This window comes from Hydrogenophaga sp. (assembly GCF_025699295.1).
In the GTDB taxonomy this organism is placed as follows: Bacteria; Pseudomonadota; Gammaproteobacteria; order Burkholderiales; family Burkholderiaceae_C; genus Hydrogenophaga.
In genome coordinates this window covers 166,818-220,462 of sequence record NZ_JAILWB010000008.1, presented here as the reverse complement: position 1 = coordinate 220,462, position 53,645 = coordinate 166,818, and the positions used below count along the sequence as shown (strand labels likewise).

Here is a 53,645-nt window from a genome sequence, read left to right as displayed (position 1 = left end):
CGCCAGTGCTAGCTTTTCGTACCGTCACTTATTGCACTGAAAACGAGGAGACCCCAGGAAGGCGTCGCGCTTGATGAAGCACTCCTCGAGCTGGGCCTGCCAGTCGTGAAAGAGCGTCGTGACGACGCCCACGGAGATCTTGGTGTCTTGAACGGTGGCCATGGGGTGCTTTCGGGGTGGTTTGGGTGTCTGCGCAGTGTGCGCAGGCCCGCCTGAATTACAAAGCTTTCGTTCTGCGGATTTTGGGAAGCGCGCTTTTATGCTGTGCGTCTGCCTAACTGTTATTAGCGTGACGCGTGATTAAAGCAGCGGTAAAATAAAAGAAAAACGTGCGACCGTACACCCGCCCCCTCCCGCGACAAAAACCCAACGAGATCAAGCACTTGGTTGACTTCCTCAAGCGCCTCGCCTCCTTCGCCGGCATCGCCCTGGCTCTCTTCATCATGTTCGGCGTCGTCGCCAACGTGGCCCGGCTGCTCGACTACCTATTCCCGCTCCTCGCGCTCGCCGCCGTCCTGTACTTCCTTGCCAGCCTGGCAGTCGACACGGTGCGCGATCGACTGCGCCCCCCTACCCCACTTCAGCCGCTTGCCGCGCCGGCGTCCAGCGCTAATCCATGGACAGACTCGTCACCAAGCCAGGTGCGCGTGATGGAGTTCCTGATGGAGCAGGATGAGCCCCTGCGGCACGCCGTCCTCACCCTGCCTGAGCAGGAGCGAGCGCACCTGTTGCAGTGCGCCGGCGCCGTCGTGCGCGAGGTCGACGCAATCGACCGCTGGATCGAGGAGGTCAAGACCTGGCCCCAGCACCAGCGCGATAGCGTCGCCTCGCAGGCGCATCAGATGCTCGAGCGACGCGCCCAGGCCTTGATGGGCTTCGCGCGGGACGTGGTGGCCACCCGCAAGCGCGCGGCGGCCCAGGCCGATTCGTCCGGAACCTAGGCATGCAAAGCGAGCACACGCTGACTGAGATCGAGCCGCCTGCGCAAAAACGTGGGCGCGGACGCCCTCGCAAGGGAACCGCGCCCGATGAGGCGCCCTCTCCCGCCCCGGCAGCGCCACGCCGGCGCGGGAGAAAGATCGGCTTTCGCCTGCCCACCTTTGCCCAGTTGGACGAACTCACGCTGGAGGACTTCTCATTTGTGCGCGGCGTCTACAACGGCATGGATCCGCGCGACTCCTTCCTGCGCTTCTACGCCAACATCCACTTCGATGCGCAAGGGGTGCCCGCCGTCCCTCATGGGCTCAGCCTGGCCGCGCGCTTCAAGCAGTTGGAGGAGCGCATCCTGGCGGCAGCCTCCTCATCGGCGGAGCAGTGGCTACAGCAGCACGCCCGCACCCTCGCCGCCGAGCTTCCCGAACAGGCCAGTGACCAGGCACAGCGACGGGGGCTGGAGGAGCTCTTCGCCGAATGGGTGGACAACCTGGATGAGGACGTGTACTCCGAGTCGGAGCTGCCCGAGCGCTTCAAGGAGTACCTCGCCGACAACGACATCGAGGTCACGGCCCAGCAGAGCAATGAGGTCAGCCGCGCCACCATGATCGAGCGCAAGGTGAAAGCACTCAACCACCTGCAGACCGCCCTCGCCTACCGACCCCGCCAGGACGCGGCCATCTCGATTTGGCTGGCGACCCCGGTGCGCGCCGCGCTGGAGCGGCTGCAGATCCACACACTCGGGCAGCTTGTGCGCTACATCAGCGCGAGCGGGCGCAACTGGCATCGCGCGATTTCGCGCCTGGGACATGTGCGGGCAAGGCGGCTGCAGGCCTGGCTGGAGGATCACGCCGAGACGCTGGGCCCTATCGATCGCACCTCGCCTGCCTGGGAAGCCCACAAGCCGCTCAAGAGCCGGCTCAGCGCCCTGCAACGCGCGCCCGAAGTGGCGGTCCTGGAATACCAGGGAGAAGAAGGCGTGGCCTCGCCAGACGCAATGCAGATCGTGCAGCGCTCGGGGGTCGCCCCACTGGAGATGCTGCGCGTACCGCCCGATCTCGATGGCTCACAAGGGCTTTATCGCGTGGCCGCCCCCAACCACTTTGGAGCGCGCAACGACATGCAGGCGATCACAATCTGGCTGTCGACCTTCCTCAGGGCTGGCAAGAAGCGCACCTTCGAAGCCTACCGGCGCGAGGTCGAGCGCTTCTACATCTGGTGCATGCAGGAGGCGCGCGTGGCGCTTGCCAGCGTCAGCACCGCACACGCGCTCGGCTACCAGCAGTTCCTTGCCAAGATCCCGCTCGCGTACCTTAGCCACGCGCGCGTCACGCGCGAAGACCCGCTCTGGCGACCATGGCGGGGCCAGCTCACCGCACGCAGCCAGACCTATGCACTGACCGTGCTCAAGGTGATGATGGAAGCGCTCTGCAAGGCGGGGTACCTCAGTGGAAATGCATTCGCCGCGCTCAAGAGTAGCGCCACGCTGGACCAGGCCATGGACACCAGCCGCTCACTCAATCCCGGGGACATCGAATGGGTGCGAAAGACCCTGGCGCAGCGCGAGAGCGCCCAAGCAGAGAGCGCCGTGCACGATCAGGATGCTGTGCCCTCCCCTGCTCTGGGCGCGGCGCGCGCGCGTCGACTCAAGTTCATCCTCAACATCCTGCTGACCACCGGCCTGCGCCTGGAGGAACTGGCCAATGCCCGCGCCACCGACATGTACCCATCGCAAGGGGCACCCGATGTGCCAGCCGAGGGACACATTCTGCGCGTGGTCGGCAAGGGCAAGCGCGTGCGCACGGTCTACATCAGCCCCGCCGTTTACCAGCTGATGCTCGATCACCACGCGGATGTAGAGCGCGCAATCACCAAGGCCCACGGGACAACCAGCCAGAAGCTGCTGGCGTTTCGGGTCGAGCGACCCATGGTTGGCGCTCTGGGCAGAGCGCCCTCCCCTGCTGGGAACCGAGGAGAAACAACTGCAAACAGTGCTTCGCAATCGCACGCACTGGGCCTCCAAGGCATCTACCGCACGCTCAAGGCGTTCTTTCGTGCCGAGGCCAATCGGGAACTGCGGCGCGCTACGGCAGCAAGGAGCGCGGTGGACCGCATGCAGAAGAAGGCTGGGTCAATGGCTCAAGCGGAGCGGTATGCCGCACTTGCGCTGGAGGCCAAGCGCCTGGACCAGGAGCGAGCAATGTGGAAGCGCCGCGCGCGAATCAGCACGCACTGGCTGCGCCACACCTTCGCCAAGGAGGTGTTGCGCACCAACCCGAGTGACACGGGGCTCAAGCTTGCGCAGCAGCTGCTGGGTCACGCGAGCATCACCACCACCGCCGTCTACGCTAAGCAGGACGACACCATCAAGGTGAAGGCTGCCAGATTGGTCTTTCCCGAAGGGGTCTGAATGAAGAGAGTAGGCCTCCATGGGCAGCTTCAACCGTCTGAAGCTCCATGGGCGCACGGCTTTCCAGAACGAGGCGGACGGACAAGCTTCAACCGTCTGAAGTTCTGCATTCCGGGCACTGGAGCAGGGCCACGCCGCGATGAGCCGTTCGCCCCATGACTTCAACCGTCCGAAGCTCAACGCACCAGGCGCAGACCTACAACTGGCGCACCACCACCAACACTAAAACTTCAACCGTCTGAAGTCCGCACTGCGGCCATCGAAGTTTGAAGCATTTGCAGCGACGAGACTTCAACCGTCTGAAGCGCGGGCCCTGATCGCGGAAGGCGGGCCGCTCACCGGGGCACCAACCAGAAGCGCTACTAGCTAATGCCCACACTCAGAGCCCAACACACTGAGAGGCGGCAAGGCGAGATGTGGATTCCGACCCTTGCGCAGCCGCGACAACTGGACAACGGGCGGCGCCATTGATCGCTGAGCCAACGACTTCAACCGTCTGAAGTTGGAACACGCTCAGCGCCCGTTGCTTCAGCGAAGGCACAACTTCAACCGTCTGAAGGCGTCGCCCCATGGGCAACCAATCGGGGCAAGCAACAACAGAAATGCAACTTCAACCGTCTGAAGCACATAGCGGTGAGCGATCTCGGCAATGCCTGGGCACCCACTAGAACGCTGCGCACAGGGACGGTAATAGAGAAATCGATGCACACGAGCAACAAACAGACAGCGAATGCAAGAGATTGCAAGCCAAATTCCCCCAAGCACTTGAACTGGGAGCATCAAGTACGCGAGAATGCATCCATTCATAAGGAGTAATAATGTCAGGTAAGCCACTGGGCAAGATCGTCACGTTTTTCAACCAAAAGGGCGGGGTCGGCAAGACCACCAGCACCTGCCAGCTGGCTGGCACCTTCGGCCATCGCGGCTACGACGTCCTCGTGGCGGACCTCGACGCACAGCAGACATCAGCCGCGTGGCTCTCGCGCGCTGACGGCGCCAACTTTCCCGCAACGCTGTGGAGTGGCTTTCGATACAAGGACAGCACCGCCGCCGAACTCGGCAAGCTCGCCGCCAAGTACGACCTCATCTTTGTGGACTGCGCCCCCGCAGTCGATCAGCCCGGCACCTGGGCCTCATTGCTCGTGAGCGACCTGGCACTGGTGCCCACCAAGCTCAGCCCCGCCGATACAGACGCACTGCCCGCGGCGCTGGCGCTGGCCAAGAAGGCGCTCATCACCAGTGGGCGCGACTACCCGGTGCGCATCCTGCCCACCGCATTCCGCCGCAATCGTGCAGACGAAAGGGCGGCGCTGGAGGTGATCGCCGCCGACAAGGTCTATCCCGAGTTCTGGGTGATGAAGCAGGTGCTGAGCGACCGCGTGGCATTCACGCGATCGATGCTCTATGGCGCGACGGTGCACTCCATGCCCAACGCCAAGGACGCCATCACCGAAATTGACGCGCTTGCCGACGCCGTCGCCAAGCTCCTCAAGATCCCCGCAACGAAGAAGGGCTGACATGGCACCCGTACCCAAACTCAAGCTTGACCCCAAGGCCGCAATGCAACGGCATCAGTCGGCTGCGACCACTGCGGCCGTCGATCGCTTCGCACTAGCTGAGCAGATCACCAAAGACCAGCCCACGGGGTTGAGCCCCGTCACGGCGGGGAAGGGCGCCGTCGCACCCGTGCCCGAAGCGGCGCCGACCACCCTCAAACGCCCTGTTGTGTCCAGTGCGCAAGCGTTCGACCTGAGCGCATGTGTGGCGGGCACCATCGTCCAGGTCCCGCTACATCTCATCGACGCCAACCCGCTGAGCCCTCGCCACATCTACACGAATGAGGAGGTCGACAAGATCGCGCGCACCATGCCCGATGGCCAGGACGTTGCCGCAAACGGCTACCTGGAGGGCGGGCGCATCAAGCTCATCGATGGGGGCACGCGCTTTCGCGCCGCGAAGATCACCGACTGCACCTTCCTGGAGGTCAAGATTGAAGAGGCGCCTGCGGACAAACTCGCGCTGTACAAGCGGGCGAGGGCGCTCAACGAGCAGCGCTCTGCGACCACGGCGCTGGACTTCGCCCTGAGCCTGCGCGCCCTCCTTGAGCAAGGCGCCGTGGCCAGTCAGCGAGAACTCATGGAGAAGGTGGAGCCACCATCTGGGGGCAAGCTGTCCGAGGCCGCGGTCAGCACCTACATGCGGATCGCGCGCATGCCCGAGAAGATCCAGCGCGCCATGAGCGAGTCGCCGGAGACTTCGACGGTGGTGGCGCTCTATGCCGTGAGCGAGTTGTTCCCCGATGGCCTGGGCGAAACGGAGCTTGAGGCAAAGCTCGACCTCGCCCTCGAAATCATCGACGAGATCAAACGCAAGAAGCTCAATCGCCATCAGATCGCAGCCCTTGTGAAGTCCAAGATTGCGGGCCCCAAGTCGCGAGAGCGCAGCACGGTGCACCCGCTTGAGTTCGGCCACCACAAAGGCCAAATCAAGATGTTCACCAAGAAGGGCCAACTCGACCTATCGCTCAAGGGGCTCGATGAGGCGGAAATGCCAGGCCTGCGTGCGGCGCTCGTGCAAACATTGGAGACGTTCATGCGCGACAAGGATGGCGGCTCGCGCTAACTGACATGGCAACTCGCGCTACCGCTACTCTCGGATCCTCGGCGCCGCTTCCAGGGTTGTTCGTTGATCCACTCGTTGCCGAACGGACGATCTTCAACGAGGACCGCACGCACCGGTTCACGCTCTTTCGCCATTGGGGCGACGTTGATGACTTTGCGGTTGGCATCAGCATGAACCCCTCTGGCGCCTCAGAGGACATGGGTGACCGGACGGTGGACGGCATGTGCGAGCGAGCACGAAAACACTGGGGCGTCGGCGCCTACTACCAGCTCAACGTCATGTCGATCCGGGCAACTGACTCAAGCGATCTGGCCAAAGCCAGCACGCTATGGCTGCCAGAGAACGACGAGTGGATAAGGCGACTCGCGCCGAAGGCCCGTCTCGTCGTCGCCAGCTGGGGCAACCCAGGCCACGAGTCCGGCCGTGGTGCGGTCGTGGAGAGCATCCTGCGCGAAGTGTGCGATCCGGCCAGGGTGTTTTGCTTCGGGAAGAACAAGACCGGTGCCCCTGTACACCCCCTGTACCAGCGGTTTGACGCACCACTGATGCCTTTCTTCGAAACCCCGTAGCGTTCGTGTCGCTCCTCCTGTTGGCGCGCTGGGGCAACAGAACTTCAGTGCGATCCGCCCGCGAGAACTGCTTGAATCTGCGTGTACCAGCTGCGTGGCAGAAACTGGCCGCCAGATCAACCAGTGACGGCAGGACCCCGAACGTAGCGGGCCAGGCGGATCAGGATCCAGCAGCCGAGGGCAAGGGCGAAGTACGCCGCTAGTGGAAGGACTGTCGCAACTGCCCGCCGCACAGAGCCAGCAGTAGACACGCGCATGGATTCCGCTCGCTCAATCTCGACGAGGTCATCGAACTTCTTGGCATCCTTCGGGTTGTCGAATGCGAACATAAGCGTTGCCCCGCCATTGCAGGTAACCCACCATCGGCCTTCCTTGGTGTAGTGCTTGTCGATTGAACAGTGCTGGCCGGTCTGCCGATCGCCCAAGATCCCGGTGGGCGCCACGAGGCGCCGCTTGATGCCGTCTTCTGCCACGTTGACCATCTTCTCTTCACCGTCAACCACTCTGGCCGCCAACTGCTCGGTAATGGTGACATCGTGGCGAAGCCCACCGGGCAGCCGGGCCGAGCCGAACCGCAGTACCGAGCCTTCCAAGTCGGAAAGCGCCCTTGCCTCGGAAACCCCTTCAGTGCTGCTGCAGACAAAGAACTCAGCGTGTTCGGTACACAGGGTCGTGAAACGGCTATCCCAAAGCACGTCTTTGGCCCCAAGCCAAGCACCGAGCGCGAGCAACGGAAGAAGCAGAACAATGGTCAGGCGTTTGAATTGCTGCTTGGTCATATGGAACAAATACAACGAGGGGACTATCGAAATCGTAGCATCCGAGATGCACTCAATCGGCTTGCGCATTTGGGGCAAGGGTGGCCTGTGACAGCGACCTAGGTGCCGGCAAGCCGTGCGAACCCGACAGCCAAGAAGAATCGCCTAAGCAGGCCAGCATCGAGCCCAACTTCGGCGTAGTGCTGAATCACGGCATCGGGCGGTTCCTCCCCGCGAACCTTCGGCAGCAACCCCGCGACACGCTCCCACTTCTGCGCAGAACCGAACACAGTGCCGAAGACGACTGCAAGACACTTCGTCGTTGATCGATCTGGCCAGGTTCGCATCCAAGACAGCGGCAGTGCCCCACTTTCTCTCGCGTCAGCGACAACTGCGCGCGCGCCGGCGCAGCCCACAACGGTGATCAAGAACTGCTGTCGTCCTTCGTGGTGCAGCAACCCAAGCGCGGCCAGCCCAATCAAGAAGTCCCAGACGGCAACCGCGAAGGCCTGCTCATTCCCAGGGACTTCGAACCGCTCTTCAATCCATGCGCGCACTCGACGCGCCGAGATCGAAGCCGCGTTCACCTCGATCGCGCCATGCATCAGGTCGGAGAAGACTGCCGCCTGCCAGACCAAGGGAGGGGCAGCGATTGCGTTGCTCGCTTTGACTGGCACCGGCAGGAACCCGAGTTCACCGGCGTCCCTCGCGCCCATGTGGTCAAGGGCCTGGCGCAGCTTTGCGGCAGCTGGCTCAGCGCGGATCGCAGCAAGCCTTGCGCGCTCATGCTGCAGGGCCATTTCAAGCCGAACAGCTTCGTCGTCACGCCGGCGCGCAGACGCTGCGTGCCGGCGTGCTTTTTCATCTGCTGCCAATGCATCGAGGCGCGCCTGCTCCGCGTCACGCTCTGGATGGCACAGCCATTGCGACTTCTGCTCGCTGGTGAACAACGCCGCCTCCAGCGCGGCGAAGTTCATCTCGCGCACCGCGGACACATTGATCTCAACCGCGGCCACCCTGAGATCCTTGATGCGACGCAGCTTGAGTGCGTCCACGAAGTGCGTGACGGCAATCTCAACGAGCACATCGCGCCCACCATGGGACACGACAAGGTCCGGACGGATCTCGCCGACGCGACCTTCGACCCTCACAGCTTGCAGCCGCGACACGCCCGCAGGGGCGAACAGGGTTGGCTGCGCGAACAGGTCTCCATCGTCCGCAGCGCCGGGAGCGTTGGTGCGCACCGCCGGGAGGTACAGGGCCATGCGATCGGCAATGAGCTGCTTGGCAGCCAGGTGGACCGCCGTTTCAAAGCCAAGAGCGCAACTGGCGCCACGATGGTGCGCAAAGTTCGACACAACCTTGCCCTCCGGGGAATGCCGCGCAACGAGCGGAGCGCCACATCCAGGACAGGTGCAACCGCATCTGAGCCCGCTTTCGACCTGCAACGGCTCAAACAAGCGCCCGTCCCTCAGTCCGAAAGGTACGTGGAGGGAACGCAGAGTGGCAGGCAGCAAGGTTGGGCGCAAAGGCAGGCTAGGGCGCAGAGTCGTTGGCTGACTCGATGCGCCAGGCCATCCACGCTTCGAACTCCACGTCTTGTGGGAATGGCATCAGGCGCCGGAACGTCTCAGGCTGCTTGTCGAGAAGCCAGCGGCGCAGCAAGGCCAAGGCAGGGCGGTTCTGCGGGCTCCAGCCCTTCGCATACAGAGCGCGCGCGGCGGCCCCATCGTTGGCCGCTTCGAACAGGGAGAGCAGGGCAGCGCGATCGCTCTGCGCGAGTCCGAACACGGCTTCGGCGAAGCGCGCGCTGCTGTGCTGTTCGAACGCCTCCTTCAGCCGCTCCTGACGCATCTGAGCCGTGCGCTGCGCCTCCTTGGCAGTTGCTTCCTGCTCAAGGCGCTCGTCGTCAAGCTCCTCGGCCTGCGCACCGGAAGCGATGTTCTCCAGGATGCCGCTGAAGTACGCCTTTCGCGAACTGATGCGCTTGCCCTGCTGCTTCAGCCGCGCTTCGGCGTCCTTCATCCGAACAATGGACTCTGCGACCTCTTCGTACGAACGCGCCTGGGCAAGGTCCTCGATCTCCTTGGCCGAGAAACCGATGTTGTCGAGCACCATGAGGATGTCGCGCGGCCAGGTGAGGGGAACGCCAAGCGACGGCGTGGCCTTGGGGATGAACTTGAACTGCAGCTTGGACACCCGCGTGCCTGACTTGAGCTCCTTGAGCTCAAGCGTGTAGTTGAGCGCGGGGCTGTCGTTCACCCTGCGAATCGCATCGAGCAGCACCCTCCGCTTGAAGTCCGCATAGCGCACCACCCGCAACCCCTCCTCAGGGTCGTCTTCCAGGTAGCCGCAGCGGCCCATCAAGAGTTCGATCCAGGTTGCCGTGGGCAGCGCAGCCGTGACCTTCTGCTGAGTCGTCACGTAGCGCCAGCAGTTCTGGTACAGGGCGTAGCTGGGCGCCGTGGGCAGGCCCTCTTGGGCTTGAATGCTCAGCGGCGCCCAGTTGGAGGGCTCCAGAATGATCTCCAGGACCTGCGGGTCGAAGGCGAAGCGGATGAGCCCGCGCTTGTGGCCCTTGCCATAGCCAAGCGAGCTCAGAAAGTGACTTTTCATCTCCCACTCAACGTCCTTGCCCTCACCGATGATGTTCCAGCGCAAGATCATCTCGAACAACTTGTCGAGCTCGCTGTAGATGCGGGTGTAGTTCTTGCCAGGGATACCGGCGATGCGGGCCAGATCGGTAATCCGCGTCTCGAAGACCGGGCTTAGCCGCTCGGTCTTGACTCGCTCCAGCGCTTCTGAACCGCGCTTGCGGAAGTCAATCTGCGCCAGGATGATGCAGGCGTCGAATAGGCGTCGACTGTTGAGGCTCTGGGCGTGCTCGGCCTTGATCGGGGTCGCGTGGATCGCGGCGACGGCCTTGCGCATCGTGCGCAGGGTATCTGGGATGACCAGGTCGGTGGTCGGGAAAAGCGACTGCTGCCCGGTGTCACGCACCCTGGTGTCAAAGCCCGCGATCTCCTGCGTCGCCATGGGATCAGGCGAGGGCTCCGAATCGTCCTCGGAATTGATGGCATCGGGTGAAGTGGGCGGCACACCGAAATCGTAACCGATGGCAGCTGGTGAGTCGCCACTGCCATCAATGGTTCTGGCCTGGGGCGAGTATGCAGAACTGCCATCGAGGGCGAACTGCATCGCCATAGCCCGTACGCGCAGGCGCCAGGGAGAGTATGCAAAGTGGTCGGCCGCAGCACAGGACTGCCACAACGAGTATGCGAAAGCGCCACCGACAATGGCCTAAGTCGTTGATTCAGATAAAGAATCTCACTTGGAACAACTGGAATGTTCTTGTAACCCTGAAACGACTGCAACGCCGCCACAGCCGCCGCGCGCGCTCAAGACCGCCACCAGGCGCAGCAGTTGGGGGTGTTTGTTGGTTGATTGTTGAAAAAAATCCGTGAAATCGTGATCCTCAGGGACCACGAAGGCAGGTGCGAGCGGTGGCAGATTCGCATACTCAAACTCGGTAATGCGGTACTGACCACCCGCTTAGTACGTTGCAAATAGGTAGTGCCATAAGCTGCATTGGTATTTGGTAGTATGGAAAGGACCGGCAAATACGGTCTAAGCAGCATGGAAGAAGGCGAAGACGAATTGGATGCGATCGTTGGGGCCGCCCTCAAGGGGATGGTCAGCTCCGGTGCGTCCAGTGCGAAAGTCGGGGCGTTCGCCGCCAGCTTCCGAGACGAGGTGGCCACAATCCTTGGCCGCAAGGAAGCACCAGTCCAAGCGCCAGATCTGCTCGAGCTCGTGACCCAGGCCGTTCAGAACGCGCTGGGGGCATCAGGCGTGCAGCTTCGCAAGCGTCAAGCGCCGGCGAAGCGGATCTACGTCGAGTGCAATGGCAGGGCGACGTCAGTCTCCATCCCCGCGGAAATGCTGCTCAAGATCGATACGGTCACCGGTGGGCGAAAGCAGACTGTGCAGGCTCTGCGCGACATCGCGCGCTCGGTACCAGGAAGCGTCGAGAACCGCTCCGAATGGGTCCGGCAGAGGGCCCTCTTGCTCTCAGAGCAATCAGCCGAGGCCTCCTCCCACCATTGAGTTCGCGGGCATCTTCGGCGGGGCAGACGTTTCCCCGAGTGCGGCACTATTAGCGAAACAGCACATCCAGGCAGCGCGCGTGGATAAGCGCTTGATTTCACGGAAGAAAAAGTGAAGTAACCGCTTACGTAAATCGGGCCCGTGGCAGATCGCACGCGGTTTGGGGGATACGGAGCCCGTGCTGCTCCGCTAATAGTCGGTGCGACTCCAGCGTGCGCATGGCACACGGGATCGAACGCGGGCGATGAGCTTGACCTGGTGCGGGCGTGCTGCTCCGCTAATAGCGCAGTGGGTCGTGGCGCGTGGCTTGGCCTGCGTAGAGGTGGCGCCAGACCAACAAAACGGGGTGTGGAGGTCAAAACCGTGCTGCTCCGCTAGTACCGAGGGACGCGAGCCTGTGTCCGGCGACGAGACCACGCGTGCTGCTCCGCTAGTAGATTGCCGCGCAGGCCACGAACAGCCTCGATCCCAGCAGGCGAGGCGTGCTGCTCCGCTAGTAGTTCGCGCCGTTCGCAAGCAACCCACGTTGTCGGTCCGCAGCGCTATTAGCGAAGCAGCACGAAGGCACGCGCGGGGCTGTGGACAACAGCCACCAGGTGCTAGCGGAGTGGCACAGCGCTACTAGCGGTGTGGCGTTGCGCTAATAGCGCTGCGCCATTGCGCTACTAGCGTGTGAGCACGCGAAACCCGCTGGAGCCCGCATAAACACTGGGTTCTCGCCAGCCATAGTCTTCTCCTAGTCTTCATTCAAGTCTTTCTTAATCGGCGTACCCGTGCGACCTCGAAGCTCATGGCACTTGTGGCGAGGCTGATGATTTGAAATTGAATCGAAGACATCAAAACCGTGCTGCTGCGCTAGTAGCGCGCGTTGACCATCGCTTCGGGGCTACGGTCTAATCGATCAGACCAACGGAACAACGCATGTCTGCCAAGCCCAACCCCAACTTCAACAACCTCGACTTCGGCGGATTGCCGTCGCTTCTGAATTTGGGCAAGCCGAACAAGGGCAAAGGCGCCAACGGAGCCAAGCTGACAGACACCGCGATCCCCGAGGGCGTGCCGAAGCAGGCGCCGCGTACCAAGCGCAGCAAGAGCTACGACGAAGCGGTTGAGGGCGTCAAGGCCAAGGCTGCGGAGATCGCTGCGCGCCGGATAGCGGACTACGACCTGCGCGTCCTGCAGGACTCGTTTCCGTTCTGGGATGATGAAAACCGAGGCGTGCCCAACCCTCTGATCCGCGGCGGCCTCTTTGGCGTCGGGACATCCGCCAAGCGCGAGTTCCTGCCGAACATGCCCATCAGCAGCCTGAGCAACTACGAGATCACCTACACGGGCCAGGATCTGCAGCAGGATGACCTGAGCGTGTGGATGAGTCTCATCAACCTCGCGCGTCAGACGGCGCTCTCAGACAAGGTCCGGTTCACCGGCTACCAGTTGATCCGCGACCTAGGCTGGAGGATGCATAGTGAGTCCTACAGGCGTGCACAGGAATCAATCGAACGGCTGAAGGTCACCGGCATCAAGATCAGTACCAAGGACAAGGCTGAAGGATATGCCGGCTCACTCATTAGGGAGTACGCGTGGGCCGACGCCGATGAGAAGGGCAACACCAAGTGGATGGTGCGCTTCGAGCCCAAGGTGTCCGTACTGTTCATGAACGACACCACAACGTTGCTGGAGTGGGAGACGCGAAAGAAGATCGGACCGCGCGCCACTATCGCCCAGTGGCTGCATGCCTTCTACGCCTCGCACCGCGACCCGTGGCCGCTTTCCGTACAGAAACTGCACGAGTTGTGCCGATCAGATGCTCAGCTGAGCACTTTCCGGCGCAACCTGCGCAATGCGCTGGACCGTCTCATTGAGGTGGGGTTCCTCGGCGGATACCAGATCGTCAATGACCAGGTGCATGTGGCGAAGACGAACCGACCGGTGCTCGCAGTTGTCAGCTCAAAGAAGTAGCTGCGTGCTGCTGGGCTAGTAGGGGGCGGTCACGCCGCAGACTGCCCAGCGGCCCACGCCCGTGTTGGCGTGTACTGCTGCCAGTGGTCGATCTCGATCTCGCCGTCGCTGCTCAGGTCGGGCCAGTGGCCCGTCACGGAGCAGGCCTTGTAGACGGACAGGCACTCCTGAAACTTCTTCGCGCCGTTTGTGAGGAATGTGCCGCCGGCGGCCAGGGTGTGCACCGAGAACGGCTCGCTGCTCTCTGCAGCGATAAACACGAACGGCTTGGTATCGCTGGTCCCCTCATAGAGGGAACGCGCCAGCGAATACATGAACGCCTGCAGGTCATAGTCGAGCTTGACAGCATCGCGCGTGAACAAGCCCACGCTCGGGTGGCGCGTGGATTTCAGATCGAAGGCCAGATCCGGATGAAAGATGTCGTGGCGCACGCGCAGCCGCAGTCCGGTCGTAGGTTCGGTGAAGTAGATGCTGACCTCCGTCTGCGCTTCTTCGAGGAAGAGGCCAAGCGGGCGGCCCTTGTAGCGCGTCTCGCGCACCTTGTCGGCGAGCAGCCGCGCCTTGGTGAACGTCGGCTCATCCACTACGAGCTTGTGCGAATTGCACTCCAGGAACGCTTTGTAGTCCCGGCTCAAGGGGGAGACGATCTCGGGGTACACGGCAACCTCCTGCCCCGTCAGGTGCGGCTGCAACAACAGAAGGTGCAGCAAGGTTCCGAAGTCTTTGGCATCGCTTGAAGACTGAGTCGCGGTCAAGGCTGCCTGGAAGTGCGCAGGCGAAACCAGCAGTGGCTTGAGCAAGGAACAACTCAAGGCGTCGCGATCCGCGTGGTACAGGTGCGCGGGCAAGTCAGGGTAGAGCAGGCTGTCTTGGGCAAAGCCTGGAACTGGGCGCACCTCGTCGGTGGCATCAGCCACGAGGTCCAGGGCGGTACTGAAGTCGGTGAAGGCGTCCATGTGGTTCTGCGTCTGGTCTTTGAACCATGAAAACACGAAGGACCGAGATGTCAAGGGGCCGGGAATTAACAGCGGCAAGAAGGGGCGCCACATCTTGCAACGATCGGAACCTCCAGAGGCGCAACGTTCGTGCGGAAACTAGTTCGTTGCACGACCCTCTAAAAAGGAAGAAGGCCAACCGAGCGCATGTCAAGTGGTTCGTGGAATCCCCCGCTGCTGCAAGCGCCAGGTGTCAACCAGTTGAACCGGCCTAGTTTGTCTGCTTGAATGACTTAGATACTAGAGACTTCTTGGCAGACTGCACCGGCGCAGGGCTGGGCGGCCTCGAGGGAAAGGAGGGTGCGAACGTGACGGAACGTTCTAAACCTCGACTCTGGAAGCGTCTGGACAGCTTGTCCTCGACGCTTCGCAACATTGCGGCGGCGGCGTTCTTCTTGAGCGGTGCCTTCACCAATGTTGCACCGGCTGACTCCCGTCAGCCGCCTCAGCAGGAAGTGCCGCAGAGGTGCAACGGCATGCAGTGGGTGGACTCGGCTCAACGGTGACGTGACAGTCGGTGTCTTGATAAAAGGAAGTGCGCGGCCGGCGCGGGGCTGCGCACTTCCACTTTCTTGATGTGCGCGAAGCAGGAATCGTCGCTACTGAGCCGCGGCCTCTGGGACATAGATCTCGGCAAACACGTGCTCCGGCATCCAGGTTTCATAGCGGTCCGAGTGTCCGATACGTCGGACTACCACATAGCCGCTGAAGATGCGGTGGTGGGAGGGCGGAGGTCGCATGTTGTTTGCCTCAGCCAGGTGCTGGTGCCGCTCAGCGTACTGTGCGTTGCTCATTTCTGCCGCAAGCACGACGCGGCCATACCTGGTAGCAGTCTCCTTGTCGCGCGCCACGAAGCGGCCCATCTTTCCCTGAGGAAGCAGCGGTCGGTGGTAGTCGAAGGTCACGAGGTATGGAGCGAATAGATGCAAAAGCGCATTCTGGCGGCCCTAGCTGGTAGCCGCCATACCCCAGAACAACGATAAACCTTTTACGTACCTGACGAAGTAGTCGCGCACTCAGATTGAGACACGACATCCAGTGCAGGGGGGTCTATGGGGTGCAAATGCCTCGATAGCGGGGCTTGAAGGTGCATGGCTGCGTGATACCTTAAATCAGAGGTAGACCAAGAATGAACCCAGCACAAAGCACACACACAGTAGGAATGCACACCCACCCCGTACTCGTCCGAGAAAACTGGCAAATCGAACTGGATGAAGCGATTCGCCGCAATGACGATGCAGGGATGTGGGAGGTGGTGGCACGCCAACCCGACCAGGAGGAGGCGCAGGAGGCCATGGCCACGCTCGTCTCGCGACTGGCGTACCGCATCGACAGCCGACCACGTTTCTCCGAGATGTTCCTGCTGCCGATGATCGAGCCGGCCGGAGCAAACGTCATCGCCAATGAAGCAGCTTGGAAGGCGGCCAGCTTTGCCGTGGGCGAAGCGCTGGATAGCTGGCTGCCGAAGAAGACCGCCAAGACCGTGTTCAATGGCATTCGCCCCTTCGACTGGGTGGGCACGTGGCGTCCGGCCGTTCTGCGCAGCCACCTATACCGAACGATGCCTGGCAATGACCAGGCGAGTATCACCACACTGTCGGAAGACATTGCATGCCCCGACGAAGCGCCCCGTCTGGGATTCCTGTGCATGGTCCTCACCAGCGACCGTGGCTGGCCAACGCTGCCGCGCGCCAACACGTTGGCCGACAAGCGACTGCGCGACGTGGTGGGTTTTGCGTTTCACGACAACGCGTACAGCACTCCCCCAACTGCACTGACACCAGATCGGGTCCAGTTCGCGATGGTGGACGGCGTGTGCCTTTGGCTCCATGAACTCGACCGAACGTGCAAAGTGCTCGGTTGGAGCGCTACACCTATTGCCGCTTCTGCCGATGTCGTGAAAGTCACATTGCGCCTGGACAGCGAGCAAGTGCCGCTGACCCAGTTCACGCTTCGAAAGCACCAGATCGGCCTTCGCGGCGTTGACGAAGTGCTGCAGATGCTGGCGTCGCTCGCACCTGTCATGGATGCGGCCCGAGACGCACCGGCCAAGAACATGCGCTCTTGACACTCCCGGCTTTCGTGTTTTCATGAATCGAACCCGATTTATCGAACAACCGAAGGCAAGCAACCATGAACCTCAATTTCATCGCCATCACCCCGTTCGCGCAGGGCATCATCAAAGTTGACTGCGAGCCTGGGGAAGAGCAGGGCTCGGTCAAGACGCGGCCCAGTATGGTCGTGCGCGCCCGCCATCACGAGGCGATGGAGGAAGAATCCGGGCATCGGACGCAGCCCGAACTTGCCGAGCACGCCATCCACGCCAAACTCCTAGAGCGCCCTGCGAACAGAGAGGCGCAAGCGGTGGTGGAAATCCCGGTTCGCATGTTCTTCAACAAAGCAGGGAACTCAATCGCCATCCACTACAAGGCCTATGACCTCGAAACCGGCGCCCCAGTGTGCACCGGAGATGGCAAGAGCGCCGCGCGCGTGACGGTTGCGGGCGATTCGACCCAGTCGCTCTCCCAGGTGCCGTGTCCTGGCGCTGAGCGATGCTCGTTCGCCCAGGCCGCAGGAACGGCCTGCCGCCGGCAGGTGAAGATGACTGTGCAGATCGAGGGGCAAGACGACCCCTTGAGCGTGTTCGAAGTGCGCTCGTCTTCGATCAACAGCTACCGAGCCCTTGCAGCACAGCTTCGTCTGATCGAACACCGCTTTGGGGGCCTGCGCCATGTCCCTCTCAAGCTCCAGATGTGGCGTGCAAGCAATGCAGCGAGCCAGTACGAGGCGTTTGACCTTCTGCGCCTGGGGATTGATGCGAATGACGAAGCCAGCGCAATGGCTCAAGCGAAGACGGCGCGCGAGAAGGCTCTGGCCGATGGCCTCAATGATCAAGTGGACGATCTCTTTACCGCCACTGATGTGACGGACCCTGCAGATCTGCTGGGAGATGACTTCCAGATGGTCAGCGACTTTTACGAAGTGAGCCGCCCGGCTCGTCGCACACAACCTATGCGTGGAGACGCTGTTGCACCGGCGCAGAGCGCAGCGGGCGCAGACCAAACCACTGCCGACAGCGTCATTGCGGACGCGGTGCGCCGTGCTGGTGCCGGGCGCGCCAACATCCCCGAATTGGAAAGTAGTGGAACATGAATCAAGCTGACATCACGCGTCTCGTCGTGGGAGAGCCGATCACGCTGAGCATTGGACGCTCGGTTGGGCAGAGCGCCACGACGGTGGACGCCAGCAAGGTGCTGCAGTGGCGGGATGGGAAATGGCAAGGTACGACCAACTTGCTCGAGAAGATCGCCGTCAAAAGACCTGCCAAGCTGCTGGTGTTCCCGGCGCGCTCGGCCAAGCGCGTGCCGATTCGCCTCTCGGTGCCGCTCTTGGCCGGCCTACTTGCCATTGGGGGGATCGGAGCTGGAATCGGCGCGCTGCTGCGGCCGGAGCGCGCCCCATTGCCCCAACCTGTGACCGTGACGGAAGTGAAGGTGCCCGAACTGCCGGTGGTGCCGGTGACGACTCCCGCGGACGCTGTCCGCAGCGTGGATGAGCCATACCAGGCGCCGGCAGAAACCAATCTGCAAATGATCGAGACGCATGAGGCGGCGCTGCCGCCGCAACCAACTGCCCAGGCGGCCGCTCCCTCGCTTCCGATCGCTCCTCCGAGGGCCGAGACGCCACCATTGCCCACGCCACTTCCCAGCGCAAAGGCTTCGCCAGAGCGAACACAGCCCCCCAAGACAGCGCCCGAAACAAAGGTTGCCGCCCGAGACGTCGCCAAAGGCCCGAGCAAGGGCGCCAAGGAAGAGCCGCGCCCGCCCGCCGTGCTGCTGGATGAGCTGGCGGATAAGCACCCCAAAGCGGCGTCTCCGCAACGAGTTGCTGGTACTTCGACAGACAAGCCGGTCGCTGCTCCAGTCGCGCCGATCGCACAAGCTTCGGCAGGTAGAGGACTGCTGGCCATCACCCCAGACGGCAAGTTCGCCGTCTTCACCGACCCCGCGACCAAGCTGCCGCGTCAGTTCAAGGCCGGCGACAAGCTGCCCAGCGGCGACACCATCAAGGCCATCGATGCCAAGACCGGCAAGGTCAGCACGGGCGCAAAGGAGTACACCCTTGAATAACACCAATCAGGAAAGCATCGTCATCGATCCGGTGGCGATGAAGATCATCAACCGAATTGCTGCGGGTTCCAGATCCGAAGGAGTGCTGGAGTGCCAAGGGGGCGTCATGGTCGAAGGATCTTTCGTCGGCACGCTGGTGGTAAAGGGTGGCCCGCTGGTGCTGATGCCTGAGGGAGTCATTCGTGGTGTCATGACGTGCGACGGCGACGCGTACCTGTTCGGTACGATCGAGGAGCAGACCAATGGCGAACCCAGCGAGCTTGAAGCACATGGCGCGGTTTTTTTGACCGAGACAGTGAACGCCAAGGCCAACATCACTGCCGGCGCTTTCAAGACCTATGAAGGTTCGCAGGTGGATGGCCGTATCAAGACGATCAAGCGAGGCTGAGGCTCGGTAGGCGCTCAAGAAGTGGTCGCGCTTTCGCACAAATGGCTGCGCCAGGTGCTTCAGGATCGAGGAGTACGCGCCCCACCTGAAAGCGCCTGCGCCGCTTTCGTGGCGTCCTTGGACGAAACCGCGCGCGCGAGCGCACGGGCCGCGCTCGATTCGATCGCGCGTGGAGTCGAGACATCGCAAACCTTGGACGAACTGCTGGGCGCCATCGACGCTGCTGGCCGGAGAGCCGATGAGTCGACGTCCCCTGCGAGACAGCTGTGCGTGAGCGAGGTGACGACGGTCGCATCCTCAAGCTGTCCAGGCAATCGCGCTGCCCCGACCGACTCATCCCAGGATCGCCCATGGGTCCGGGATCACGGCGTCCACATCTATGGCCAAAAGGCTGCGATGAAGGTCGAGCTCGATCTGCTTCGCGGCGATCCTGGGATGCCGGCCCGCTACACCGTTCAGCTTGAGCTGGCCCCAGCGAAGGCAGCGCGCACCTTCGACTGGCAGAGAAAAGTGGGCTTTCAGTTCACACGCCGCGAGCTACCGCTACTCGGTGCCATGTTGCTGGGCTATGCGGGTGACGCTCTCGTTCTGACGAATCACGGCCCAGAGCATGACAAGCGCCTGGAGCTTCAAATGCAAGGCCCAAGCCTGTACGTGAAGCTCAGGCAGGGCGCACGCGCACTCGCACTACCAGTAGGGCCGGCTGACACCTTCGCGTGGTCGGCAATCACTCTCAATGCGCTCAAAAAGAACGACGAGGCCCTTGACTGTGGGCTACTTCTTGAGATGCTGAAACGCACAGGGGCGATGAGCATTGCAGCCGCATCGCAGCATCAACAACTATCTAAGTGAAACCATGACTCGATTCACCAAACTCAGCCTCGCAGCGATTGCAATCAGTGCCACCGCCTTGCTTGCCGGATGCGGCGGGAAGACGCCGTCGCTTGAAGATGTCAAGGCCTGGCGACTGAAGATGACGCCCACGTATGCCTACCAGATCAACCGCTACGAGGTCTCCGATCTGAAGTGTGGGTCTGCGCCGTCCAAGGAAGTCGAGAAGATCAAGAAGGCGTATTCCTTCTTCGGCGGAGATGCCGACAAGAAGATCCAAGCGTACGCCAGCTGCAGCTACACGATCAACGCCAAGGCCACCGGCGTCAGCAATGGATTGGGCATTCGGGGCCGCGACTACGAGATCAAGGGACACCAAGTGAAGGACGAGATCTGGCTGCTCGGCGCTACCAACGGCAAGACCGAGTGGCAAGGCGATCGCAACCTCAAGGGTCTGAACTGAGCCCACGAGACCTCGACCAACATCACTGAAAGAGATCCGAGGACGCGCCATGACGCTGGCCATGAGACTGTTCACCACAGGTGAAGAAAGAGCCGAGATTCGCCCCTGGACGCAGCTCCTCGCGGTTGCACTTGTGGGCTCTGCGCTTGGTTGGATTGCGTGGGGACAGGGCAGGGCGCCCGCGCTTGCCGCCTTGCTGCCTCTGCTGCTGGCCGCTTGCCGAACGCGGGGGCAGGCGTTTGTCTTGGGCATGGCCTACACGCTCCTCATGGAGCGCCACAACCCAGCGTTCATTGGGAGCTGGTTTGGTAACAGCCTTGTGATTGGATGGGCGGCGGAAACGGTCTATGTGCTTGTGTCCGGGGCCGTGTGGTCTCTCGGGTGGAGCGCATCAGGAAAGCCCTGGCGCAAAGCTCTTGCGGTGGTCGTGGCGTGGATCGTCGCCTTGCTCCCTCCGGTCTCGCTCGGTGTTGCCGGCCACCCTGTGATTGCTTGGGGAACGATTCTTCCCGGTTCGGGTTGGGTCGGAGTTGGGCTGTCTGTGCTCGGTCCAGCGACCATGGTCTGGCTCGTCGCCAGGCACAGGCCTTCGGCCAAGAGTCTGGCTGCGGTGCTGGCGCTGCTTGGCGCGGCGTTGTGCACGATTGGCTTCGCCCGGTTTGAGTCGCCTTCCCGTGCGACGCCTGCCGCAGTGGGCGTAACAACGGAATGGGGCCAGAACGTGTCGGTCGATGGCATCCTGCAGCGCGTGGCCAGCATGGGCGAGGTGACCCGCACCCTGGCCACCCAGGAAGCTCCAACAACGGTGGTGTGGCCCGAGTCGATCATCGGCACATACAACCCGGCGCTCTACCCCGTCCTCAACATTGAGGTGCTATCGGTAGCACGGGCAAGCGGTCAAACGCACATCATCGGGATGGACCTGGTTGGAGACGGCAACCGCTACGAGAACGCCGCGGTGGCGTTCTACCCCGACGGGCGAACAGCCCGGGCAGTCGCGCGCCAGCCAGCCCCGGTATCCCTGTGGAAGCCGTGGAGGAAGACCGATACCTTCGTAGCAGATTGGAGCGCCAACAACGTGCTCACCATAGGCGCGACGCGCCGCGCTGCGTTCATCTTCTGCTACGAGGAGTACATGCCGTTCTTCTACCTGTTGAACGAACTGCAGGGGCCGGTGGATCTGTACGTTGCGATGGCGAACACGTGGGCAGCGGAAAGCCCCGAGGCGGCCGAGATTCAGACTCAGCATTCTTTTGGCATGGCGCGCCTGTTCGGCAGGCCCTACATCAAGGCCGAGAACCGGCCCCTGCCATCCAGCAAAAACTAGGTTTGCGCTGCCCTGGCGCAGCAGCCGTCCTCCCCACCAGCTTTCTCAGGAGGGGGTCTTGCCGGCAAGGTGGGCCGCGAATCAAGCGGGCTCGCGCGGTGCCCGATAGAATGACCTCCAACCCCTCGCGTACGTGAGGAAAGCGCACGTCCTGTGCGCCACAAGCCAACCCTCTCTGGGATTCTTCGAGTCCCTTAGCGGGCCGTGGAATCCCATTTTTTTTGGAGATTCCATGGAAAGTACCAACCCCCAAGTCGCGCAGAGCCGCCTCATCCCTGTTTCGCAGGTGAAGGAGGGCTTCAACTATCGTCGCCGGTACAACCCGGAGAAGATGGCCAGCCTGCGGGAAGACATCAAAGCGCGAGGACTACTCCAGCCTGTGGTGGTTCGACAGCTCGCCGACGACAGCTACCAGCTGATCGCTGGCGGTCGCCGCTTCAAGGCAGTGGTGGCCGAGTTCGGCCCAGAAGCAATGATCAAGGCCGAAGTCAGTGTCATGTCAGACGCCGAGGCGACGGCGGCCATGCTGGCGGAAAACAACGAGCGTGAGGATCCCTCGGTCATCGAAGATGCCGAAGGCGCCATGCGCATGTTGGGGCTGTGCAAGGGCGACCGCGAGGAAGCCGCGCGCCGCCTGGGCTGGGGCCGCAACAAACTCGATCGTCGCCTTGCGGTGATGAACGCCACGCAAGAGGTGCGCGACGCCTACCTGGAGGACAAGATCCTGGTGGGCCACGTGGAGATCCTCGCCGCGTTGCGCAAAGAAGTGCAGGCCAACGTGCTTGCCAAACTGCTCGCTGCGCAGGGAAAGATCACCGTTGAGCAGCTCAAGGCCGCGGCCGAACAGTCGCTGCTGAGTCTGGAAGCGGCGATCTTCGATCGAGCCGATTGCACTGGATGCCAGTACAACACCGGCATGCAACAGTCGATGTTCGAGACCTCGTTCAGTGGCTCACGCTGTACGAACAAGGAGTGCTACTCGGACAAGACCGAAGACGAGCTGCAAAAGCGCGTCAAGGCGCTTGCCGACACCTACCAGGTGGTGCGAATCGTCCGACCGGGCGAGAACGCAACCCTGCAGCCCGTGCGCGCAGATGGTGTGAAGGGGCTGGGTGAAGAACAGGCAAGGGCCTGTCGCACCTGTGGTGACTTTGGCGCGTGCGTTTCAGCGGTTCCGGACAAGCTGGGCCTCGTCTACAAGGACGTGTGCTTCAACAAGACCTGCAACGATGAGAAGGTGGCGATCAACGTCAAGGCACTCAAGGATGCGCAGGCAGCGTCCGCACCGGCAGGCTCCGCCGAGAAGGAGGAGCATGCGGGAGCGGTGCCTGCCAGCAAGGAAACGTCCACAGCACCGACCGAAGCGCCGACCAAGACGTCGAATGCGCCTGCAAAAGCGGCGCCGAAGGTCGTGGCCAGTGCAGAACCGCGAGGGACTGTGAAAGAGTACCGTGAAGCCATCTGGCGCGCGGTGTTCAAGCGAGCAGCTGAGAAGCTGCCCGTGCTTCAGAACCGAGCGTTGCTCGTGGCACTGGCACTGCACAGACCGTCCGATATGGATCGGATGGCCAGTACGGAGGCCATCGAGAAGGCGCTGAACGTCAAGCTCAACACCGAGCTCGACACCAGCAAACTTCTGACCATGCTCCTGGGCCTGGATCAGACCGCGCTGGCGACGGCGCTGCAGCACCTTGCAGCGAACGTCAGCAAGACGGCTCCGATCGCGGATATCACCGGCTACCTCAAGGCGCTGGACATCCGCATCGAGAACTACTGGAAGCTCAACGAGACCTTCCTGGACATCCTCACCAAAACCGAGATTGACGCCGTGTGCATTGAGATCGGCCTGGCGGATGCAGCAGGCAAGCACTACGACAAGCTCAAGAACGGTCCCAAGAAGGACTTCGTCAAGGGCGTGTTGGCAGTTGAAGGCTTCGAGTACAGAGGCAACGTTCCGGCACTTATGCGCTGGGGCAAGTAAGCCAACCCGTTGAGCCCTGACGGCTCAGCAGAAACACCTCCCGATGGGACCCACCTCCCATCAGGGGGGGTGGTTCCTGTCAAACCTCATCACGAGTAGACGACATGAACCTCTTTCAACAATTCGCTCCCCTGGTTGCCGCTGGTGTGACGATTCAGATGAAGCTTTCTGCCAACGGCGAGAAGCTGCAGCTGGACCTGATCCCTGTGGCCAAGGAAAACAAGGCAGGCATCACGCTCACTCCTAAGGCCCTGGTCGCATCGGCGGCCGAGCTCGACGAGCAGCTGCCCGCCTTCTTGGAGACGTACCTGGCCTCGCAACTGACCATTTCCGGTCTGATCGAGCAGTCCCAGGCGGAACTCAAAGCTGCGGAAGATGCTGCCAAGAGCCTCGCTCAGGAAGCCAAGGCTGCGGTCGCCAACAAGTCGACGCCGAAAGCGCCCGGCAAGTCCATGACCAGGCCCTCGGTGCCGGGAAAGAAACCGCGCGATCTCACCGACGGCCTTATGGACGGCGGCGATACCCAAGAAATTGATGAGTCGGGGGATCCGGCCGGTGAGGAGGGCAGCGATGCTCAACCCGCTGGCACTGGCGCTCTGGACGAGTCTCTGTTCTGAGGAGGAAGACCATGCAAGTGCTCAACCTCACGCGCAAGTTTCGCTACAACTCGCTGACGTTGCCCGATCCGAACGAGTCGATGACGCTCGATCAGGTGCGGGAGTTCTACGCGACGCAGTTCCCGGAACTCAACAACGCTGTCACCGAGGGCCCTACGACGGAAAACGGAGTGGCCACTTGGAAGTTCATTCGGGCCGCCGGCGCGAAAGGACGCGTCGAGGCGGCTCCCAGTGCCACGTTGCTGGACGCACGATCGCTCATCGAGCGAGTTGTGACGGCAGGGGCTACCGGTAGCCTGCCCGCGATGGAGATGAAGTCGAACAACGACCGCCAGGCGGCCGCCAGACTGATGACTGTTCTCTCGGACAGCCGCAGCAGTGGGCAGCCGATGGGCATGCCTTCGCAGGCCTTTGGCATCTGGGGCTAAGACCCTGACGCCGGCGCGAACCATGGACATCCATGGGGCGCCGTACGACAACACAACTCATCAAGTGACCCGCCCTGGCCTCGTGCCTCGGCGGGTTTTTTTTTGGCTGCTTGCAGCAGAAGCCCTGCAGCCAACAGTAACCGGAACCAGCAACGTTCGAAACGGGAGATCGATGCAGCCGAACATAGGAAATGGATTTCGTCGCGCGGTGGGGCGTTCGTACTGACTTGCGCGCAGTGCTGACATATGCAACAGTCGATTCTTCATGATTGAGCTTCTGCTGCATTGAGTGCCACAGTCCATGCTTTGCAGATGAGGCCAATTCAGGTGTTCTGGAGCCCGCATGCCAGATGGTTTCATTTTGACGGCGCTGTCCTTCCTGCAGAAGACGTTTGTTGATGCAACTCGGATGGATCGAGAGCGGCGGCATGAGCAAGCGCGGCTTCTGAACGGAATTGCGGACTCAATCGACAGATTGATCAATGCGTCCAAGACAGCGCTGGATCGTATCGAGCAGGAGCGTGGGTCTCCGCCCGACCTGACGGAGGAGTTTCGCGACATGGTGCGTGCTTGTAGCGAGTTGGATTCCTACTGGAGGCTGGCCAAGCCCGCGCAGCAGACTGCGAAACAGCTAGAGCCTTTGTTTGCCCTGACGTTCATCCATCCGGCTGTCTTGATACAGGCGGGTGCTCACCTAAACAGTGATGGGACGGTTTGCATCAATGGGGATCTGTTCGTTGACGATGATGCTCGGGACTCTGCTGCTCGCCAGCTCTTGCCGTTCAGCAAACTCCTGAATGAAGTACACAAGTCTCGGGTTGAGCTTACGAAAATTGCTGCAGAACTTCGAACAACGGCAGTTCTGGTAGAGACAGACACGTTGCGAAGGCCATTGCCCAGGGGTTGAGAGTTCGTGCAACTTCCAGTAGATGCGCCGCGACGCGTGGCGCGTCCATCTGTGAACGTCACCTCTCGGTCGAGTCATAGTCGGCGCAGAAAACTCGAATAGGAGGAGCGCTTATGCCATTACTCCGCACTACAGGCGTCAATGTCGCTCCTGTTGGCATCAACACCGCCGCCGATGACGGGAGCGTAGCGAGCGCGTTCGAGCCCTTGGCGCAGGCGAGTGAATTCGAAACATCCTCTTTGCACTTGGCGTTGACGGCGAGTGCCCTGTACAACGGCCAGCCAGTCAACCTCAATTCAGAGGTGACGGCATGCGGCAGTCAATGTCGAAAAAGCCACTCCGTATCACCTGAGGTGGCGGTCAGTCTTGCCGCTGGTGGGGTGGTGTCCGAGTCAGTTGAGATCCTTCGATTCGCAAAGCATGGCTTTGCGCCTTTGGCGCCTGCTGGGCCTATGAGGCTGGCGGTAGGCCTGGCCAACGTGACTCGGCGCGCCAAGTCACTGCTTGCTGATGAGCCCTATCAGCCGATAGGGGCGCAATGGCTCGTTCACATGGAGGACGGGTTCGTGATGGCGGGCGAAGTCACTCGCTCGTCTCAGACGGCAATGAAATTACGGATGGGTGGGCGGATGATCCTGACCCTCCAGCCTGATGGGGCATCGGCACCACATCGACTTCGGTCTCGCAAAGAGCCCATATTCGAGACCCAGATCCACCATTGGCCGCCAAGAGGCAGCATCCTGGAGTTGGCAAACCCGCCGATTGAGTACTTTGACGAAGGTCAGGTAGATCTGCCAGACGCGAAGCCGGTGATCGTCATAACGGCGAACCAAATTGCGTTCGGCCAGGACCCTGTCACTCTTCTAGAGGTGGAGCCCAAGGTTACGCGCCTAGCCCATGTGACGTCGCCGAATAGCGGTCAGCATGCCGTTCTGATCGAATGGGAAGACGTATCTGGGCAGGTGCGAGCGTCAGGAGACCCGCCAGTAGAGGCTTACAACGTCTACCGCCTCTTCGCTGATGACAGCCATAACGGGTGGATCCTTGCCAGGACGGTGCCGGCGTCTGTTTTGCGGTGGATTGACGAGGGTAACGATGGCTCACGCGAGACTACCTATCTCGTGCTGGCGGCAGCGCGGTACCCTTTTGGCTACCTTTACGAGAGCGGAGTTCAGAACGCCACCCGCATATTGCCGCGGGCGAGGTGAACCTGGTCGGATGACACCAGTGCGCGGGTCTGCGAAAATCCCACCGTCTTCGCACCTTGCGATTTCGCGCGACGCCTAGCCGTTGCGCCTCTACCTACCCATTGGGAACCCGCTTCCCGATGGGGATGTTGGGTTCCCGACTCTGGAGAACCCATGGAAACAATGGAAAGCGCCCCCGCCGCAGTAGCGGTCCCGGGGCTTTTCGTCCTGCCCACGATCTCCCCGGAGATCCCCTACGTGCTGGAGCAGGCATCAGAGCGATCTCGCGTACTTGCACGCTTTGCCCTCGCGGGTGAAGCCTCTGGCGTTGCGCTGCCCGGCGGGCAGATGCAGTCGGTGCAGGAAGTGGTCGCTCAGCAATGGACCGATTTCGTGAGCCAGCGCTATGAAGGTCTCGGGCAAACCCTGCTCGGCCACCCCCGCGTGGAGGTCAGTGACGAGTTGCTGACGATCTACATCGGCGCGGATCAACATCTACCAACCTTCCAGCTCAAGCCGGTGGTCGAGCCCCTTGAGGTCGCCATGGCTGGCTTGGGGTGGTTCGTCAACGAAGTGCTGGAACAGGCCCGTTGTTCGGGGCTGTTCATGTACGACATGGCGATGGTGGCCTATCACCTGGACTACCGTCTAAGCGAGCTTGATGAGTTCACCGACGAATGCTTTGCCCGCTTGCTGCTTGCAGAAGAGGGTGCGCGTGAGTACGAGGACGATTCCCCGGTATCTGAGGACAAGATCGCAGCACTGCGCGAGCAGTACGTGCACTGGCCTTCGGACATTCTGAACAGCGTGGGAGGACACGCCCACCTGCTTGGCACTGTTTCCTACAAGCCAAAAGCCAAGAAGCAAAGAAACGGTCGGCCGGCCAGCACTCGGGCGGTGAAGCGTTGGCTCAAGACCAATGGCAAGCACCCTCAAGCACCGTGTGTGAGTGCGGCCCTGGACGTACACGCTGCGCTCACCAAGAAGGGCGCGCCTGAGTTCGGCTTCTTCCAGGACGAGTACTCGGCCGACATGGAGTCGATCGGCGCTATGTGCTTCTTGGCCTGGGATGACCCGCACCTCCTTTGGGAGACGGCAGCCCACGCGGAGGAGAACAGCTACAACGCCGGCGACGTCGTTGAGGCCTACGCGCGCAAAACCCTGCCCTTGAAGGATGGAGTGACGGACCAGCAACTCGCTGGGCTCGTCGTTCAACTCAAGGACTATCTCAACGCGTGGCATCTGCTCGAGCGGCTGATGTCACACCTTTCCGTCCATGGAGACGACGATGAAATTTGAAGCGGACAGCCTGGGCGATCAGTACAACCTGACCCATGCCCTACTGGTCTACCAGTCGCGCGCAAGCCGAGACGCTTACGCGACGAAGCATCCGATCGAGCTCATGGACGGTAAGCCCATGATTCGACCGGGAAGCCCCCTCACAGAGGGCGATTACAAGGCGCTGATCGAAGGGCTCAAACCCAAGGATCGGCCCAGCATCGAGTGGAACGACCCGGCCATCCTCGCAAGGGGTATGGGGCGGCTCATCTGGTGGACACCGCCGCGCAAGCGCGCGATGTTCTTCAAGGCGAGCAGTCACAGCCTGGTCGAGTTCAGCGGTAAAGGCACCTGTCCCACCCCGGGGCTGGTGTTCATGGCCGCGGCTCGCACGCTGCATGTCTTCGCCTTCAAGGGCGACGCTGCACCGACGAGGCAGACCCAACTGTTTCAAGCCCCGTTCTTCAACGTGTGGTCCAACGGCCAGGTCTGCGTGGGCAACGCCATGCTGCCGGAAGAGGATCAGCGCAACGACCTCGAGGCCTGGGAACGGTTCTTCTTCGGATCGAACTTCACCCACCCGAACTTCCGTCAGAAGGACAGGTTGACCCTCGGGGTTGAGCCCTGCGCCTTTTGGCAGAAGCAACTCAATCGGCCTGCCAAGACGTTCCCCGAGAACGTTCTGGTGGACATCAAACTCAACGTCAACGATCTGTTGGCGCTCGATTTCTATGAGCGCCCGCACGTTCGGGCCGAAGGAGAATTCTGATGAACAACATGGACAAGGCGATCCTGAGCGCCTTCCCGCTTGTGGCGGTACCGACTGCGGAGCCCCTGCAAGAATACGCCGAGCATGGAGTTCGCTTCTTGGTCGGCAAAACCGGCGTGATGCGCGAAGTCAGCCTTCCCTGGCTGCAGATCGTGCATCCGGTGGCAAGTCTCGACGGCGGTCTGCAGCTTCCCTACGGGGAGTTGGAAGCCTCTGTTCGGGTGCGCTGCTCTCGTGTTCCGGCTGATCTGATTCGTCAGTTCACCGCCGACGCGCGCGCAGCGCTTCCGAATGAGGTCGCCGCCGCTCTGATCTGGAACTCCAAGACCAACCAGTGGCGCTATCAGGTTCGCAAGAGCGTGGTCGCCAACGCGGTCTACGTGCAGTTCGAAGAGGTTCGCATGGCGGATAGCGAACACCTGGTGGTGGATTTCCACAGCCACGGAGAGCATCGAGCGTTCTTCTCCGAGGTCGATGATCAAGACGATCACGGCTCCATGAAGTTCAGTGCGGTTCTGGGAAACCTGGATCACGCAACGCCAAGTTCGGCCATCCGGCTCTGCATGGCGGGCCTCTACATGCCAGCGGCGATCAAAGCCGATGGCAGCCTGGAGGTGACGCTGTGAAGCCACGCGATACTCACGTGCTAGACGGAAAGCTGATGACGCGCGCTGTGAAAGTGCTCCTCGTGGGAGCAGGAGGCACAGGTAGTCGAATGCTCGAGAAGCTCGTTGCGCTGCACCGTGCACTGAAGGCGAAAGGTCATCCCAATGGCCTCGATGTGGTGGTTGTGGATCCGGACACGGTGTCTGCTGCCAACATCGGGCGACAGGCGTTCTACCCAAGCGACATCGGCGCATACAAGTGCGATGTCCTGGTCAACAGAGCAAACATGGCGCTGGAGTGCACGAGATGGAAGGCGCAACCGGCCATCCTCGGAACCCGAGCCAGCCTGGATGCCTTCGACCTGGTGATAGGCGCGGTGGACAACCGCGCTGCCCGCCTGGCGATCCTGCGAGGCTTGGAGAACTGTGCGAGCGGCACCCGCTATTGGTTGGACACGGGAAACCGTGCCAACGATGGGCAGGTGGTGCTCGGGCAGGTCACGTCGCGCCGCAAGGTGAAGGACGACCCGAAGCGACTGCCGCACATCGCTGAGTTCTACCCAGATCTCATCGACTCGGCTGCCGAGGACAAGGACAACACGCCATCGTGTTCATTGGCCGAAGCGCTGGAGAAGCAGAGCCTGTACATCAACACGACGGTGTCGGATTTCGCAGCGAATCTGCTGTGGATGCTGTTCACCGAGGGGCGTCTAGATACGCAGGGTGCGTTCATCAACCTCAACCGGATGATGGTGACGCCCTTGCGGATCGACGCCGCGGTGTGGGAACGCTTTGGCATCGTTCGCGATGGCAAGCGCCACAAGGTCGAGAGGCCGTCCGTGGTGGCCAAGCGCAAGAAGAAGCAACATGAGGAGGCCGTCGCGGCTTGACGTGCTGCAGGTTCAACAACACACGGAAAAGGCCCGGGCATTGCGCTCGGGCCTTTTTTTTGAGGGGCTGAGGTGCACATGCCACCACCGCCTTCGACAACCGATCTGGAAGTTTCGAGAGACTCAGATATCTTGAATTCACCTCAACTGTCGAAATGACTCGAACATGACACGTACCAGGAACCTTCTTCTTCTCATCGCCGCGCTGCTGGCAATGCTTCACCTCTCGGCCACGCAGGCCGGCGAACGGCTTTCGGTGGCTGTTGAGGCGGCGGCCTATGGGAAACAAGCCGCGTGGATCAATGCAGCGACCAAGGCTGCAGAGAGGCAAGTCGGGGACACCTGCGTGTTCTACCAGGTCAGAGGCGCCGCCATCGCACTGGGCAAAAGCGTTCCGACCGAAGCGAGAGTGCGGGAAATCGCCAACCGGGTCGAGGCGATCACGGCGTACGGCGACGTCCTGGCGCGCCTTGGCATGCCGGGGAAGTATGTTGGCGGAGCGATGGGTGCGCTGCTGTCCGGGAAGCTAACGCCAACCGCTGAGGCTCACGCCATGATCGTTGGGGGAGTGCGGGCCTCGCGAGTCGTGATCGTGGCGCTCTCTGCGAAGCCAATCTACCGGTACTTGTCGGCCCAACGCCAACTGGACTACACCCCGCCACTGGTGCGACCCCAGAATCATGTCGTTCGTGTGGTCGCGGTGCGAGGAGGGGCGTCCATCGAGCAGCAGATGGTGGTCATCTATGACACCAGTGGCCCCGATCTCGTCTACGAGCTGCCGATGACGGTGCTCATGGAGGGATACAACGCACTCTCAGCGCGAGCGTCCCGAGGCGTCTATGTGAGCGACCAGACTCTTGCAGGGTGATGGCCAGGAATTGCTACGGCGGTGGTGCTTCACCGGCAGGTTTGAGCATCCATGCGCTGTACCAGCCATCGGCTGGAACGCGACCTTCGAGGTAGTCCTGCCACCCCTTGCCACGCGCGCGCTCCACCAATTCGTCAAGTTCCTGGGTGCTGTCAGACTCCAGCACGAGCATGCGGTGTGGCCTGCGCTCGTAGACCATCTCCAGCGGCTCGTGCACCCGGCGCATCAGTTGCCCTTCAATAGAAGCTCCTTGACCTCCTCGTACCGGTGCTTGACCGGGATTCGGGCCTCGGTGACCGTCATATGGGGCTTTCCCGAATACCAGACCATGCAGCGATTCTTCGCACGGGTGAGCGCCACGTACATCAGCCTGCGCTCGGCTTCGTAGTTGGCCACATGCGAGTCGGTGTCGCTCGCGCTGGCATCGATCACGTGCACCGTTTCAAATTCCAGGCCCTTGGAGCCGTGCATGGTCATCAGGACCAGGGGAACACTGTCAAGGTCGCGAGAGCGCGTGCTGACCAGTTTCAGGCGACTGGAGAGGGTTCCGCTCAGGTCGCTGAGGATTCGCGAGCAGATATCGACCAGCTCGGACGTGTGGCGCCGCTTCATCCAGCCGGAATAGAGCGAACCCACCTCCAAGATCACCTCTCGCACCGAACCTGTCACGCCGGTGCGAGATGCACGTAGCTGTTTGCGCCAGTACGCGCAGCTATTGGCAAGCTCCTGCAGGTTCTTGTGGTCCTGGGCTGTCGCATGATCGAGATCCGGCACCTCGCCGTCAAGAAAGGTCGCAGCACTACCATCCATGGAGCGCAGCACCTCAGATTTGAGATCCTCGCTGATGCCGTGGTACTGCATCACACCGAGAACGCCCACAGGCGAGTTGTCCAGCAGCGTTTGCAGGAACGACAGGTAGCCCGCAATGTTAGGGTTGTCCCAGATGCTCTTGCCCAGGCGCATGTACTCCACACCCTCGGCGCGCAGCTCCATCTCGAGCAAGTCCAGGGAGCGGTTCTTGCGCGCCAACACAACCGCATTGGAATGCTGCGCGGGGGTTTCTGCAACCAGCGCAGCCAACTCGCGCGCCTGGTGCGTGGCACTGGCAGTGTTGTATGCGCCGATGCTGCCTCCTTTGCCGCGGCGAGCCACCAGTGTCTTCTCCAGCCGCGCCTTGTTGAGCCCCACCAGCGTGACGGCATGGGACAGGATCTCAGAGCGGCACCGGAAGTTGTCGCCCAGCTCGATGCGCTTGGCCCGAAACGTGTCCATGAACGACTTCATCCCAGCGTAGCCCAAGGCTTGGCGCCACTCGTAGATGGACTGATCGTCGTCGCCCACGATAGTGACGCGGCAGCCGGCGCGCGCGTGCGCAAAGATCCAGTGTTTCTGCAGATCGTCCGTGTCCTGACCCTCGTCTACCAGCATGTCCGTGAACGGCATGGGTGGGATGGTGCCTTCGTGTACGCGTAGCGCACAGTCGCGCATGATTGAGTACAGGTCGGTATGGCCGGTGTCGCGCAGTCGCTCGCTGTAGCGCTGGATAACCCGGTAGACCTCCTCAGGCAAGGCCAGGCTCGAGCGGTCCACCGCATACATGTAGGACTCAAAACCCTGGCGCGCTGCCTTTTGCTCCTCCGCATCGTGGATGAACATGCTCATTGCATCGTTGAGCAAAATGTTCTGCTGCACCGGGCTCAGGACTTTTTGGCGCGGCGTGTGGCGGTAGAGGTGCTTGATCGCGATACTGTGAAACGTCGAGATGATCAGTCGTTCCTCACGGAAGGGGGCGCCACCTGCCTTTTGCTGGGCGGCGTCCAAGCGGCGGCGCATTTCCACGGCCCCTTCCTTGGTGAAGGTCACCATGATGAGGCTTCGCCGCGGATCGGCGAGGATGCGCATGGCCTTGGCGACCGAGGTCGTCGTCTTGCCAGAGCCGGGCCCCGCCACGATGAGCATGTGTCCGTCGTGGTCGATGGCTTGCTGCTGTGCCCGGGTGAAGGCCATGGCTTGTCCTACTGCTGATCAAAGGCCAAAAAAAATGGGCCGCGTTGCCACGGCCCAAAGCTCATCTCTTGGGAGCGAAAGATGAGAAGGGAGAAAACGGGTCAGGCGGTGGTCGTCGCGGCCTTCTTGCGGCCCTTGGTGGCAGCAGAAGCGGCGACGGCCGCAGCCGCAGCGTCATCGATGAGTTGCGATGGATCGGCGTTGCCAATGGCCAGAGCACTGTCGGCCTCGGAGCCCTCGTCTGCACTCGATTCGAATGCAGCGATCTCTTTTCCCTGCTCGGCAACGATAGCCGACATCGAGGGATCAACCTTGCCACCGTTCTTCTGCTCTTCCATGACGCGCTTGGCTTCACGGTAGAGCTTGGCCACTTCGTTCATCAGGATGGAGCGGAACGCGCGGACGGCCTTCTTGCAGATGAACTCGGCTTCGGTGCGTTGCTTGGAGTCGATCACGCCCAGCAGGTTGGCGGTGCCGGCCAGCAGGTTCACACGGTCCAGATCGCTCAGCAGCTGGAAATAGGCACGGGCATGCGAGGCAATCACCGGCACGGTCACCGTCACGGGGTTGGGGAACAGCGAGCTCTCCATCACCACACTGTTCTGCTGCAGCAGCTTCTCCAGGCGGTTGATGGTATTGGTGAACATGATGTTGATGTTCGTGAGCTTCTTGGTGATGACTTCGTTGTAGCGGTCGAGCACCTCAGGGTTGTAGCCACGCCAGCTGCGGTACTGATACTCCAGGTACAGCTGCTTGGACAGGTATGCAAAGTCCCGGCGATAGAAGCGCACCGAAAGGGGGGACTGCAGTTGCATGTTGTCCAGGAAGACAACGGGGCTTTGGAAGTTGCTGGCGAATCCAGCCTCGAAGACTTCCACCAGGGCGCGCTGGCGTGTGGCAGTGATTTGATTGATGGCAGCCAGTTCGGCGGCGCTCGGGGCTTGTGACATGGGAGTGCTCTCCAGCTGTTTGAAAATGTTGAAAGTGACTTTAGGTGCCCAAACAACAGGAGGAGGGGCGATCAACGGCCCCATACCACCCCGAAGACCGGCCCCGGGCGGGGTTGCATCGCAAGACCGGCGTGATAACTTGATCAGACGATGCGCACACAATCTGACCCACTCTTGGGCAAAACAACTCCGCAGACAGTCCCACCCCGTGCGGGGGTCACCCTGGGGCTCTTGGTTGCAGGCGCTGCATTGGGGGCTGTTGCATGGCCCCTGTCGACCTGGGCGGCCGGCCTGAGCATCGTCTTGCCTGTAGCTGTGGCTCTCTGTCGCAGGAAGTGGTCTGCGTTCACCTTGGCCGGTGGCTACTATCTCGGAGCGTTGAGTTCCTTGCCAGTCAGCGCGCTGCAATCACCAATGGTGGGGGCGGATGTTCTGCCGAAACTGACGCTGTGGCTTGGGGGATCGGCGCTCGCCGCGATCATGTGGACGATGGTGGTCGATCCGCGCCGGCGCGCTGGCCACGTGGCGTTGCGTCTGGTGTTGGCTTGGTCGCTCACACTGCTGACGCCGCTGGGCCTCATGGGTGCTGTACATCCAGCCTGGGGCTGGGCCTTCGACGCGAAAGGCTCGTGGGGGCTAGCAACCCTGGTGCTTGGGCCAGTCGTCACTGCGTTCACCGTGTACCACGTGCTGTCTGAGCGTCATCGAACCATCAAGCGCTGGGCATGGCATTCGGCGCGCGGGCTGGCGCTGATCATCGCGTTTGCGGTGATCGGAAAGGGCCTTGGCGACCAAACCGTGGTCCCGCGGCAGGCAGGGCAGGCTGCAGCCGTTCAAAGCAGATGGGGGCGGCTGGGAGAGGCTGGAGCGGTCACCTTGGAGGAGCGGATTGCTCGCACGAAACTTAGTTTGGCAGCGCTCGGCGGCGCAGACGAGCCCGGAGCGAAGGTCGGGCTGGTCCTCACTGGGGTGAATGCTTTCGGGGTGCATCCGGTCGAGGAAGTCGCTTCGTTTGCACGAGAAACGAACCCGGCCACGGATGCGGGAGCGATTGCTTTCGGGATGGGTGTTAGCGTCACTGAAAGCGCCGACGGGGAGGCAGGGATCACGAGAGCGAGGCTGGCGGTAGTCATCTTGCGCGAGGGAGAACAGCCCGTCCTCATGTGCGCAACGGACCCGAGAAACCTAGTTTTCGACTGGCCTGGACCGCATTGCCTCCGGAACGAACGCATCGTTGCGGTGGCCCCCTTGGGTACGGCGGGTGGCTTGCAGCAAACGATGCGCCTGGTGATCGCTGACGAAGCGCTGCCAGGGGGCGCGCTTCTCTTGAAGCAGCTTACAAAGCCGGCGCATTCGCTCGCACTCGTCACCTCCTCGGCAGGGGCGGGGGAAGCCCTTGCCGCGCGCGTACAGGCGAAACACTTCAACGCGCTGGCCATGGTCACCGGTGTTCCGCACATGATGGCCACGAACACACTGAGCCGGATCGATTGACCTCGATCAGGGGTGGCCGAATAATGCAACGGCCTTCTGGTTACCAGCGGCGGTGCAGATGGGACACCTAAACATTCAGATCAATAACTGCCCTCGGTAGATCACTGGGAGCCGCTCGCAAGAGCAACAGCAATGATGGTCGAGGCCCTACGGGTCTCGCGTGGCGGGGGCTTCGGTCCCCAGTCCATGTTACTTGCCTGGTCCTTGGATAGAATTCACGCACGGGAAAGACGTGACGGCTTGATGGTTTGAGCCGTGACGTCTTCCTCGACGTAGTCGAAAGAAACGTAGCTGCAAAGCTCCGTTGCGTGCCACCTGCACGCGTTCAACTGATGTTCCCACTCCGGTGAGTTCATCGCATCGAAACTTCCCATCTGGGCAATTCCATTGCCCGTTGGGTGCGGATTGCTTGGTGGGTCTTCCTTTTCTGGAGAGTCCCATGAAAGCAGTTCTGCTGGTCGTCGCTTCGCTGTTGGTCGCCTACTTCGCTATCGGCACCGGCACTGCTGGTTCCACCAAGATCCAGGATCGTCATTCTCAGATCGAGAAGGTTCTGGAAGAGGCAGGCAAGTGATCAACATCGCTTGCTGAGAAAAGGGAAGGGCTCTTGCCCTTCCTTTTTTTTCATCCCTACACGCACTTTTTTCGCTCACGCGTGAGAACTGCTGAGGGCATTGGCCTGCGCCCATGCCATGAGCACTTCTCGATGCAAGTCGAGCAGCGCTGGTCTTAGTGCCAGCATTCACCAAGCGGTCACACCGCATTCATCCACCCCGCCGGGACAAGCTCCCGGCTGGGGGCTTTTCCGGCACACCAGCTGGAAGCTCGATGGACACATACATCGCCGGCATCTGGGAGAGATCCTATGAGCGCCGCAGCGACTGACCCCACGCAGCAATACCGACAGCTTCACCTGCCGATGTTCCTCAGCCACGAAATCGAGGCTGTTGAGCAGGCCATGCTCGCGATCGAGCAGCGCAAGGACAAAGCCCATCGCCGCGACGGTGCCACCAGGACCTTTCGGGTCAGGGAGGCAACAGCGGACGCAGGCCTGTTCGATGCGATTGACGATCGCCTGCTGGACATCCCACTTGGCGGACCCAGAGACGGCAACGAACTGAACTGTGATGTGGACCCTTTGCGGGTCAATGTCATCGAACAGATCGAAGCGCTCGACGGTGAGTCCGAAGAGTGGTCCGATGCCGCCATTGAGGAGCTTCACGAGGTAGTCCTGCACTACTCGCTGAGGTTGCTTCAGGCCCGCGGCAACGGCGCAGAGAAGAAAGAGGTCCTGCAGTGGATCTTCGCTCCCACCACCATGGTTGCCGTCCTCCAGGACGAACACATGCAGCCTGTTGAGGCAATCCTGCCTCAATCCGCAACACCTTTCTCGTTTGAACAGTGCTGCCGCATCTGCGGCTACAGCCCTGAGCGACTGCAGGACGGCTTAGTCCCCGTCCTCAAAGAGATTGGCCTTGGAAATGTCTTTAAGGAACTTTTCGATGGAAAACAAAACACCCGCAATCCAGAAGTACAACGTGCGAACGACCTTCGGGTTGGCGGAAGCACCTGAGCACGCTGCGATTCCTGGCCTTGTGCCTGGTCTCGAAGGCGTGCCACCCACGGACCCGAGCTATGTCTTCGATGCTGAGCGCATGCGCCAGCTGACGATGTTCTGGGTCGGCGGGTTCAAAGCCCTCCTGATCGAGGGTGACCCAGCAGCGGGCAAGACCTCGCTGATCGAACAGTGGCACGCTCGTCTGAACGTGCCGCTCTACAAGGTGCCCTGCTCGCCCACGACGGAGAGCTTCCGCCTGATTGGTCAGCTGCTGCCGACCGAAGATGGACGCCTCGCTTGGAAGGACGGGCCGGTGGTGAAAGCTTGTCGTGATGGCACCTCGGTGCTGCTCGATGAGTACAACACGCTGGACCCCGGCGAGGCAACTGGCCTGAACATGCTCTTGGAGGGCTACTCGTGGACGATCCCGGAGACGGGTGAAACCATCACGCCCGCGCCGACGACTCGCTTCTTCGGTACCCAGAACGCCGTTGATAGCCGCGTATCTGTGTCTGGCCGAAACGTCCAGGACACCGCCAACGATGATCGGTGGTCCTACATGGAAGTGGACTACCTCAAAGCCGAACTCGAAGAGGCCTTGGTGCTGCGTCACTTGCTCGCGGGCAAGGTAGACAAGGCCATCGCTGAACCAATCGCGAAGGTATGCGTGCGCGTTGCCAACTCGGTGCGCCAGGCATTCCGCGACGATGCGCCTGGCGTGGACAAGCCCTTGTCGACACGCGCTGTGCTTCGCTGGGCTAAGTACACGGTGATGTTCCAGAGCGTGATGAAGGCACAGGGTCGAAGCGGATTGCACTACGCGATTCGCCAAGCCGTGCGCATGAGCTCTTCGATGGCGAAGGCCGTCAACGAGCAGATCACGTTGCTGGCAGGTTACGACGAGAACCTGAACAGCTGAGGCCTGACATGAACCAGGTCTTTGATGTTTACACGCACAGCACCAAGGGACAGTGGGGCTTCAGCGCCGTTGGCGCCGAGGTCTGGACCGCCGAGATCAAGCCCGAGAAGGCGTTGAAGCTCGAACGTGTCGAGGCCATCAAGCTGGGCGCACTGTTGACCAAACGAGTCCGCATGGGCTACGTGCGGATGACGCGCGCCAAGTACCTGCACCAGACGCTCTCCGACGATGGGGAAGTGTTCGGTGAGTTCAACGAGGTCCATCCGGACGTATGTGCGGCCTCGGGAGAGTCGCTGGTGTTGATGGTGCCGAAGCCCTTCGGGGATACGGCGCTGGAGCTGATCACGGTGTGGGAAACCACACTGCAAGCAGTCAGCGGCGTCAGCGAGCAAGCAAGTCAATGGCTCAAGCGCCAAGAACGAGCACAACAGTACCTCACGGCGTTCGACAACCACCCAGCCCTTGCGCTGGTGCTGGCGGACTGGGCCTTGAGGAATCGGCAGATCGTCCTTTCTCAGAAGGGCGTTGTGCCGCAGAGAGCACCTCAGGAGGACCCGATGGCATGGAAGCAGTTCCTGTCCAACTGGTTCACCGAGGAGCGGGTTCAGAACGCATTGGAGCAGTTGCAGTGGTCGCTACGCGACGCAATGCTGCGCCCTGTGGTCGCCCCCGTGACCAACGACAACGCTGACCAAGCCAACAGCTGGATTGCTGAGGCGGGGATGGCAGCCTTTTAATAGGAAACCAAGTGCGAGACTATTTCAAGTTCTTCGTCTTCCTCGTGACGAGCCCCTTCTGGGGTGCGTTCCGGGCAGGACGAGCGATTGCGCGGGCCGCCAAGCCTGCTGCCAAGCGCAAGGCACCGGCCGTCACGGTGAGCGACGCGGCCAGCAATGCACGTACACCTGTAGCGCCCGTTGCTGCTGGTGTGCCATCACCAGACTTTGCGAGCGCGGTTCAGAACATCGACTTTCAGGCGGCGGACCGCATCATCTCGATCGGTCTAGTGCCTGCGGTAGGTGTCATCAATCTGCGTGTGTACAAAGCAAGCAAGACGATCAAGCGCGACTTGATCATCAATGAGCCTCGGCTGCGCGCGATCATGAAAGGTCGCCGCTTCACGTTTGCCGATACGGCCTTCGACCCCAAGAGCGATCTGGAGGAAGTTAAGGACGAGACGGTGCAACTTGCCGAGGAACTGATCAACCGTCTTGGCAACGCCCGCGTTAAGGGCAAAAAGCCGACGAAGGACGAACGCAGAGCGGATATAGCCAAGCCGGCGCCTGTTGCGAAAGCAAAGGACTCGGAGCTGCAGAAGACGCAGGCCCAGCCTGTGGCGAAGCAGCCAGCGAAACCCGCCGCGCCGTCCAAGACAACCTCGGTTGAAAAGCCGAAGGGAATGGAGAGCAAGGTGTTCGCACCAACGCCGACGGTGGGAATCACCTACGTTGGCGTGCTCAAGCAGTCTGGATCTCATCGCATGACCCCCCGGGATCGTGAGCCCTATGAGGTCTTTCAAGCCACCATTCTTCTGGACAACGGCGCGGAACTTCCTCTGCGCGGTGCCGAACTCGAGCGCGAGCTCGATGCGGCAGGCTGCCAAGTTGGCGAGCGTGTCTCGATCACCCCGATGGGGAAGGTCCCGGTCACGTTGGCCGGTGGGCGCGAAGGAAGCAAGAACCTGTACAAAGTTGAAAACCTGATGGTGTCCGCATGATCCTGATCAATGTCCACGGCCGACTGGCCCACCAGCCCGAGCTCAAGATGTTGGGCAACGGCGGTGCTGTCTGTGAGTTCCGTCTGCTGAGCACTCGTTTCGCGAAGGGCGAGGAAGTCACCGAAGCGGTGACGTTCTTCTGCTTCGACGCGGAAGCCGAGAAGTTCTGCGAGACGGCTGAGAAAGGGCAACTGATCTCGGCAAGCGGTACTCAGGAGACTTCGTCCTACACCGATGCAAACGGTGCGCGCAAGTCTTTCACCAAGTACAGGATGACCTGGCACCAGAAGGGAGCGCGTCCGCGCAGCTCCCAACAGGGGGCGCAACAGTCCGAAGGCGCTGGCGCTCAGCGGTTCAGCAATGAGCGGCAGGGCGGCGGCAACCAGGGCGGCGCGCGCCAGGCTCCCAACAACATGCGTGCGACTGGCGGTGGCTTTGGCCGCCCCTCGTCCGCCCAAGGCCAGCAGTACCAACGTGGCCAGAACGAGTCCCACCGTGACTCTGCGGCGCCCCAACAGGCAACGCAGCAGAGCGGTGGGGGCTTTGACGACTCTGGATTCGATCGCAGTGACTCCGCGTTCGATGACGTTTCCGGCTTCGTCTGAGCATCAACCAACCCTTGGCCGGGACACCTCCCGGTCGGGGGTGCCTTCGGTCACAACCGGAGACAACATGTGCATCGGTGAGAACCTGCGAGAGCAGGTAGTGAAGTTCCAGCAGGCTACAGGCGAGGAAAGCATGGTCGTTGTGATTGAAAAGCACGACGAATCCATGGCGATCCACCGCATCGGCTTCAATCCCTACGTGGGGCTGATGGTCGACGGCAAACCGCCTTCGCCGCAGTGGTGGCAGGAGGCTGAGGCCTTCCACCCCCTGCAGTGGCCGCCATCTGTGGTGCATTGAGCGCAGCGTCCGGTCCAGTGTCAATACTGGACCGGATCGTTTGCCTGGTGGCCGCAAGGCCCGGACAATTTCCCTAAGCTTTGCCAAAAGTGTCCGAGTTGGGCTCCTTTGACAAAGCTTCTGCTCCAAGAGAGCGAAACGCGGATCTGGGACACCGCGAGCCTTTCCCCGAGAGAGGCGACCCCAGACATCACCACCGATCTCAAGTCTCGCTGAGGCTTGCTATCCGGCAGCCATGGCCGTTCGCCAAGGACGGCATTTCCCCACGGGGCCAGCCAATGCGCACCTCCCCGTTGGGGGGTGTGCATTGGCGGGTCTCGTAGACCCCCTTTAGCAATTCAACCCCCAACTGAGAGTCCCCAATGAAACAAGACTTCAACGTGCTGCCGCCCCTGCCTGCTCAGGATCTGTGCGCTCACGTCTTCAAAGAAAAGTACGCAGCACCTGGTGAAACCACCATGCTGCAAGTCCAGCAGCGCGTGGCCAAGGCCTTGGCGACCACGCCTGAGATGGAGCAGCTGTTCCTGCAGACGCAGATCGACGGCTTCATCCCGGCCGGGCGCATCAACAGTGCTGCTGGAATGGACCGCGTGGCTACGATGATTAACTGCTTCGTTCAGCCTATCGCGGACACCATGACCGGGTACAAAGACGGCATGCCCGGGATCATGGAAGCCCTGGCGCAAGCCACGGAAACCATGCGTCGAGGTGGCGGCGTCGGCTACGACTTCTCGCTGATTCGCCCCAGTGGCGCGCATGTGAAGGGCACCGACTCCACGGCCTCCGGCCCGGTGAGCTACATGCGAGTCTTTGACCGAGCCTGCCAGACGGTGGAATCGGCCGGTGCCCGCCGCGGTGCCCAGATGGGCGTGCTGCGCTGCGATCACCCGGACATCGAGGCGTTCATCGACTCGAAGAAGACCCCGGATTTCAAGACCATGGGTCTGGACGAGGCGGAAGAGCGCCAGTTCATGAAGCTCCTGGCGAGCAAACCGAACTTCGGCTGGATGGTGCGCGGCGCGTTTGCGCAGCTGTCTCAGTTCAACATCTCGGTGGGCGTGACCAACGAGTTCATGGATGCGGTCATCAGCGATGGTGACGTAGGGCGCCACATTAAATGGAACTGGCGCCAAAGTGCTGCGACTGGAGGTCACTAGTTGTTGCGACTGCCCTATTTCGCGCCAAAGTTATCGCCAACTTATGGTGGTATTGGGTCTTGCTGCGCCCTTCTCACAGCGCATAAAACGTCGGTGTCCAGGTCGTCTATGCGGGGCGGATTCACCGGTCGATGCAACACATTCGCTGAACATCTCAGCGGGGATATGGAAGCCGAGCGTCTTGCGCGGCCTCTCGTCGGTTACTAGCGGGGCTCTTCATTGCCCACCCGCAGGTACTTTTAAACGGTGTTGCGAGCCAGGCCTGTGGGCCTGGAGATCTCGCGGATGGACATCTGTGCGCGCAGTGCCCAGCGTCTCATGACACTCGGTGTCGCAGCTTTCAGTGGAAGACAACAGGCTTCCGTCATATAGCTACCGACTTCTGGCTGACTTTGACGTCATGCCCATCTTTCCGACCGCAACCGGACGAATGCCATGAGCCAGCAGGCCGATGAAAATGTCAGCGACCTCATCGCCACGCAGGCGACCTTCTGCGTGGAACCATTGGGAAATTCCCCCGACGGCCCCCATGAACCAGAATACGGCCAACTTGGCATCGCATGGTGCGATGGACCCGTCTCGAATGCCATCCTCAAACACCTGGCGCAACTCCAGATCGAACTTGCGGCGCCTTGCGGTGATCTTCTTCTGATCCGCGGGCGTCATGGCCGAAAAATCGTGCAGGATCGCAGGCGCCCCCATTTCGTCGGTCAGCAGTGAGATGTAGTTCTTGATGAAGGTCGTGATGCGTCCATACCCCGTGGATTCCGAGGCAATGGCGTCCTTCAGAACCTGGTCCCCCAGCCTCATCGACAGCTCGTGGCACTCGTAGATCAGTTCCTGCTTGTTCTTGAAGTAGTAGTAGAGCGCCGGCTTCGTGACATTGAGCGCCGCAGCGATCTCATCCAGAGACACATTCTTGTACCCGTGGCGGCCGAACGTGCGGGACGCCTCCGCAATGACCGCCTGCTTCTTCAGCTGGTATTGTTCATCCGCGCCGCCGACCGCGTTGTTCCACTTCACGCTCTTGGCAGGGCGTTTGGCGGCCGGGCAACGGGGCCGCAGCTTCGGCTTGGCGTCGACTTGCGTGCTCATTCTTCTGTGTCCTCTGCGCATTTGCCCCGAAAAGGGCGAGTTTCAATGATATCGGACAGGCAAGTCGCAACGCCAGACCTGCGAGCTGGCGTCAACCCGCCAGCAGTTGCCGCGCGATGATCAGCCGTTGGATGTGGCTGGTGCCCTCGTAGATCTTCGTCACCCGCACGTCGCGGTAGTAGCGTTCGACGGGGAAATCGTTCACGTAACCATAGCCGCCATGCACCTGAAGCGCGGCCGAACAGACCTTCTCCGCCATCTCGCTGGCGAACAGTTTGGCCATCGCGGCTTCCTTGATGGACGGCAGCTTCGCGTCCGTCAAGCGCGCCGCGTACAACATGAACTGGCGCGCCACGTCCACCTGCGTGGCCATCTCCGCCAGGTCAAAGCTGACGGCCTGCAACTCGGCGATCGGCTTTCCGTAGGCTTCACGCTCCTTCGCGTATCGGATCGCGGCCTCCAGGGCAGCGCGGGCAATGCCGATGGACAGCGCAGCGATCGCAATGCGGCCGTCGGAGAGCAACGAGAGCGCCTTGCCGTAGCCGCGACCTTCCTCGCCGATCATGTTCTTCGCCGGCACACGCAGGTTGTCCAGCTGAATCTGGGCCGTGTGGGCCGTGTGCTGGCCCAGCTTGTTTTCGATTCGCAGGCATTGGTAACCGGGCTCCTTCGGGTCCGCGATGAACAGGCTGAAGCGGTCGCGAGCGCCAGGCGCGCCCGTGGCGGCAACCACCAGGGCGAAGCCGGCCTCGCTGCCGTTGGAGATCCATTGCTTGCTCCCATTGAGCACGTAGCTGTCCCCCTCGCGCCTCGCCGTGGTGCGGATGGCGGCGGTGTCGGAACCCGCATGGGGCTCCGACAACAGGAAAGCCCCGATGCGCTGGGCGCGGGCCAGCTCCGGCAGGTAGGCGCGCATCTGCTCCTCGGTGCCGAATGAGCGCAGCACGTGCGCGGACGAGTTGTGCACATGCATCATGGTGGCGAAACCACCATCCGCAGCGGCGAACTCCTCGATCGCCAGACAGTACTCCACGAACGACAGTCCGGATCCGCCGTGGGCCTGAGGCGCCAGCATCCCCATGAAGCCGAGCTCGGCCACCGCCCGGATTTCATCGTGGGGCCAGGCGCTGCTGCGATCGCGCTCGGCCGCGGTGCTGGCCACCACTTCGCTGGCGACGCGACGGGCCGACTCCCGGATCATCACTTCCTGTTCGCTCAAAAATGCATTGGAAACACTTGTCATGGCTCGTCCTTGAAGGTTGTCGATGGCGTTGGGCGGATCGGCCCATCAGCCCAACCACCGCTTGCGGCGGCGGTAATGTTTCATGTCCCTGAAGCTCTTGCGCTCGCCTTCCACCGTCAGGCCCAGGTAGAACTCGCGCACGTCCTCGTTGCTCCTGAGGCTGGCAGAGGGGCCTTCGAGCACGACCCGACCGCCTTCCATCACGTAGCCGTAGTCGGCCAGCTCCAGCGCGACGCGCGTGTTCTGCTCGACGATCAGCAGCGTCAGGCCACTGGCCTTGAGATCGGCGAGCAAACCGTAGACCTCTTCCACCATGAGCGGTGCCAGGCCCAGCGAGGGCTCATCGATCATGACCAGCTTGGGTCTGGCCATGAGGGCCCGCCCGATCACCAGCAACTGCTGCTCCCCCCCGGACAGGTAGCCCGCCGTGCGGTGGCGCAAGGCGGCAAGCCGCTGGATGCGGCCATACACCTCGTCCAGCAGTTCACGGGCGTCTCGCCCAGGGCCCATGTGCCCGCCGACCACCAGGTTCTGCTCCACCGTCATGTGCCGCAGCACCTTGCGGCCTTCCATGACATGCACCAGCCCCCTGCGCACCTGCTCGGCCGGGTTGCCCCCCGTGATGTCGGCCCCATCGAAGCGGATGGTGCCCGCCGTCACGCGGCCATCTTCGGTCTTGATCAGGTTCGAGATGGCCTTCAGGGTGGTGCTCTTGCCCGCCCCATTAGCGCCCAGCAAGGTCACGCACTGCCCGGTGGGCACCTGGGCGGAAATGCCTTTGACAGCGAGGATGACATCGCTGTACAGGACCTCGACGTTGTTCAGTTCAAGCACGGGTGACTCCGTTGGAGTGGGCGTGGACCGCGATCGATCCGGATCCACGCCGGGGTTCATTTACCACTTGTTCAACACGGGCATGGGAACGTTCTGTTCCAGCAGCTTGTACTTGCCCTTTTCCACCGTGCCGATGTTGACGGCCAGGCCTTCGGTGGGAAATGGCGCATCCTTGCCGTACTGCAGGTTGGGCAGCACGCCAAAGCTGCGCTCGCTCGGCATCGGCGTGGACAGCAGCGCCGCGCGGACGTCCTCCCCCTTGACGCCCTTGACCCCCTTGGTCTTGATCGCCTGCTCGACGGCACGGGCCACGATGAGGCCCTGGCTCATGCCCATGATGCAGGCCGAGGTGTAGCTGACCTGTGCCTTGTACTTGCTGCGCAGCTGGTCGAAGAAGGCCCGCGCCGTGGTCGGATCGTCCGTGGGCATGGCCATGCCGTAGACCTCGTAGTTGCCTTCCATCTGCTCCAGACCACCCAGGGCCTTGCCCGATGAAATCAAGCCGTTGTGGGCCGACATGACGATGGGGATGTTGGTCTTGCCCAGGCTTTGCAGGGCACGGCGCGTCGCCACCACGGAGGCCGTGTTGTTGAAGACCTGGAGTACGGTCGCGCCCTTGCGAATCAGGCGGTTCACTTGCTGCGTCAGGTCGGTGGGCTGGGCTTCGGTGTAGACCGTCTCCACGACTTCCAGGATCTTGGGGTTGTCTTTCGCGAACTTCTCGGTTCCCTTGTGGATGTCCACGTAAGCCGGGGACACTTCGGAGGAAATCACACCGACCTTGATGGGCGCGGCGGAACCGGATTTCTTCTGCAACCAGGTGTAGAAGGCCGCCACCTCGTGCGGGTAGGTGGCTCGGGCGTTGAACACCCAGCTGTCGCTCTTCCAGGCAAAGCCATAACCGGCCGTGGCCAGGACCTGGGGCACCTTGTCGTTGGGCAGGCGCTGCTGCAGGGCCGCCGCGTCCGACCCGCCGATGCCCAGAATGGCCACGGGGTCCAGCTCCGACCGGATGCCGGGCCACAGGCTGGCGACCTGCGCGACGTCGTAGCGCGTGTCGTACTCCTTGACGCGAAGCGCCACACCCTGGGGCTTGCCCACCTCCTCACTCCACCAGTCGAGCACGCCCTTGCGGCAACCGGTCATGTCCTTCATGACGTCGGCATAAGGCCCGGTGAAGTCGGCCAGTCCAGCGATGTTGTAGGTGGTCTGTGCCTGGGCCGTGCCCGCGAGACCGAACACACCGGCGGCCAAGGCACCGCATCGCGCCACGCGGGCAAAGGCCGACAGACATCCATTGTTTGTATTCACGCAAGTCTCCTGGTTTTGATCACGCTGTCCAACACGAATCAACCGTCCTCCAGCGCAGCGGACGGCCGCGAAAGTCCGGTATCAGTAGGGGTAGGGCCACATCCGGTAGGACCGCTTGAGAATGTTCCAGCGGTGCATCAGTCCACGCGGCTCGAAGATCAGGAAGCCGGCGATGATGCCGCCCAGAAAGATGTTCATCGCGGCGAAGACCACGTCGCCGCTCAGGAACGAGAAGCTCTCGACCAGGGAAGGGCCCATGCTGGTAAAGGACTCCTGCGCAAGGCGGATGACGAACACACCAATCAGTGCGCCTGTCACCGAGCCCATGCCACCCACGATGATCATGGCGATGAACCAGATGGAGTGGATCAGGGTGAACTGATCGATCGAGACGAAGCGCACGTAGTACGCCCACAGCCCGCCTCCGATGCCCGCATAGAAGGCGCCCAGCAGGAAGGCCAGTGCCTTGGTGCGCACCACGTTGATGCCCATCATGCCGGAGGCGACGTCGTCATCGCGCACGGCGGCGAAGATCCGGCCATGCCGGCTGCGGGCCACGCCATAGGCGCCCGCGATCATGATGCAGGCCACCACCAGACACAGGTAGTAGACGCCGGCATCGGTGTCGAGCACCACGCCGAACAGCCGTGCCGCATCGACCGTGATGCCGTTGGACCCACCCAGCCAGGCAGCGGGCAGGTTCAGCACCATGAAATGGAACAGGATCTGCGCCGCGATCGTGGTGAGGGCCAGGTAAAAGCCCTTGATGCGGACAGCGGCCAGGCCAAACACCAGGCCGAACAGGGCCGCGCACACGCCACCGACCGGCAACGCGATCCAGAACGGCAGGCCGCCCTTGGTCGCGAGCAGCGCGGTGGCGTAGGCGCCCACGCCCATGAAGGCTGCCTGTCCCATGTTGATCTGCCCGGCCAGGCCGGTGTTGATCTGCAAGCCGATCACCACCACGGCGGTGATCAGCATCGAGGTCATCACCGCCACCGAGCGGGCGTCGGCGATCAGGGGCAGCGCAAACATGGCCAAGACGAACAAGGCCAGCGTCACGGCCTGGCTGCGCGTGCGCACCAGCGCCTGGTCCTGGGCAAACGAGGTCGCGAAAACACCTGCGGGATCCATGCTCATACCCTCTCAATGGTTTTCCAGCCGAACATGCCGGTGGGACGGATCAACAACATCAACAACATGATGATGAAAGGGAAGACCGAGCCGAGCGCCCCGCCCACCAGGGGATCGAGGTAGGCCGACGCCAGCCCCTGGATAACCCCGACCAGAATGCCGGCTAGCAGCAGCCCGGCCAGCGACTCCAGGCCCGCGAGCAGCGCCACGGGCAGCGCGGCCAGGCCGATGTCGGAACTCATCATGTTGATGGACCGGCCACTCAGGTGGACCATCGCGCCCAGCGTCGAAAGCACGGCACCCAGCATCCAGGCAAACGCGATCGAGCGTTGCACCGAGATGCCCATCGACATCGCGACCTGGTGGTCTTCGGCCACGGCCGTCATCGTCAGACCCATGCGGGTCCGATTGAAGAACCAAGAAAGGCCAAAGCCGATGGCCACGGTCAGGATGCCGCCGTAGAGGAGCGAGCGGGAGATCACCACATCACCCAGGATGATGGGTTCGATCGGAAAGATGATCGGGAAGGCGCGCACCTGGGGACCAAAGAACACCAGCACAATCCCGCGGATCAGGATCAGCAGTCCGATCGTCACCATCACCATCGAGAACACGGATTCGCCCACGAGGCGCGCGAAAAAGATGCGCTCGATCATCAGGCCGAAGATCGCCGCGCTGGCGAAGGCCACGGGCAAGCCCAGCCACACCGGCATGCCCATCTGGATGATGGTCCACCACACCATGTAGCCGCCGAAGACGACCAGCTCCCCCTGTGCAAAGTTGAACACTTTGGACGCGCGGTAGATCACCACGAAGCCCATCGCCATGAGGGCGTAGAGCAGACCGGTCAATGCCCCGTTGACGAGGTAGTTCAGAAAATCGCTCATGCGGGCCTCCTTCGCTGGGGTTCGGTCAAGGTGTTCGAACCGGATCCGTCGGCATCGTGAATGAACACCTTCGCGTTGAAGTTGCTTCGGCGTCCGTCCTGGTAGGTCACGGGGATGTCGATCCGCACCTCACGGGAGCCGTCGTAGAGGCCCTGAATCAGGGCGCTGTAGCGCTCCTCCAGGAACTCGCGCCGCAGCTTGCGCGAACGCGTCAGCTCCCCCTCATCGGGATCGAGTTCCTTGGGAAAGTTGGCGAACCGCTTCACCCGCGCATGCACCGGCAGAAACTGGTTGACGCGCGCGATTTCCTGGCTGATCAGGACCGCGATCTCGGGGCGTTGCGATAGATCGGTGAAGGTCGAGAAACCGATGCGCTTGTCTTCGGCCCAGCGTGACAGCACCGCCATGTCGATGTTGATGAGCGCGGCCACGAAGTCACGTCCTTCATCGCCCACGGTCATGATGTCCTTGATGAACGGGCTGAACCGCAAACGCGTCTCGACGAACTGGGGCGGAAAGGTATCGCCGCTGCGCAGCCGTTTCAAGTCGGACAGCCGCTCCAGAAAGACCAGCTCTCCGCGGTCGGTCCGGGTCACGGCATCGCCGGTGTGGAACCAGCCGTCCTTGACCTTGGACTCGACCGACCCCTCCCGCCGGTAATAGCCCAGGAAAGGACTGCCACCCCGGATCTGGAGTTCGCCGTCCGGGCTCACCCGCCATTCGAGGGGAGGACCGGCCTCCGGGTGCGCCCGCATCCAGTGCCCCACGGTTTCCAGGTCGAAGCGGTCACTCTGGTGGCAGGTGAGCAGGCCGGTTTCGGTAGAGCCGTAGATGTTGCGCAAGGGAACGCCCATGGCATGGAACATGCGGAACACGTCGGGCGCCATGGTGGCCCCGCCACAGCTGGCAATGCGCAACCGGGTCAGCCCGAGCTGGTCCCGCAAGGGCCGCAGGACCAAGGCTTCGGCCAGGGGGAACTGCAGGCGGTCCAGCCAGCCGATCGGTTGACCATCCAGGCGGCCCACGTTGAAGGCGCGCCCCACCTTCAAGCCCCACTCGTAGACGGCGCGCCGCACGGGCCCGGCGTCCAGCATGTGGGCCTGCACCGAGGAGGCCATGCTCTCCCATTGGCGCGGGGCAAAGGTCATGGCCTCGACGGCCAGCTCGCGGATGTTGGCCAGCACCTGCTCGGGGTTTTCCGGGAAGTTGACCACCATGGGCAGCCCCAGGCCCACCGAGATGCCGTTGATCTGCTCGGTCGCCCAGGCCGGCGCGATGTAGCTCAGGTACTCCATGCCCGGCTGGGCGTCGGTGGCCTGGATCAGGCGCTGCGCGTTGTCGATCAGGAAACGGTGCGTGAGAACCACCCCTTTGGGTTTGCCGGTGGTCCCCGAGGTGTAGGACAACACGGCCACGTCGTCGGGCGAGCCTTTTGCCAGCAGCGAACGGTACAGCCCGGGGTCCTGCGCCTCCAACGCACGCCCCTGCTGCTGCACCGAGCTGAAGGTGCCGAGGATCGGGTCGTTGTAGGACCACATGCCGGTGTCGTCCCAGTACACGATGTGGCGAAGCAGCCCCAGCTTGTCCTTGACCTCCAGGCCCTTGTCCACCTGCTCCTGGTCCTGGGCGAAAAGGCAGACCGTCTCGCTGTCCTCCAGCAGGTACTGGACTTCGTCCGCCGTCAGATCCGGGTACAGCGAGACCACTTTGCAGCCCAGCGCATGCGCCGCAAATTCGGCCCAGTAGTGCTGCGGCTCGTTCTCACCCATGATGGCCACCGTGGCACCGCGCTGCACGCCCATGTGGTGCAGCCCCAGGGCCAGCTCCAGCACCTGGCGTTCCACCGCCGCAAAGCTGTATTCGCGCCAGATGCCACGTTGCTTGTGGCGCTGGGACAACCGCTCGGGTGTGGCCTGCGCATGGCGCTGCAAAAGCTGTGGCAGGGTTTCGATCTTGAGCATCATGGCCCGCCCTCCCCGAGATAGGCTTTCATGACAGCGGGATCGGCCTGAATTTCGCGAGGGGTGCCCTCGGCGATCTTGCGACCGAAGTCGAGCACCGCGATGCGGTCCGCAAGGTCCATCACCACGCCCATGTCGTGCTCCACCAGCACGACCGGAATCCGCTTGGCTTCGCGCACGTCCAGGATGAAGCGCGCCAGGTCTTCCTTTTCTTCGGCGTTCATGCCGGCCATGGGCTCGTCCATCAACAGGATGCGGGGGTCCTGGGCCAGCGCCCGCCCCAGGTCCACGCGCTTGCGAAGGCCGTAGCCCAGGCTGCCCACCGGGGCGTGGCGAATCGCCTCGATTTCCAAGAACTCGATGATTTCCTCCACCACCTCCCGGTGGATCACCTCTTCGCGCCGGGCCGCGCCAAAGTAGAGAAACGACTCCGCCAGGTTCGTGCGCATGTGCATGTGGCGCCCCACCATCAGGTTCTCGACCACCGTCATACCCGAGAAGATGTGCGTGCCCTGAAAGGTCCTGGCCAGGCCCTGGCCCGCGACCTCGTGCACCGCCATGTGGCGCACGCTGCGGCCCCCGAGCGTGATATCGCCCTTCCTGGGGCGGTAGAAGCCGCTCAGGCAATTCATGAGCGAGGACTTCCCCGCGCCGTTCGGACCGATGATGGCCAGCAGCTCGTCCTTGCGCACATCGATGGACACATCGTTGAGCGCGACGATGCCACCGAACTGCAGCAACAGGTTCCGGGCCGAGAGCACCACATCGTGCGAATGGGCACTGGTGGTGGCCGTCATGAGGGCTGCCTCTTGCCAGGTGGGATCATGTCCATCGGGTCTCCTTGTTCAGACCATTGGGGGGTCTTGCGGTGGGGTTCTTTTCGGGCTGGCGCATCGGCCCCGGTCAGAGCCGGGCGCCACCATCGATGCTCAGCGTGGTGGCGTTCAGGTAGGCGTTCTCCACCACATGGCGGACCAGGGCAGAGAACTCCGGCGCCTGCCCCATGCGGTTCGGGAACAGGATGACTTTCTCGATGATGTTTTGCGCCACCTTGGTCGGCATGCCGGCCGACATGCCTGTCTCGAACAGACCCGGCGCGAGCGCGACGACCCGCACCCCGTGCTGCGCCAGGTCTCGCGCCACGGGTAGGGTCAGACCCATGACTCCCGCCTTGCTGGCGCTGTAGGCGGCCTGCCCCATCTGCCCTTGCCAGGCCGCCCCCGAAGATGTGTTGACGATCACGCCGCGCTCGCCGTCCACATTAGGTTCGTTTTGAGCCATGGCCCGGGCAGCGTGCCGGATGACGTTGAAGGTGCCGGTGAGGTTGACACCGATCACGCGGTTCCAGAGGTCCAGCGGAAACAGCTCGCCCTTGGACAAGGTCTTGCACGGGCCCAGAATGCCCGCGCAGTTCACGGCCACCTGCAAGGCACCGAACGTGCGGACCGCGAACGCTACGGCGGCCTCCACACTGGCGTCGTCGGCCACATCCACTTTCAGTGCGCGCACGCTGTCGCCCAAAGGCGTCATCTCGCGCACCAGGCGGTCTTCGTCCAGGTCGACCGCCACCACCTTGGCGCCCGCATCGACCAGGGCCTTGCAGGTCGCCAGACCCAGGCCCGAACCCGCGCCGGTCACCAGCGCCACCGTGTTCTTGATGTCCATGTTGCTTGCTTCTTTCGGTAGGGCGCTCAGCGCGCCAGGATCGTGATGCAGGCCACGGCTTCCTCGATGCCTTCGAGACCACCGCCGTTTTCTGCCAATGCGATGCGCGCGCCTTCCACTTGCCGCGCGCCGGCTTCGGCGCGCAGCTGGGTCACCAGCTCATGCACCTGCGCCAGGCCTGTCGCACCCACCGGGTGCCCCTTCGACTCCAGCCCACCCGATGGGTTGATGGGAATGCGCCCACCGATGCGGGTGTCGCCCCGCTCGGCGATCACGCCACCCTGGCCGAACTCGCAGAAGCCCAGGTTTTCGGACTGGATGATTTCGCCCATGGCGGTGGCGTCGTGGACTTCGGCCACGGAGATGTCGTCAGGCCCCACACCGGCCAGCTCGTAGGCCCGGCGCGCGGCCAGCGCCGTGCAATGGTTGGCGTGGTCGTCCTCGCTGCGGGCCGAGCCGCTTTGCACGAGGGTGGCCAGCACCCGGATCGCCCGGCGCGCGTCGAGGCCCAGCCGCTGGAGCGCGGACCGGTTGCACACGATGACCGCGGCCGCACCGTCCGACACCGGAGAACACATCGGCAAGGTCAGTGGGTAGGTGATGGGCGGCGCGGCCAGCACGTCGTCGATGCTGTAAGCCACCTGGTACTGCGACAGCGGGTTGTGCACCGAGTGCGCGTGGTTCTTGGCAGAGACGGCCGCCAGCTGCCGCTGCGTGGTGCCGAACGTGCGCATGTGGGAGCGCGCGAACGCCGCGTACACGTCCATGAACACGCTGTAGGGCCGGGGTGAAGTGGACCCCTCCGGCACCAACACATCGCGCCCGAGCTTCATCAGGTCGTCGCGAATCTCGGCCGCCCGGGAGAGATCCCAGGCGCTGTCAAAGACCGAGAACATCTTCTGCTTGTCCGTGGTGAACATCTTCTCCGCGCCAATGGCCAGGGCCACGTCACTGGCACCTGACCGGACGTGGTTGCACGCCAGCACGAACGCGGAGGATCCGCTGGCGCAGGCGTTCTCGATGTTCACCACCGGGATGCGCCCGATCCCCATGGCGCGCAAGGCAATCTGCCCGCGGATCATGTGCTGGCCTTCCATGTGACCTTGGGAGGTGTTGCCAAAGAAGGCGGCTTGCAGGTCCTCCTGCCGCATCCCTGCATCCACCAGCGCCGCCTCGGTCGCCTCGCGCGTCAGCTGCTTGATGTCTTTGTCCAGATGTCGGCCAAACGGGGTCATCCCCACACCAACGACATAGATGTCTTCCAACACATTTCTCCTTTAAGCGGGTCGAATGGAGGCGCCGCCTCGACACCGATCTACTGTTTGTAAAGTTGTTTTACTGTAAAGTAGAATTTTGACGAAACGACTAGGGAAATCCCGATGCCTGATCAGACGGCGGTGGCCCGATCCGTCAGCGCCAGAAATCGCAATCCCCTCACGGTCTCGACATCGCCTTCCGGCGTGACGCGGTACAGGCCACGCGCCACGTTGTGTGGGTGGACGGCCGCCTCGGTCATGTTCAGCACCGGTGCATAGCAGGCGTCCGTCCCCTCCAGAAGCTGTGTCCAGTGGGCACTGGGCTGCGATGCGAACAGCGCCGTCATCCGCGCCTTCAGCGTCGGCCACGCCGATCGGTTCATCTGATCGGACAACACCACATCGGTCAGCCCGAGCCGCTGCAGCAGCAGTGCGTAGAACGGTGGCTCGATGGCCCCCACGGTGATGTAGCGACCATCCGCACAGAGGTACCGGTCGTAAAAGGGCGAGTCGTGGAACACACTGGGCACCC

52 protein-coding genes and 1 pseudogene (1 of these 53 only partly in view) are annotated in these 53,645 nt (G+C 62.1%); 33 read left to right on the top strand and 20 right to left on the bottom strand.

Annotation, left to right across the window (positions count from 1 at the left end; all coding sequences use genetic code 11):
* Positions 1-24: 24 nt before the first annotated feature.
* A complete protein-coding gene (locus tag K5880_RS10655) occupies positions 25-162 on the bottom strand; it encodes a hypothetical protein (protein WP_297651495.1) in 138 nt (45 codons plus the stop codon).
* A 167-nt stretch (positions 163-329) separates the two neighbouring features.
* On the opposite strand from K5880_RS10655, the gene K5880_RS10650 reads away from it, so the two are divergent.
* The 5 genes from K5880_RS10650 (at position 330) to K5880_RS10630 (ending at position 6,534) form a co-directional block, all read left to right on the top strand.
* Positions 330-941: a hypothetical protein gene (locus K5880_RS10650; protein ID WP_297651493.1), complete on the top strand. Its 612-nt coding sequence runs from the start codon at positions 330-332 to the stop codon at positions 939-941.
* 2 nt (positions 942-943) lie between these two features.
* Complete coding sequence (locus K5880_RS10645) at positions 944-3,343, top strand: phage integrase family protein (RefSeq protein ID WP_297651491.1); 2,400 nt, start codon at positions 944-946, stop codon at positions 3,341-3,343.
* A gap of 818 nt (positions 3,344-4,161) precedes the next feature.
* The gene (locus tag K5880_RS10640) at positions 4,162-4,860 is read left to right on the top strand and encodes a ParA family protein (RefSeq protein WP_297651489.1); all 699 of its coding nucleotides are present in this window, start codon (positions 4,162-4,164) and stop codon (positions 4,858-4,860) included.
* Between the two features lies 1 nt (position 4,861).
* On the top strand, positions 4,862-5,965 hold the full coding sequence (locus K5880_RS10635) for a ParB N-terminal domain-containing protein (RefSeq protein ID WP_297651487.1): 1,104 nt from the start codon (positions 4,862-4,864) through the stop codon (positions 5,963-5,965).
* Between the two features lie 56 nt (positions 5,966-6,021).
* Positions 6,022-6,534: a DUF1643 domain-containing protein gene (locus K5880_RS10630; protein WP_297651485.1), complete on the top strand. Its 513-nt coding sequence runs from the start codon at positions 6,022-6,024 to the stop codon at positions 6,532-6,534.
* 116 nt (positions 6,535-6,650) lie between these two features.
* Here K5880_RS10630 and K5880_RS10625 read toward each other — a convergent pair whose 3' ends face one another.
* From K5880_RS10625 to K5880_RS10615, 3 genes are all read right to left on the bottom strand, one after another.
* The gene (locus K5880_RS10625; protein ID WP_297651483.1) at positions 6,651-7,382 is read right to left on the bottom strand and encodes a hypothetical protein; all 732 of its coding nucleotides are present in this window, start codon (positions 7,380-7,382) and stop codon (positions 6,651-6,653) included.
* A gap of 29 nt (positions 7,383-7,411) precedes the next feature.
* On the bottom strand, positions 7,412-8,650 hold the full coding sequence (locus K5880_RS10620; protein WP_297651481.1) for a hypothetical protein: 1,239 nt from the start codon (positions 8,648-8,650) through the stop codon (positions 7,412-7,414).
* A gap of 178 nt (positions 8,651-8,828) precedes the next feature.
* The gene (locus tag K5880_RS10615) at positions 8,829-10,496 is read right to left on the bottom strand and encodes a RepB family plasmid replication initiator protein (RefSeq protein ID WP_297651479.1); all 1,668 of its coding nucleotides are present in this window, start codon (positions 10,494-10,496) and stop codon (positions 8,829-8,831) included.
* Positions 10,497-10,928: 432 nt separating this feature from the next.
* Between K5880_RS10615 and K5880_RS10610 the strand changes: the two genes are divergently transcribed.
* Positions 10,929-11,399, top strand: coding sequence for a hypothetical protein (locus tag K5880_RS10610; protein ID WP_297651477.1), 471 nt, complete (start codon positions 10,929-10,931; stop codon positions 11,397-11,399).
* Positions 11,400-12,320: 921 nt separating this feature from the next.
* A complete protein-coding gene (gene trfA, locus K5880_RS10605; protein WP_297651475.1) occupies positions 12,321-13,358 on the top strand; it encodes a plasmid replication initiator TrfA in 1,038 nt (345 codons plus the stop codon).
* A 29-nt stretch (positions 13,359-13,387) separates the two neighbouring features.
* Here trfA and K5880_RS10600 read toward each other — a convergent pair whose 3' ends face one another.
* Positions 13,388-14,314 (bottom strand): PD-(D/E)XK nuclease-like domain-containing protein, encoded by a 927-nt coding sequence (locus K5880_RS10600; RefSeq protein ID WP_297651473.1) that lies wholly within the window; start codon positions 14,312-14,314, stop codon positions 13,388-13,390.
* A gap of 638 nt (positions 14,315-14,952) precedes the next feature.
* The gene (locus tag K5880_RS10595) at positions 14,953-15,258 is read right to left on the bottom strand and encodes a hypothetical protein (RefSeq protein WP_297651471.1); all 306 of its coding nucleotides are present in this window, start codon (positions 15,256-15,258) and stop codon (positions 14,953-14,955) included.
* 257 nt (positions 15,259-15,515) lie between these two features.
* On the opposite strand from K5880_RS10595, the gene K5880_RS10590 reads away from it, so the two are divergent.
* From K5880_RS10590 to K5880_RS10510, 17 genes are all read left to right on the top strand, one after another.
* Positions 15,516-16,421: a hypothetical protein gene (locus K5880_RS10590; protein WP_297651470.1), complete on the top strand. Its 906-nt coding sequence runs from the start codon at positions 15,516-15,518 to the stop codon at positions 16,419-16,421.
* 65 nt (positions 16,422-16,486) lie between these two features.
* Positions 16,487-17,506, top strand: a complete 1,020-nt coding sequence (locus K5880_RS10585) for a hypothetical protein (RefSeq protein WP_297651468.1) — start codon at positions 16,487-16,489, stop codon at positions 17,504-17,506.
* A complete protein-coding gene (locus K5880_RS10580; RefSeq protein WP_297651466.1) occupies positions 17,503-18,483 on the top strand; it encodes a hypothetical protein in 981 nt (326 codons plus the stop codon). The genes K5880_RS10585 and K5880_RS10580 overlap by 4 nt, the downstream gene beginning before the upstream one ends.
* Positions 18,476-18,871, top strand: coding sequence for a polymer-forming cytoskeletal protein (locus tag K5880_RS10575; protein WP_297651464.1), 396 nt, complete (start codon positions 18,476-18,478; stop codon positions 18,869-18,871). Before K5880_RS10580 ends, K5880_RS10575 begins: the two co-directional genes overlap by 8 nt.
* Positions 18,872-19,267: 396 nt before the next feature.
* Positions 19,268-19,723: a hypothetical protein gene (locus tag K5880_RS10570; RefSeq protein WP_297651462.1), complete on the top strand. Its 456-nt coding sequence runs from the start codon at positions 19,268-19,270 to the stop codon at positions 19,721-19,723.
* A gap of 4 nt (positions 19,724-19,727) precedes the next feature.
* A complete protein-coding gene (locus K5880_RS10565) occupies positions 19,728-20,165 on the top strand; it encodes a hypothetical protein (RefSeq protein WP_297651460.1) in 438 nt (145 codons plus the stop codon).
* A 49-nt stretch (positions 20,166-20,214) separates the two neighbouring features.
* A complete protein-coding gene (locus K5880_RS10560) occupies positions 20,215-21,492 on the top strand; it encodes a conjugal transfer protein TraB (RefSeq protein WP_297651458.1) in 1,278 nt (425 codons plus the stop codon).
* Between the two features lie 232 nt (positions 21,493-21,724).
* The gene (locus K5880_RS10555; protein WP_297651456.1) at positions 21,725-23,473 is read left to right on the top strand and encodes a PRTRC system ParB family protein; all 1,749 of its coding nucleotides are present in this window, start codon (positions 21,725-21,727) and stop codon (positions 23,471-23,473) included.
* A 104-nt stretch (positions 23,474-23,577) separates the two neighbouring features.
* Entirely contained in the window at positions 23,578-24,090 is a 513-nt protein-coding gene (locus K5880_RS10550; RefSeq protein ID WP_297651454.1) for a PRTRC system protein E, read from the top strand.
* A gap of 11 nt (positions 24,091-24,101) precedes the next feature.
* Positions 24,102-24,518, top strand: a complete 417-nt coding sequence (locus K5880_RS10545; RefSeq protein ID WP_297651452.1) for a PRTRC system protein C — start codon at positions 24,102-24,104, stop codon at positions 24,516-24,518.
* A gap of 343 nt (positions 24,519-24,861) precedes the next feature.
* The gene (locus tag K5880_RS10540; RefSeq protein ID WP_297651450.1) at positions 24,862-25,425 is read left to right on the top strand and encodes a hypothetical protein; all 564 of its coding nucleotides are present in this window, start codon (positions 24,862-24,864) and stop codon (positions 25,423-25,425) included.
* Positions 25,426-25,538: 113 nt separating this feature from the next.
* Positions 25,539-26,633 carry a hypothetical protein gene (locus tag K5880_RS10535; RefSeq protein WP_297651448.1) on the top strand — a complete coding sequence of 365 codons (1,095 nt, stop codon included), beginning with the start codon at positions 25,539-25,541 and terminating at the stop codon, positions 26,631-26,633.
* Positions 26,634-26,786: 153 nt separating this feature from the next.
* Positions 26,787-27,911: a PRTRC system protein F gene (locus K5880_RS10530; RefSeq protein WP_297651446.1), complete on the top strand. Its 1,125-nt coding sequence runs from the start codon at positions 26,787-26,789 to the stop codon at positions 27,909-27,911.
* Entirely contained in the window at positions 27,901-28,659 is a 759-nt protein-coding gene (locus K5880_RS10525; RefSeq protein WP_297651445.1) for a PRTRC system protein B, read from the top strand. Before K5880_RS10530 ends, K5880_RS10525 begins: the two co-directional genes overlap by 11 nt.
* Complete coding sequence (locus tag K5880_RS10520) at positions 28,659-29,285, top strand: PRTRC system protein A (protein WP_297651443.1); 627 nt, start codon at positions 28,659-28,661, stop codon at positions 29,283-29,285. Before K5880_RS10525 ends, K5880_RS10520 begins: the two co-directional genes overlap by 1 nt.
* Positions 29,282-30,154, top strand: coding sequence for a PRTRC system ThiF family protein (locus K5880_RS10515; protein WP_297651441.1), 873 nt, complete (start codon positions 29,282-29,284; stop codon positions 30,152-30,154). Before K5880_RS10520 ends, K5880_RS10515 begins: the two co-directional genes overlap by 4 nt.
* 166 nt (positions 30,155-30,320) lie before the next feature.
* The gene (locus tag K5880_RS10510) at positions 30,321-31,022 is read left to right on the top strand and encodes a hypothetical protein (protein WP_297651439.1); all 702 of its coding nucleotides are present in this window, start codon (positions 30,321-30,323) and stop codon (positions 31,020-31,022) included.
* Between the two features lie 13 nt (positions 31,023-31,035).
* Here K5880_RS10510 and K5880_RS10505 read toward each other — a convergent pair whose 3' ends face one another.
* From K5880_RS10505 to K5880_RS10495, 3 genes are all read right to left on the bottom strand, one after another.
* Positions 31,036-31,248 carry a hypothetical protein gene (locus tag K5880_RS10505; protein WP_297651437.1) on the bottom strand — a complete coding sequence of 71 codons (213 nt, stop codon included), beginning with the start codon at positions 31,246-31,248 and terminating at the stop codon, positions 31,036-31,038.
* Positions 31,248-33,029, bottom strand: coding sequence for an ATP-dependent helicase (locus tag K5880_RS10500; protein ID WP_297651435.1), 1,782 nt, complete (start codon positions 33,027-33,029; stop codon positions 31,248-31,250). The genes K5880_RS10505 and K5880_RS10500 overlap by 1 nt, the downstream gene beginning before the upstream one ends.
* A 101-nt stretch (positions 33,030-33,130) precedes the next feature.
* Positions 33,131-33,979 carry a hypothetical protein gene (locus K5880_RS10495; RefSeq protein ID WP_297651432.1) on the bottom strand — a complete coding sequence of 283 codons (849 nt, stop codon included), beginning with the start codon at positions 33,977-33,979 and terminating at the stop codon, positions 33,131-33,133.
* Between the two features lie 387 nt (positions 33,980-34,366).
* Between K5880_RS10495 and K5880_RS10490 the strand changes: the two genes are divergently transcribed.
* From K5880_RS10490 to K5880_RS10450, 9 genes and pseudogenes are all read left to right on the top strand, one after another.
* Positions 34,367-35,473, top strand: coding sequence for a hypothetical protein (locus tag K5880_RS10490; protein WP_297651430.1), 1,107 nt, complete (start codon positions 34,367-34,369; stop codon positions 35,471-35,473).
* Positions 35,474-35,912: 439 nt separating this feature from the next.
* On the top strand, positions 35,913-36,047 hold the full coding sequence (locus tag K5880_RS10485; protein WP_297651428.1) for a hypothetical protein: 135 nt from the start codon (positions 35,913-35,915) through the stop codon (positions 36,045-36,047).
* A 291-nt stretch (positions 36,048-36,338) separates the two neighbouring features.
* Positions 36,339-37,046 (top strand): hypothetical protein, encoded by a 708-nt coding sequence (locus K5880_RS10480; protein ID WP_297651426.1) that lies wholly within the window; start codon positions 36,339-36,341, stop codon positions 37,044-37,046.
* The gene (locus K5880_RS10475; RefSeq protein ID WP_297651424.1) at positions 36,976-37,950 is read left to right on the top strand and encodes an AAA family ATPase; all 975 of its coding nucleotides are present in this window, start codon (positions 36,976-36,978) and stop codon (positions 37,948-37,950) included. The genes K5880_RS10480 and K5880_RS10475 overlap by 71 nt, the downstream gene beginning before the upstream one ends.
* Before the next feature lie 8 nt (positions 37,951-37,958).
* Positions 37,959-38,687: a hypothetical protein gene (locus K5880_RS10470; protein WP_297651423.1), complete on the top strand. Its 729-nt coding sequence runs from the start codon at positions 37,959-37,961 to the stop codon at positions 38,685-38,687.
* An 11-nt stretch (positions 38,688-38,698) separates the two neighbouring features.
* Positions 38,699-39,667 (top strand): hypothetical protein, encoded by a 969-nt coding sequence (locus K5880_RS10465; protein ID WP_297651421.1) that lies wholly within the window; start codon positions 38,699-38,701, stop codon positions 39,665-39,667.
* Positions 39,664-40,272, top strand: coding sequence for a single-stranded DNA-binding protein (locus K5880_RS10460; RefSeq protein ID WP_297651420.1), 609 nt, complete (start codon positions 39,664-39,666; stop codon positions 40,270-40,272). Before K5880_RS10465 ends, K5880_RS10460 begins: the two co-directional genes overlap by 4 nt.
* A 67-nt stretch (positions 40,273-40,339) precedes the next feature.
* On the top strand, positions 40,340-40,570 hold the full coding sequence (locus K5880_RS10455) for a hypothetical protein (protein WP_297651418.1): 231 nt from the start codon (positions 40,340-40,342) through the stop codon (positions 40,568-40,570).
* Positions 40,571-40,932: 362 nt separating this feature from the next.
* Positions 40,933-41,664: pseudogene (locus K5880_RS10450) on the top strand (ribonucleoside-diphosphate reductase, adenosylcobalamin-dependent); the annotation flags it as partial.
* A gap of 435 nt (positions 41,665-42,099) precedes the next feature.
* On the opposite strand, the gene K5880_RS10445 reads toward K5880_RS10450, so the two are convergent.
* The 11 genes from K5880_RS10445 to K5880_RS10395 all read right to left on the bottom strand — a co-directional run.
* The gene (locus K5880_RS10445; protein ID WP_291125492.1) at positions 42,100-42,822 is read right to left on the bottom strand and encodes a TetR/AcrR family transcriptional regulator; all 723 of its coding nucleotides are present in this window, start codon (positions 42,820-42,822) and stop codon (positions 42,100-42,102) included.
* 91 nt (positions 42,823-42,913) lie between these two features.
* Entirely contained in the window at positions 42,914-44,065 is a 1,152-nt protein-coding gene (locus tag K5880_RS10440; RefSeq protein ID WP_291125493.1) for an acyl-CoA dehydrogenase family protein, read from the bottom strand.
* A 45-nt stretch (positions 44,066-44,110) separates the two neighbouring features.
* Entirely contained in the window at positions 44,111-44,899 is a 789-nt protein-coding gene (locus K5880_RS10435) for an ABC transporter ATP-binding protein (RefSeq protein WP_291114700.1), read from the bottom strand.
* A 60-nt stretch (positions 44,900-44,959) separates the two neighbouring features.
* Entirely contained in the window at positions 44,960-46,210 is a 1,251-nt protein-coding gene (locus tag K5880_RS10430; protein WP_291114698.1) for an ABC transporter substrate-binding protein, read from the bottom strand.
* Positions 46,211-46,291: 81 nt separating this feature from the next.
* Positions 46,292-47,350 (bottom strand): branched-chain amino acid ABC transporter permease, encoded by a 1,059-nt coding sequence (locus tag K5880_RS10425; protein WP_291114696.1) that lies wholly within the window; start codon positions 47,348-47,350, stop codon positions 46,292-46,294.
* Complete coding sequence (locus K5880_RS10420; RefSeq protein ID WP_291114694.1) at positions 47,347-48,231, bottom strand: branched-chain amino acid ABC transporter permease; 885 nt, start codon at positions 48,229-48,231, stop codon at positions 47,347-47,349. Before K5880_RS10420 ends, K5880_RS10425 begins: the two co-directional genes overlap by 4 nt.
* Positions 48,228-50,195, bottom strand: a complete 1,968-nt coding sequence (locus tag K5880_RS10415; RefSeq protein ID WP_291125496.1) for an AMP-binding protein — start codon at positions 50,193-50,195, stop codon at positions 48,228-48,230. Before K5880_RS10415 ends, K5880_RS10420 begins: the two co-directional genes overlap by 4 nt.
* Entirely contained in the window at positions 50,192-50,989 is a 798-nt protein-coding gene (locus K5880_RS10410) for an ABC transporter ATP-binding protein (protein ID WP_291125498.1), read from the bottom strand. The genes K5880_RS10415 and K5880_RS10410 overlap by 4 nt, the downstream gene beginning before the upstream one ends.
* 106 nt (positions 50,990-51,095) lie before the next feature.
* Entirely contained in the window at positions 51,096-51,857 is a 762-nt protein-coding gene (locus K5880_RS10405; protein WP_291125500.1) for an SDR family NAD(P)-dependent oxidoreductase, read from the bottom strand.
* A gap of 26 nt (positions 51,858-51,883) precedes the next feature.
* Positions 51,884-53,122: a thiolase family protein gene (locus K5880_RS10400; protein WP_291125502.1), complete on the bottom strand. Its 1,239-nt coding sequence runs from the start codon at positions 53,120-53,122 to the stop codon at positions 51,884-51,886.
* Between the two features lie 122 nt (positions 53,123-53,244).
* On the bottom strand, positions 53,245-53,645 hold the 3' end of the coding sequence (locus K5880_RS10395; protein ID WP_291125505.1) for a CaiB/BaiF CoA-transferase family protein. It continues 667 nt past the right edge of the window; 401 of the gene's 1,068 nt are visible here — the last part of the coding sequence; the start codon falls outside the window, past its right edge; it ends in the stop codon at positions 53,245-53,247.

Excerpts from the sequence above, each read along its gene's own strand:
- K5880_RS10655 (WP_297651495.1), bottom strand. The coding sequence starts at position 162 with ATGGCCACCGTTCAAGACACCAAGATCTCCGTGGGCGTCGTCACGACG.
- K5880_RS10645 (WP_297651491.1), top strand. The coding sequence starts at position 944 with ATGCAAAGCGAGCACACGCTGACTGAGATCGAGCCGCCTGCGCAAAAA.
- K5880_RS10640 (WP_297651489.1), top strand. The coding sequence starts at position 4,162 with ATGTCAGGTAAGCCACTGGGCAAGATCGTCACGTTTTTCAACCAAAAG.
- K5880_RS10635 (WP_297651487.1), top strand. The coding sequence starts at position 4,862 with ATGGCACCCGTACCCAAACTCAAGCTTGACCCCAAGGCCGCAATGCAA.
- K5880_RS10625 (WP_297651483.1), bottom strand. The coding sequence starts at position 7,382 with ATGCGCAAGCCGATTGAGTGCATCTCGGATGCTACGATTTCGATAGTC.
- K5880_RS10615 (WP_297651479.1), bottom strand. The coding sequence starts at position 10,496 with ATGGCGATGCAGTTCGCCCTCGATGGCAGTTCTGCATACTCGCCCCAG.
- K5880_RS10610 (WP_297651477.1), top strand. The coding sequence starts at position 10,929 with ATGGAAGAAGGCGAAGACGAATTGGATGCGATCGTTGGGGCCGCCCTC.
- trfA (WP_297651475.1), top strand. The coding sequence starts at position 12,321 with ATGTCTGCCAAGCCCAACCCCAACTTCAACAACCTCGACTTCGGCGGA.
- K5880_RS10600 (WP_297651473.1), bottom strand. The coding sequence starts at position 14,314 with ATGGACGCCTTCACCGACTTCAGTACCGCCCTGGACCTCGTGGCTGAT.
- K5880_RS10590 (WP_297651470.1), top strand. The coding sequence starts at position 15,516 with ATGCACACCCACCCCGTACTCGTCCGAGAAAACTGGCAAATCGAACTG.
- K5880_RS10585 (WP_297651468.1), top strand. The coding sequence starts at position 16,487 with ATGAACCTCAATTTCATCGCCATCACCCCGTTCGCGCAGGGCATCATC.
- K5880_RS10580 (WP_297651466.1), top strand. The coding sequence starts at position 17,503 with ATGAATCAAGCTGACATCACGCGTCTCGTCGTGGGAGAGCCGATCACG.
- K5880_RS10570 (WP_297651462.1), top strand. The coding sequence starts at position 19,268 with ATGAAGGTCGAGCTCGATCTGCTTCGCGGCGATCCTGGGATGCCGGCC.
- K5880_RS10565 (WP_297651460.1), top strand. The coding sequence starts at position 19,728 with ATGACTCGATTCACCAAACTCAGCCTCGCAGCGATTGCAATCAGTGCC.
- K5880_RS10560 (WP_297651458.1), top strand. The coding sequence starts at position 20,215 with ATGACGCTGGCCATGAGACTGTTCACCACAGGTGAAGAAAGAGCCGAG.
- K5880_RS10555 (WP_297651456.1), top strand. The coding sequence starts at position 21,725 with ATGGAAAGTACCAACCCCCAAGTCGCGCAGAGCCGCCTCATCCCTGTT.
- K5880_RS10550 (WP_297651454.1), top strand. The coding sequence starts at position 23,578 with ATGAACCTCTTTCAACAATTCGCTCCCCTGGTTGCCGCTGGTGTGACG.
- K5880_RS10545 (WP_297651452.1), top strand. The coding sequence starts at position 24,102 with ATGCAAGTGCTCAACCTCACGCGCAAGTTTCGCTACAACTCGCTGACG.
- K5880_RS10540 (WP_297651450.1), top strand. The coding sequence starts at position 24,862 with ATGCCAGATGGTTTCATTTTGACGGCGCTGTCCTTCCTGCAGAAGACG.
- K5880_RS10535 (WP_297651448.1), top strand. The coding sequence starts at position 25,539 with ATGCCATTACTCCGCACTACAGGCGTCAATGTCGCTCCTGTTGGCATC.
- K5880_RS10530 (WP_297651446.1), top strand. The coding sequence starts at position 26,787 with ATGGAAACAATGGAAAGCGCCCCCGCCGCAGTAGCGGTCCCGGGGCTT.
- K5880_RS10525 (WP_297651445.1), top strand. The coding sequence starts at position 27,901 with ATGAAATTTGAAGCGGACAGCCTGGGCGATCAGTACAACCTGACCCAT.
- K5880_RS10520 (WP_297651443.1), top strand. The coding sequence starts at position 28,659 with ATGAACAACATGGACAAGGCGATCCTGAGCGCCTTCCCGCTTGTGGCG.
- K5880_RS10510 (WP_297651439.1), top strand. The coding sequence starts at position 30,321 with ATGACACGTACCAGGAACCTTCTTCTTCTCATCGCCGCGCTGCTGGCA.
- K5880_RS10505 (WP_297651437.1), bottom strand. The coding sequence starts at position 31,248 with ATGCGCCGGGTGCACGAGCCGCTGGAGATGGTCTACGAGCGCAGGCCA.
- K5880_RS10500 (WP_297651435.1), bottom strand. The coding sequence starts at position 33,029 with ATGGCCTTCACCCGGGCACAGCAGCAAGCCATCGACCACGACGGACAC.
- K5880_RS10495 (WP_297651432.1), bottom strand. The coding sequence starts at position 33,979 with ATGTCACAAGCCCCGAGCGCCGCCGAACTGGCTGCCATCAATCAAATC.
- K5880_RS10485 (WP_297651428.1), top strand. The coding sequence starts at position 35,913 with ATGAAAGCAGTTCTGCTGGTCGTCGCTTCGCTGTTGGTCGCCTACTTC.
- K5880_RS10480 (WP_297651426.1), top strand. The coding sequence starts at position 36,339 with ATGAGCGCCGCAGCGACTGACCCCACGCAGCAATACCGACAGCTTCAC.
- K5880_RS10475 (WP_297651424.1), top strand. The coding sequence starts at position 36,976 with ATGGAAAACAAAACACCCGCAATCCAGAAGTACAACGTGCGAACGACC.
- K5880_RS10470 (WP_297651423.1), top strand. The coding sequence starts at position 37,959 with ATGAACCAGGTCTTTGATGTTTACACGCACAGCACCAAGGGACAGTGG.
- K5880_RS10460 (WP_297651420.1), top strand. The coding sequence starts at position 39,664 with ATGATCCTGATCAATGTCCACGGCCGACTGGCCCACCAGCCCGAGCTC.
- K5880_RS10455 (WP_297651418.1), top strand. The coding sequence starts at position 40,340 with ATGTGCATCGGTGAGAACCTGCGAGAGCAGGTAGTGAAGTTCCAGCAG.
- K5880_RS10445 (WP_291125492.1), bottom strand. The coding sequence starts at position 42,822 with ATGAGCACGCAAGTCGACGCCAAGCCGAAGCTGCGGCCCCGTTGCCCG.
- K5880_RS10440 (WP_291125493.1), bottom strand. The coding sequence starts at position 44,065 with ATGACAAGTGTTTCCAATGCATTTTTGAGCGAACAGGAAGTGATGATC.
- K5880_RS10425 (WP_291114696.1), bottom strand. The coding sequence starts at position 47,350 with ATGAGCATGGATCCCGCAGGTGTTTTCGCGACCTCGTTTGCCCAGGAC.
- K5880_RS10420 (WP_291114694.1), bottom strand. The coding sequence starts at position 48,231 with ATGAGCGATTTTCTGAACTACCTCGTCAACGGGGCATTGACCGGTCTG.
- K5880_RS10415 (WP_291125496.1), bottom strand. The coding sequence starts at position 50,195 with ATGATGCTCAAGATCGAAACCCTGCCACAGCTTTTGCAGCGCCATGCG.
- K5880_RS10410 (WP_291125498.1), bottom strand. The coding sequence starts at position 50,989 with ATGACGGCCACCACCAGTGCCCATTCGCACGATGTGGTGCTCTCGGCC.
- K5880_RS10405 (WP_291125500.1), bottom strand. The coding sequence starts at position 51,857 with ATGGACATCAAGAACACGGTGGCGCTGGTGACCGGCGCGGGTTCGGGC.